The organism is Citrobacter sp. Ce006 (genome assembly GCF_030336535.1).
Taxonomy (GTDB): domain Bacteria; phylum Pseudomonadota; class Gammaproteobacteria; order Enterobacterales; family Enterobacteriaceae; genus Citrobacter; species Citrobacter europaeus.
Window position 1 is genome coordinate 173,015 of the sequence record NZ_JAOWDO010000058.1, and the last position, 52,160, is coordinate 225,174.

At 51.9% G+C, this 52,160-nt stretch carries 48 protein-coding genes (1 of these 48 cut by a window edge); 27 read left to right on the plus strand and 21 right to left on the minus strand.

The window, feature by feature from the left end; translation table 11 throughout:
- Both nanA and nanR read right to left on the minus strand, forming a co-directional pair.
- A protein-coding gene (gene nanA / locus OGV94_RS05815; protein WP_043017811.1) for an N-acetylneuraminate lyase crosses the window boundary here: on the minus strand, positions 1-386 show its 5' portion. It extends 508 nt beyond the left edge of the window; only the first 386 of its 894 coding nucleotides appear in the window; the start codon lies at positions 384-386; the stop codon falls past the left edge of the window.
- A gap of 258 nt (positions 387-644) precedes the next feature.
- Positions 645-1,436: a transcriptional regulator NanR gene (gene nanR / locus OGV94_RS05820; protein ID WP_075145571.1), complete on the minus strand. Its 792-nt coding sequence runs from the start codon at positions 1,434-1,436 to the stop codon at positions 645-647.
- A gap of 359 nt (positions 1,437-1,795) precedes the next feature.
- On the opposite strand from nanR, the gene dcuC reads away from it, so the two are divergent.
- A complete protein-coding gene (gene dcuC / locus OGV94_RS05825; protein WP_075145570.1) occupies positions 1,796-3,163 on the plus strand; it encodes an anaerobic C4-dicarboxylate transporter DcuC in 1,368 nt (455 codons plus the stop codon).
- Between the two features lie 43 nt (positions 3,164-3,206).
- On the opposite strand, the gene sspB is transcribed toward dcuC, so the two are convergent.
- The 5 genes from sspB to zapE form a co-directional block, all read right to left on the minus strand.
- Complete coding sequence (sspB, locus tag OGV94_RS05830; RefSeq protein ID WP_043017814.1) at positions 3,207-3,710, minus strand: ClpXP protease specificity-enhancing factor; 504 nt, start codon at positions 3,708-3,710, stop codon at positions 3,207-3,209.
- A 5-nt stretch (positions 3,711-3,715) separates the two neighbouring features.
- Positions 3,716-4,354, minus strand: a complete 639-nt coding sequence (gene sspA / locus OGV94_RS05835; RefSeq protein WP_003025132.1) for a stringent starvation protein SspA — start codon at positions 4,352-4,354, stop codon at positions 3,716-3,718.
- A 315-nt stretch (positions 4,355-4,669) separates the two neighbouring features.
- Positions 4,670-5,062, minus strand: a complete 393-nt coding sequence (gene rpsI / locus OGV94_RS05840; RefSeq protein WP_003025138.1) for a 30S ribosomal protein S9 — start codon at positions 5,060-5,062, stop codon at positions 4,670-4,672.
- Between the two features lie 15 nt (positions 5,063-5,077).
- Positions 5,078-5,506, minus strand: a complete 429-nt coding sequence (gene rplM / locus OGV94_RS05845; RefSeq protein WP_003025141.1) for a 50S ribosomal protein L13 — start codon at positions 5,504-5,506, stop codon at positions 5,078-5,080.
- Positions 5,507-5,724: 218 nt separating this feature from the next.
- The gene (gene zapE, locus OGV94_RS05850; protein ID WP_286522813.1) at positions 5,725-6,852 is read right to left on the minus strand and encodes a cell division protein ZapE; all 1,128 of its coding nucleotides are present in this window, start codon (positions 6,850-6,852) and stop codon (positions 5,725-5,727) included.
- Positions 6,853-7,044: 192 nt separating this feature from the next.
- On the opposite strand from zapE, the gene zapG reads away from it, so the two are divergent.
- From zapG to degS, 3 genes are all read left to right on the plus strand, one after another.
- Positions 7,045-7,443: a Z-ring associated protein ZapG gene (zapG, locus tag OGV94_RS05855; RefSeq protein ID WP_003025147.1), complete on the plus strand. Its 399-nt coding sequence runs from the start codon at positions 7,045-7,047 to the stop codon at positions 7,441-7,443.
- Between the two features lie 168 nt (positions 7,444-7,611).
- The gene (gene degQ / locus OGV94_RS05860) at positions 7,612-8,979 is read left to right on the plus strand and encodes a serine endoprotease DegQ (protein ID WP_043017816.1); all 1,368 of its coding nucleotides are present in this window, start codon (positions 7,612-7,614) and stop codon (positions 8,977-8,979) included.
- An 89-nt stretch (positions 8,980-9,068) separates the two neighbouring features.
- Complete coding sequence (gene degS, locus OGV94_RS05865) at positions 9,069-10,136, plus strand: outer membrane-stress sensor serine endopeptidase DegS (protein WP_003025154.1); 1,068 nt, start codon at positions 9,069-9,071, stop codon at positions 10,134-10,136.
- A gap of 146 nt (positions 10,137-10,282) precedes the next feature.
- Here degS and mdh read toward each other — a convergent pair whose 3' ends face one another.
- Entirely contained in the window at positions 10,283-11,218 is a 936-nt protein-coding gene (gene mdh, locus OGV94_RS05870; RefSeq protein ID WP_003025158.1) for a malate dehydrogenase, read from the minus strand.
- A 436-nt stretch (positions 11,219-11,654) separates the two neighbouring features.
- Here mdh and argR point away from each other — a divergent pair, with 436 nt between their 5' ends.
- Both argR and yhcN read left to right on the plus strand, forming a co-directional pair.
- On the plus strand, positions 11,655-12,125 hold the full coding sequence (gene argR, locus OGV94_RS05875; RefSeq protein ID WP_003025162.1) for a transcriptional regulator ArgR: 471 nt from the start codon (positions 11,655-11,657) through the stop codon (positions 12,123-12,125).
- Between the two features lie 375 nt (positions 12,126-12,500).
- The gene (gene yhcN, locus OGV94_RS05880) at positions 12,501-12,767 is read left to right on the plus strand and encodes a peroxide/acid stress response protein YhcN (protein ID WP_003025165.1); all 267 of its coding nucleotides are present in this window, start codon (positions 12,501-12,503) and stop codon (positions 12,765-12,767) included.
- Between the two features lie 57 nt (positions 12,768-12,824).
- On the opposite strand, the gene OGV94_RS05885 is transcribed toward yhcN, so the two are convergent.
- The 4 genes from OGV94_RS05885 to aaeX form a co-directional block, all read right to left on the minus strand.
- Complete coding sequence (locus tag OGV94_RS05885) at positions 12,825-13,103, minus strand: barstar family protein (protein ID WP_043017817.1); 279 nt, start codon at positions 13,101-13,103, stop codon at positions 12,825-12,827.
- Positions 13,104-13,222: 119 nt separating this feature from the next.
- Positions 13,223-15,190: a p-hydroxybenzoic acid efflux pump subunit AaeB gene (aaeB, locus tag OGV94_RS05890; RefSeq protein ID WP_043017818.1), complete on the minus strand. Its 1,968-nt coding sequence runs from the start codon at positions 15,188-15,190 to the stop codon at positions 13,223-13,225.
- A 5-nt stretch (positions 15,191-15,195) separates the two neighbouring features.
- Complete coding sequence (aaeA, locus tag OGV94_RS05895; RefSeq protein ID WP_043017819.1) at positions 15,196-16,128, minus strand: p-hydroxybenzoic acid efflux pump subunit AaeA; 933 nt, start codon at positions 16,126-16,128, stop codon at positions 15,196-15,198.
- 7 nt (positions 16,129-16,135) lie between these two features.
- Positions 16,136-16,339 carry a p-hydroxybenzoic acid efflux pump operon protein AaeX gene (gene aaeX, locus OGV94_RS05900; RefSeq protein ID WP_003025177.1) on the minus strand — a complete coding sequence of 68 codons (204 nt, stop codon included), beginning with the start codon at positions 16,337-16,339 and terminating at the stop codon, positions 16,136-16,138.
- Positions 16,340-16,523: 184 nt separating this feature from the next.
- Here aaeX and aaeR point away from each other — a divergent pair, with 184 nt between their 5' ends.
- A complete protein-coding gene (gene aaeR, locus OGV94_RS05905) occupies positions 16,524-17,438 on the plus strand; it encodes an HTH-type transcriptional activator AaeR (protein ID WP_047408302.1) in 915 nt (304 codons plus the stop codon).
- A 228-nt stretch (positions 17,439-17,666) separates the two neighbouring features.
- Positions 17,667-18,281 (plus strand): YagU family protein, encoded by a 615-nt coding sequence (locus OGV94_RS05910; protein ID WP_080626035.1) that lies wholly within the window; start codon positions 17,667-17,669, stop codon positions 18,279-18,281.
- A 48-nt stretch (positions 18,282-18,329) separates the two neighbouring features.
- On the opposite strand, the gene tldD is transcribed toward OGV94_RS05910, so the two are convergent.
- From tldD to csrD, 8 genes are all read right to left on the minus strand, one after another.
- The gene (tldD, locus tag OGV94_RS05915) at positions 18,330-19,775 is read right to left on the minus strand and encodes a metalloprotease TldD (protein ID WP_003828819.1); all 1,446 of its coding nucleotides are present in this window, start codon (positions 19,773-19,775) and stop codon (positions 18,330-18,332) included.
- 163 nt (positions 19,776-19,938) lie between these two features.
- Positions 19,939-23,739: an AsmA2 domain-containing protein YhdP gene (gene yhdP / locus OGV94_RS05920; RefSeq protein WP_286522816.1), complete on the minus strand. Its 3,801-nt coding sequence runs from the start codon at positions 23,737-23,739 to the stop codon at positions 19,939-19,941.
- 114 nt (positions 23,740-23,853) lie between these two features.
- A complete protein-coding gene (rng, locus tag OGV94_RS05925) occupies positions 23,854-25,323 on the minus strand; it encodes a ribonuclease G (protein WP_003025190.1) in 1,470 nt (489 codons plus the stop codon).
- The gene (locus tag OGV94_RS05930; protein ID WP_080626033.1) at positions 25,313-25,906 is read right to left on the minus strand and encodes a Maf family protein; all 594 of its coding nucleotides are present in this window, start codon (positions 25,904-25,906) and stop codon (positions 25,313-25,315) included. Before OGV94_RS05930 ends, rng begins: the two co-directional genes overlap by 11 nt.
- Positions 25,907-25,913: 7 nt before the next feature.
- On the minus strand, positions 25,914-26,402 hold the full coding sequence (gene mreD, locus OGV94_RS05935; RefSeq protein ID WP_003025196.1) for a rod shape-determining protein MreD: 489 nt from the start codon (positions 26,400-26,402) through the stop codon (positions 25,914-25,916).
- Positions 26,403-27,425, minus strand: coding sequence for a rod shape-determining protein MreC (gene mreC, locus OGV94_RS05940; RefSeq protein ID WP_047408294.1), 1,023 nt, complete (start codon positions 27,423-27,425; stop codon positions 26,403-26,405). It lies immediately after the preceding gene.
- 64 nt (positions 27,426-27,489) lie between these two features.
- Positions 27,490-28,533, minus strand: coding sequence for a rod shape-determining protein MreB (gene mreB / locus OGV94_RS05945; RefSeq protein WP_000913396.1), 1,044 nt, complete (start codon positions 28,531-28,533; stop codon positions 27,490-27,492).
- Positions 28,534-28,839: 306 nt separating this feature from the next.
- Entirely contained in the window at positions 28,840-30,780 is a 1,941-nt protein-coding gene (gene csrD, locus OGV94_RS05950; RefSeq protein ID WP_043017825.1) for an RNase E specificity factor CsrD, read from the minus strand.
- Between the two features lie 225 nt (positions 30,781-31,005).
- Here csrD and acuI point away from each other — a divergent pair, with 225 nt between their 5' ends.
- The 12 genes from acuI to OGV94_RS06010 all read left to right on the plus strand — a co-directional run bounded on the left by acuI (position 31,006) and on the right by OGV94_RS06010 (position 41,479).
- On the plus strand, positions 31,006-31,980 hold the full coding sequence (gene acuI / locus OGV94_RS05955) for an acrylyl-CoA reductase (NADPH) (protein WP_043017826.1): 975 nt from the start codon (positions 31,006-31,008) through the stop codon (positions 31,978-31,980).
- Between the two features lie 119 nt (positions 31,981-32,099).
- Entirely contained in the window at positions 32,100-33,104 is a 1,005-nt protein-coding gene (gene msrP, locus OGV94_RS05960; RefSeq protein ID WP_043017827.1) for a protein-methionine-sulfoxide reductase catalytic subunit MsrP, read from the plus strand.
- Positions 33,105-33,704, plus strand: coding sequence for a protein-methionine-sulfoxide reductase heme-binding subunit MsrQ (msrQ, locus tag OGV94_RS05965; RefSeq protein WP_286518686.1), 600 nt, complete (start codon positions 33,105-33,107; stop codon positions 33,702-33,704).
- Positions 33,705-34,096: 392 nt separating this feature from the next.
- Complete coding sequence (gene accB, locus OGV94_RS05970; protein ID WP_003025210.1) at positions 34,097-34,567, plus strand: acetyl-CoA carboxylase biotin carboxyl carrier protein; 471 nt, start codon at positions 34,097-34,099, stop codon at positions 34,565-34,567.
- A gap of 10 nt (positions 34,568-34,577) precedes the next feature.
- A complete protein-coding gene (accC, locus tag OGV94_RS05975; RefSeq protein ID WP_043017829.1) occupies positions 34,578-35,927 on the plus strand; it encodes an acetyl-CoA carboxylase biotin carboxylase subunit in 1,350 nt (449 codons plus the stop codon).
- A 107-nt stretch (positions 35,928-36,034) separates the two neighbouring features.
- Positions 36,035-36,277 (plus strand): YhdT family protein, encoded by a 243-nt coding sequence (locus OGV94_RS05980; protein ID WP_047408285.1) that lies wholly within the window; start codon positions 36,035-36,037, stop codon positions 36,275-36,277.
- On the plus strand, positions 36,267-37,718 hold the full coding sequence (panF, locus tag OGV94_RS05985) for a sodium/pantothenate symporter (RefSeq protein ID WP_047408282.1): 1,452 nt from the start codon (positions 36,267-36,269) through the stop codon (positions 37,716-37,718). Before OGV94_RS05980 ends, panF begins: the two co-directional genes overlap by 11 nt.
- An 11-nt stretch (positions 37,719-37,729) precedes the next feature.
- On the plus strand, positions 37,730-38,611 hold the full coding sequence (gene prmA, locus OGV94_RS05990; protein WP_043017832.1) for a 50S ribosomal protein L11 methyltransferase: 882 nt from the start codon (positions 37,730-37,732) through the stop codon (positions 38,609-38,611).
- Between the two features lie 360 nt (positions 38,612-38,971).
- Positions 38,972-39,937: a tRNA dihydrouridine synthase DusB gene (dusB, locus tag OGV94_RS05995; RefSeq protein WP_008785970.1), complete on the plus strand. Its 966-nt coding sequence runs from the start codon at positions 38,972-38,974 to the stop codon at positions 39,935-39,937.
- 25 nt (positions 39,938-39,962) lie between these two features.
- Positions 39,963-40,259 carry a DNA-binding transcriptional regulator Fis gene (fis, locus tag OGV94_RS06000; RefSeq protein WP_000462905.1) on the plus strand — a complete coding sequence of 99 codons (297 nt, stop codon included), beginning with the start codon at positions 39,963-39,965 and terminating at the stop codon, positions 40,257-40,259.
- Positions 40,260-40,347: 88 nt separating this feature from the next.
- Positions 40,348-41,232, plus strand: coding sequence for an adenine-specific DNA-methyltransferase (gene yhdJ, locus OGV94_RS06005; protein WP_286518685.1), 885 nt, complete (start codon positions 40,348-40,350; stop codon positions 41,230-41,232).
- Positions 41,233-41,314: 82 nt separating this feature from the next.
- A complete protein-coding gene (locus OGV94_RS06010; RefSeq protein ID WP_003025279.1) occupies positions 41,315-41,479 on the plus strand; it encodes a DUF2556 family protein in 165 nt (54 codons plus the stop codon).
- Between the two features lie 46 nt (positions 41,480-41,525).
- Here OGV94_RS06010 and envR read toward each other — a convergent pair whose 3' ends face one another.
- Positions 41,526-42,182 (minus strand): acrEF/envCD operon transcriptional regulator, encoded by a 657-nt coding sequence (gene envR, locus OGV94_RS06015; protein ID WP_286518684.1) that lies wholly within the window; start codon positions 42,180-42,182, stop codon positions 41,526-41,528.
- 413 nt (positions 42,183-42,595) lie between these two features.
- Here envR and OGV94_RS06020 point away from each other — a divergent pair, with 413 nt between their 5' ends.
- From OGV94_RS06020 to OGV94_RS06050, 7 genes are all read left to right on the plus strand, one after another.
- Complete coding sequence (locus OGV94_RS06020) at positions 42,596-43,756, plus strand: efflux RND transporter periplasmic adaptor subunit (protein WP_043017837.1); 1,161 nt, start codon at positions 42,596-42,598, stop codon at positions 43,754-43,756.
- Between the two features lie 11 nt (positions 43,757-43,767).
- Positions 43,768-46,881 (plus strand): efflux RND transporter permease subunit, encoded by a 3,114-nt coding sequence (locus tag OGV94_RS06025; protein WP_105179654.1) that lies wholly within the window; start codon positions 43,768-43,770, stop codon positions 46,879-46,881.
- Between the two features lie 271 nt (positions 46,882-47,152).
- On the plus strand, positions 47,153-47,374 hold the full coding sequence (locus tag OGV94_RS06030) for a lipoprotein (RefSeq protein WP_043017839.1): 222 nt from the start codon (positions 47,153-47,155) through the stop codon (positions 47,372-47,374).
- 461 nt (positions 47,375-47,835) lie between these two features.
- Complete coding sequence (locus OGV94_RS06035; protein WP_047408269.1) at positions 47,836-48,861, plus strand: amino acid ABC transporter substrate-binding protein; 1,026 nt, start codon at positions 47,836-47,838, stop codon at positions 48,859-48,861.
- A 69-nt stretch (positions 48,862-48,930) separates the two neighbouring features.
- Positions 48,931-50,112 (plus strand): amino acid ABC transporter permease, encoded by a 1,182-nt coding sequence (locus tag OGV94_RS06040; protein ID WP_286522818.1) that lies wholly within the window; start codon positions 48,931-48,933, stop codon positions 50,110-50,112.
- Between the two features lie 9 nt (positions 50,113-50,121).
- Positions 50,122-51,225 carry an amino acid ABC transporter permease gene (locus OGV94_RS06045; RefSeq protein WP_047408263.1) on the plus strand — a complete coding sequence of 368 codons (1,104 nt, stop codon included), beginning with the start codon at positions 50,122-50,124 and terminating at the stop codon, positions 51,223-51,225.
- Between the two features lie 7 nt (positions 51,226-51,232).
- A complete protein-coding gene (locus tag OGV94_RS06050; RefSeq protein ID WP_047408260.1) occupies positions 51,233-51,991 on the plus strand; it encodes an amino acid ABC transporter ATP-binding protein in 759 nt (252 codons plus the stop codon).
- Positions 51,992-52,160: the final 169 nt, after the last annotated feature.

The window sequence follows — 52,160 nt, forward strand, 5'->3', positions numbered from 1 at the left end:
GCGGAATCAATAATCGCGCGATAGTGATCGCAATGCTCTTCAAAGCTGAACGGATAGTAAAACGGCGTGACGGCCGAAACCGCATCAAAGCCGTAGCGATGCGCGGCGCTCGCCAGCTGTTGGCTCTCTTCGGTGCTTACCGTGCCAACGTGGGCGATAAGCGTCACCTTGCCTTTCGCTTCTTCGGCAACAATTTCCAGTACCTGCTCTCTTTCAACGCGGTTTTGGACAAAGGCCTCACCCGTTGAGCCACCGACATAGAGCCCATCTACACCTTGACCAATGTTGAAACGAACCAGGCGGCGCAGACTCTCGATGTCCAGTCGCTGTTGATTATCGAATGGGGTTAACAATGCTGGCATTACGCCTTTTAAATCTCTTGCCATAACGACCTCTGACGATGATTAGTGTTATCTGACTGCATACCTTTATACCTGTTATACCAGATCAAATAAGCAGCAATACAATACAGAACGCTTATAGTGCGATCTACTTCACTAAACACTTCATTCTTCAAGCCGCCTCTGCGTAGCTGCGTTCGCTCACTCCTGTCACATAGTTACCTATGCTCCAGGGGGCTCGCTCTCTTGCCGCCTTGATGCAACTTGAATGATTTTGTGTTTAAACGATCGTCAGGATCGCGATCACTTACGCAATTTTTTACTTTTGCTGAAGGCGTGCCAGGTCGCGGAAACGCTGTTGAGGTGTTCTTGCAGTGCGCGGTCCGCTTCTTCAGGATCGCGCTGGCGAATTGCGTCGACAATAGCTATATGCTGCTGATAACTCACGTTATTGTGCTCATACAACTCTTGATCGGCGACGGCCGGACGAGCTGCAATCAGCCAGTCTAACAGCGCAACATGGATGGCCATAAAGATGGGGTTGCCCGGGATCTCCGCCAGCACACGGTGAAAATCAACATCCGAGCGAATGAACAACGCATTGTCATCGAGCGACTGGCTGTTGATCTCCAGCGCTTTCGCCAGTCTGTCGATTTGCTCGTCCGTCGCATGTTCGGCGGCGTATCGGACCAGGCTTGATTCAAAGAACAGTCGCAACTGTTCGAAGTGGGCAATGCCGCCGGGATGCGCGAGGAAATCTTTCGCCATACCGGACAGCTCGCTGATAATAGTATCAGCCGAAGGACGCGAAACGCGGGCGCGCTCGCCGTTGTTGATTTGTACCAGACCTTTGCGTTTTAACGCTGCCAGCGCTTCTCGTACAGAAGGACGGCCCACGTTAAAGAAGGCCATCAGCTCCCGCTCAGACGGCAACTGTTCGCCCTCGCCAAATTCCCGACGACGAATCATCTGCTCCAGTTCTTCTTCAACCATCTCAGACAGTTTTTTACGCGCCAGCGGGCGATTGCGTAAGCTACGGCCAATGGTGGATGGAGAGTCTTCAGCTTGCGAATCAAATGCGTTCATAGGGTCCATTCAGCTAAGTCGTGGTGACAAACAACAGCAGGTTTATCCTAACACAGGATCGAAAGCAGGGTGAAATGATGGTCAATCGGGCTGGGCGACTTATTGGTAATATCTATCTTCAGGATATTTTATTATGTTTAAGCATTACACTTTTCTTTAATTAAACAGCATCATATTCGCTTCATGAAATTTATGAATATGAACGTGATAAATTATCATAACCATCTATTTTATAACGATAAATAATTTAAACATCGAATTAAAAATAAGATATTCACTCCATAAAAAGCACCCGAAAAAATATAACATCCGTTTTGACAACAGCATTATTACCGGATTTATCTTCTTCTCTGGCATGGAGTGAAACAATGTTCGGCATCATTATCTCTGTCATCGTTTTATTAACGATGGGTTACCTGATCCTCAAAAACTACAAGCCGCAGGTCGTGCTGGCCGCCGCCGGGATCTTCCTGATGATCTGCGGCGTCTGGCTGGGCTACGGCGCGCTGGTTGCTGACGACAAGAGCAGCGGCTATCTGCTGGTCGATATTTACAACGAAATTCTGCGGATGCTTTCCACCCGGGCGGCCGGACTGGGGTTATCAATCATGGCGGTCGGCGGTTATGCCCGTTATATGGACAAGATGGGAGCCAGCAGAGCGATGGTTAGCCTGTTAAGCCGCCCATTAAAGCTAATCCGCTCACCTTATGTTGTTCTTGCTGCCACCTATGTGATTGGTCAGATCATGGCTCAGTTCATTACCAGCGCTTCCGGTTTAGGCATGCTGCTGATGGTGACGCTGTTCCCGACGCTGGTCAGTCTTGGCGTTAGTCGTTTATCCGCGGTGGCGGTCATTGCCACCTCGATGTCAATTGAGTGGGGCATCCTGGAAACCAACTCAATTTTTGCCGCGCAGGTCGCAGGCATGAAAATCGCTACCTACTTCTTTCAGTATCAGTTACCCGTCGCATCGTGCGTGATCGTTGCCGTCGCTATTGCGCATTTTTTCGTTCAGCGGCAGTTCGATAAAAAAGCATTCCCGGAAAGCAACGGATTCGCTGAACAAAAGACGCTGGAAAACGTACCTCCACTCTATTACGCCATTCTCCCCGTTATGCCGTTGCTTCTGATGCTGGGATCGCTTGCCCTTGCACATATGGGGCTAATGAAAGCAGAGCTGAATCTGGTGGTGGTGATGCTGATGAGCATGACGCTGACCATGTTTGTAGAATTCCTGCATAAACATAATCTGCGCGAAACGATGGATGATGTGCAGGCTTTTTTTGACGGCATGGGGACGCAGTTTGCCAACGTTGTCACGCTGGTGGTCGCCGGTGAGATCTTTGCGAAAGGGTTGACGACTATCGGGACTGTCGACGCCGTAATAAAGGGCGCAGAGCATTCCGGTCTCGGCGGCATCGGCGTGATGATCATCATGGCCGTGGTTATTGCCGCTTGTGCGATCGTTATGGGGTCAGGCAACGCGCCGTTTATGTCTTTTGCCAGCCTGATTCCGGATATAGCCGCCGGACTACATATTCCTGCGGTAGTGATGATTATGCCGATGCATTTTGCTACTACGCTGGCCCGGGCGGTGTCCCCCATTACTGCGGTAATTGTAGTGACATCGGGTATTGCCGGCGTATCGCCCTTTGAGGTGGTAAAACGTACGGCTATCCCGATGGCGGTGGGATTTGTGGTGAATATGATAGCCACCATCGCACTGTTTTACTGACCCCGAAGCCAGAAAACAGAACAGGCCCCAAAGGGCCTGTTTTTTATTTCACTACGCGTAGCGCTGGGCGCCCACCGCGAGGCGGCGGCGGCGTGTCATCCGGATCGTTGTCGTCGCCATTATCAGGCTTATCGCCATCAATAACCGACATAACCGGTTCACTCTCAAAACCAGGCGCGTCGTTGTCGTCATCATTTAAGCTGGCGACATCTTCGTCGTAGGCGGCTTCCGGTTCGAACATAGTACCGGCGCCATTTTCACGAGCATAAATTGCCAGAACTGCCGCCAGCGGTACAGAAACCTGACGCGGCACACCACCGAAGCGCGCGTTAAAACGCACTTCATCGTTAGCCAGCTCCAGGTTACCCACCGCACGCGGTGCAATGTTCAGAACAATTTGCCCGTCACGCGCATATTCCATCGGAACCTGCACGTCCTGAAGCGTCACATCCACCACCAGATGCGGCGTGAGCTGGTTGTCTAATAACCACTCATAGAATGCGCGCAGCAGATACGGACGGCGTGGTGTTAGCTGTGGCAAATCCATACAGGTTAACCCCGGCCCAGACGCATTTCACGTTCAGGCTCAGTCAGAGAAGCCAGGAAAGAGTCACGCTCAAAGACGCGAGTCATGTACCCTTTCAGTTCTTTCGAACCTGCACCGTTGAATTCAATACCCAACTGCGGTAAACGCCACAGCAGCGGCGCCAGGTAGCAGTCTACCAGGCTGAACTCATCGCTCAGGAAGTAAGGTTTCTGGCCAAATACTGGCGCAATTGCCAGCAGTTCTTCGCGCAGACGCTTACGCGCGACTTCGGCTTCAGAAGCAGAACCGTTCACGATGACGTTCATCAGCGTGTACCAGTCTTTTTCAATACGCTGCATGTACAGGCGGCTTTCACCACGCGCAACCGGGTAAACCGGCATCAGCGGCGGATGCGGGAAGCGCTCATCCAGGTATTCCATAATGATGCGAGATTCCCACAGGGTCAGCTCACGATCCACCAGTGTCGGTACGCTCTGATTCGGGTTGAGGTCGATCAGATCCTGAGGTGGATTGTCCTTCTCCACATGCTCAATCTCGAAACTAACACCTTTCTCAGCCAGCACAATGCGGACCTGATGGCTATAGATGTCAGTAGGACCAGAAAACAGCGTCATTACCGAACGTTTGTTGGCAGCGACAGCCATGAAAACCTCCAGGTATATTCAGAATTTTTACTGCTACCAGCCACTCAGTGGCCAGCCAGAAGTGATGTCACCCAGATTCGGAAAAGCCATTACTGTTCAAAATACAAACAAAAAATGAACGATACCGGACATTTGGGCAGAAAATTGGATGATAGTTTACCAGATTTTGTGACCTTTGTGGTGAGTCGATTCTTGAAATGGGGAAAAAGAGGTGGCAATCAGCGGATTACCGTGGATCTACGGGAAGAAAAACGATAAAAAAACCCGCCGAAGCGGGTTTTTTCGCAAATTGTTGTCTGCCGAAGCAGAGTACAATTAACGTTTGGAGAACTGAGGACGACGACGTGCTTTACGCAGACCGACTTTCTTACGTTCAACCTGACGAGCATCACGAGTAACGAAGCCAGCTTTACGCAGTTCGCCACGCAGGGATTCGTCGTACTCCATCAGAGCGCGGGTGATACCGTGACGGATCGCACCAGCCTGACCAGAGATACCACCACCTTTAACAGTGATGTACAGATCCAGTTTCTCAACCATGTCGACCAGTTCCAGCGGCTGACGAACTACCATGCGGGCAGTTTCACGACCGAAGTACTGTTCCAGAGAACGTTGGTTGATTACGATTTTACCACTGCCCGGTTTGATGAAAACGCGAGCTGCGGAACTTTTGCGGCGACCAGTGCCGTAGTATTGATTTTCAGCCATTGCCTATAATCCCGATTAGATGTCAAGAACTTGCGGTTGCTGTGCCGCGTGGTTGTGCTCGTTGCCAGCGTAAACTTTCAGTTTACGGAACATAGCACGACCCAGCGGGCCTTTTGGCAGCATGCCTTTAACCGCGATTTCAAGCACACGCTCAGGACGGCGAGCAATCATCTCTTCAAAGGTCGCTTGTTTGATACCACCGATGTGACCGGTGTGGTGATAGTACACTTTGTCAGTACGCTTGTTGCCGGTTACAGCAACTTTGTCAGCGTTCAGAACGATGATGTAATCACCGGTATCTACGTGCGGAGTGTATTCCGCTTTGTGCTTACCGCGCAGGCGCAGAGCCAGTTCGGAAGCCAGACGGCCCAGAGTTTTACCGGTCGCGTCAACAACATACCAGTCGCGTTTTACGGTTTCTGGTTTAGCTGTAAAAGTTTTCATTAAAAGCTTACCCAAATAAATAAGTTACACGTTGGTGAACACCCAAACGTTTTGTCAGTTGAGGTTCACACGACATTGTCCAGCAAACCTACCCCTTCGAATAGCCTATGCCGGCGCATAGAAAGTTTTGGGAAAAAAACTCTCTCGTAACGTGGGGTCGCAAGATTATAGAGAAGTCAGGGTCAAAGATCGACCCCTTTATGTGATTTGCGGCAGGTTTAACCGGCTAAATGTTCCCGCTTCAGATACTCTTCGCTTTGCATCTCCTGCAAACGCGACAAACAGCGCTGAAATTCAAACTTCAGACGCTCGCCCTGATAAATTTCATAGAGTGGTGATGCCGCACTGATCACCAGCTTGACATGGCGTTCATAGAACTCATCCACCAGCGCGATAAAACGCCGCGCTTCGCTTTCCATCAGCGAGGTCATGACCGGCACATCAAACAACAGCACCGTGTGAAACAGACGCGACAGCGCAATGTAGTCATGTTGGCTACGCGCATCGACACAGAGCGTGGTAAACGACACCGCCAGCGTTTGGTTTTCGACGGCCAGCGTCTGCATCGGACGATGATTGATCTCCAGCATCGGCGCATGTTCACCTTTGGTTCCCGCTAATGCCAGCCAGAGTTTATCCATCTGCTGGCGGGTTTCCTCATTCAGTGGCGACAGCCACAAATGCGCCTGCGTTAAGGTGCGCAGACGATAATCGACCCCAGCATCAACATTCATGATGTCGCAATGCTGTTTGATGGCATCAATGGCAGGAAGAAAGCGCGTGCGTTGCAAACCGTTACGATACAGATCATCTGGCGGAATATTGGAGGTCGCCACCAGCGTAATACCACGGGCAAAGAGCGCTTTCATCAAGCCGCCGAGCAGCATGGCATCGGTGATATCGGAAACAAAAAATTCGTCAAAGCACAGCACGTCGGTTTCGGCCTTAAAACGGTCGGCAATGATTTCCAACGGATCGCTCTGCCCCTGTAAGGCAGTAAGCTCTTCATGGACGCGCAGCATAAAACGGTGGAAGTGCAAACGCTGTTTACGTTTGCCCGGCAGGCTATGGTAGAACAGATCCATCAGCCAGGTTTTTCCGCGCCCAACCCCGCCCCACATATACAAACCACGCACCGGCGCGTTGGTCGGTGACTCACGCTTGCCCAGCAATTTGCCAAAACGCGCCATCAGTCCGCTCTCCTGCGGTGCAGGACGTGTCGGCGTCGTAAGCGCCTGGAAAATTGTTTCCAGTCGATTCACGGCTTCTAGTTGTACATTGTCGGGTTGATGACTGCCGTCTTTGAGTGCTTGCTGGTAACGCGATGTCGGGGAAAGGCTTTGCATGATGTTATTGTTATTCCTTGAGAATCGATGTGCCGTCGCTCACGGTTGACGAAAAAAAGGCCGTTCTACATTACGTGATATAAACACGGGATTCCACTTCTACGGGATTAGCGGTTATAGTGGCATAATCAGGCGCGGGCATGGAGCCTAAAGCCAACACCCTACGGAAACACAAGACAACGGGAGATGTTCATGACCTGGGAATATGCGCTAATTGGGTTAGTCGTCGGTATCATTATTGGTGCTGTAGCCATGCGTTTTGGTAATCGTAAATTACGCCAACAGCAGGCATTGCAGTACGAACTGGAAAAAAATAAAGCTGAGCTGGAAGAGTACCGCGAAGAGCTGGTGAGCCACTTTGCCCGCAGCGCTGAATTGCTGGATAACATGGCGGACGATTATCGTCAGATCTACCAGCATATGGCGAAAAGCTCCAGCAACCTGCTGCCGGGTATGTCGCCAGAAAACAACCCGTTCCGTAATCGTCTGGCAGAGTCCGAAGCAGGCAACGATCAGGCGCCGGTTCAGATGCCGCGTGACTATTCTGAAGGGGCATCAGGCCTGCTGCGTAGCGGCGCAAAGCGCGACTAACCGCACATCGTTAAGAAATTTATTGGGCGCAGCAATTGCGCCCTCCGCTTCTCTTCCCGTCCCAGCTATTATTTAGTCGTTAACCTCATTGTGACCAAACCGAAAATTCAATAACATCAAACTGTTTTGAATCATCTTCCGTTTACTCAAGGTACGAGAGCAGGATCCATGAAAAAACAAACCCAGCTGTTGAGTGCATTAGCGTTAAGTGTCGGGTTAACTCTCTCGGCGCCATTCCCGGCCGCAGCGTCAATTCCCGGCCAGGTTCCCGGTCAGGCTGCGCTTCCCAGCCTCGCCCCGATGCTGGAGAAAGTGTTACCTGCCGTGGTGAGCGTAAGGGTCGAAGGCACCGCCACTCAGGGACAGAAAGTCCCGGAAGAGTTCAAAAAGTTTTTTGGTGATGAACTTCCCGATCAACCTTCTCAACCTTTTGAAGGGCTGGGTTCAGGGGTCATTATTGATGCTGCCAAAGGCTACGTCCTGACCAATAACCACGTCATTAACCAGGCGCAAAAAATCAGCGTTCAGCTTAATGATGGCCGTGAGTTCGACGCTAAGCTTATCGGCAGCGACGATCAGAGCGATATCGCTCTGCTGCAAATTCAACATCCCAGCAACCTGACACAAATTGCTATTGCCGACTCCGACAAACTCCGCGTGGGTGATTTCGCGGTGGCCGTGGGTAACCCGTTTGGTTTGGGGCAAACAGCCACCTCCGGCATCGTATCGGCGTTGGGTCGCAGCGGGTTGAACCTGGAAGGTCTGGAGAACTTTATTCAGACCGACGCCTCCATCAACCGGGGCAACTCCGGCGGCGCGCTGCTTAACCTCAACGGTGAGCTGATTGGAATTAACACCGCGATTCTGGCCCCGGGCGGCGGCAGTATCGGCATTGGCTTTGCAATCCCGAGCAACATGGCGCGCACGCTGGCGCAGCAGCTGATGCAGTTTGGTGAAATTAAACGTGGCCTGTTGGGCATTAAAGGTACCGAAATGACCTCCGACATCGCCAAAGCGTTCAAACTGGACGTGCAGCGCGGCGCGTTTGTCAGCGAGGTTCTGCCTAACTCCGGTTCCGCAAAAGCAGGAGTAAAGTCCGGCGACGTCATTACCAGTCTCAACGGCAAGCCGCTCAACAGCTTCGCCGAACTGCGTTCACGCATTGCGACAACCGAACCAGGGACCAAAGTCAAACTGGGTCTGCTGCGTAACGGTAAACCGCTGGAGGTTGAAGTCACCCTGGATACCAGTACATCATCGTCCGCCAGTGCGGAGATGATTGCACCTGCGTTACAAGGGGCTACGCTCAGCGATGGTCAGCTAAAAGACGGCACCAAAGGCATCAAAATTGATAACGTTGAAAAAAGCAGTCCAGCCGCGCAGGCCGGTTTGCATAAAGATGACGTTATTATTGGCGTTAACCGCGATCGCGTAAACTCGATCGCCGAAATGCGCAAAGTGCTGGAAGCGAAACCGTCGATCATTGCTCTGCAGGTGGTTCGCGGAAACGAAACTATCTACCTGCTCCTGCGTTAACGCCTGCAACCGGACATCAGCCCCCCGTGTGATGTCCGGTAAACTCGTGATATGCTGCTGCCGTTCCCTTTATTAATGACGCCGCCATCATGTTTGTGAAGCTTTTACGTTCGGTCGCGATTGGTTTAATCGTCGGCGCTATTCTGCTGGCCGCGATGCCCTCTCTGCGCAAAATAAATACACTTACCGCACCGCAGTTCGACAGTGCAGATGAAACACCCGCCAGCTATAACCCGGCGGTTCGCCGTGCAGCGCCTGCCGTCGTGAACGTTTATAACCGCAGTATGAACAGTACCGCGCACAACCAGCTTGAGATCCGCACGCTCGGCTCAGGCGTTATCATGGATCAGCGCGGCTATATCATTACCAATAAGCACGTCATTAATGATGCCGACCAAATCATCGTCGCACTGCAGGATGGACGTGTATTTGAAGCACTGCTTGTGGGTTCTGATACGTTAACCGACCTTGCGGTGCTGAAAATCAACGCCACTGGCGGCCTGCCGACAATCCCAATTAATAATAAACGCGTGCCGCACATCGGCGATGTGGTTCTCGCCATTGGTAACCCGTACAACCTTGGGCAAACCATCACTCAGGGGATTATCAGCGCCACCGGCCGTATTGGCCTGAACCCGACTGGGCGGCAAAACTTCCTGCAAACCGATGCCTCCATCAACCACGGTAACTCTGGCGGCGCGTTGGTTAACTCGCTGGGCGAGTTAATGGGTATTAACACGCTGTCATTTGATAAGAGCAACGATGGCGAAACCCCGGAAGGGATCGGCTTTGCCATTCCGTTTCAGTTGGCGACTAAAATCATGGATAAGCTGATTCGTGACGGGCGCGTGATTCGCGGCTACATCGGCATCAGCGGTCGTGAAATTGCCCCACTGCACGCTCAGGGTGGCGGAATGGATCAAATTCAGGGGATTGTGGTTAACGAAGTAGCGCCGGACGGTCCGGCGGCACAGGCAGGCATTCAGGTTAACGACCTGATTATCTCGGTCAATAACAAACCGGCGGTATCTGCGCTGGAAACGATGGACCAGGTGGCAGAGATTCGCCCTGGTTCGGTTATCTCCGTCGTCGTGATGCGTGATGACAAACAGCTGACGCTGCAGGTAACGATTCAGGAATACCCGGCTACCAATTAACGTCACGTCTGGCTGTCCACTTACCATAAAAAAACCGGAGCACATTGGCTCCGGTTTTTATTAGGCGATATCGTAGGGAGTTAGCACGTAATGCCTGATGGCGCGCAGCTTTCAGGCCAACAAATACACGCAGGCCTCTCTTCGGCTTACTTAACGAACTCTTCGCCCAGAGTGATATCTTTCTTCAGCGTATCCAGCATACCTTCCAGCGCAGCTTGTTCAAACGCGCTCAGCTTGCCGATAGACTGACGTTCTTCTACGCCGTTTTTGCCCAGCAGCAGCGGCTGAGAGAAGAAGCGAGCATACTGACCGTCGCCTTCAACGTAAGCACATTCAACCACACCTTTTTCGCCGCTCAGTGCGCGAACCAGTGACAGGCCGAAACGAGCTGCAGCCTGACCCATAGACAGGGTTGCAGATCCGCCACCAGCTTTAGCTTCCACAACTTCAGTACCCGCATTCTGGATACGTTTGGTCAGGTCAGCGGCTTCTTGCTCGGTGAAGCTTACGCCAGGAATTTGTGACAGCAGCGGCAGAATGGTCACGCCAGAGTGGCCGCCAATAACCGGGACTTCAACGTCGCCAGGCTGCTTGCCTTTCAGTTCCGCAACAAAGGTGTTGGAGCGGATGATGTCCAGCGTGGTCACGCCAAACAGTTTGTTCTTATCGTATACGCCTGCTTTTTTCAGCACTTCTGCAGCGATAGCGACGGTCGTGTTTACCGGGTTGGTGATGATACCGATACACGCTTTCGGACAGGTTTTAGCAACCTGCTGCACCAGGTTCTTCACGATACCCGCGTTGACGTTGAACAGGTCGGAACGATCCATACCCGGTTTACGTGCGACACCCGCAGAGATCAGTACCACATCAGCACCTTCCAGTGCAGGGGTAGCGTCTTCACCGCTGAAGCCTTTGATTTTCACAGCAGTAGGGATATGGCTCAAATCAACGGCCACACCAGGCGTTACTGGAGCGATGTCGTACAGGGAGAGTTCTGAACCTGAAGGCAGTTGGGTTTTTAACAGTAATGCTAGCGCCTGACCGATACCACCAGCAGCGCCGAGGACTGCAACTTTCATCCTAAACTCCTTATTATATTGATAAGCAAAGTGTCTATTGCTCCGCGGCGGCGACCTTAATTCACAAATCCAACGAATACAACAACCACGCGTCAAGAATGCGTAGTCACGCAAATTTGGCTTTTATGCATTTAACTTACGTAAAATAAAACCTAAGTTACGTAATTCAAAACCACCCGCACAGTAGAGCAACTTTCCAACAGGTGCTGACAATATACCCTACCCACCTCTCAAAACAACATCAATTTGATAACATTTAATTTACTTTTAAGCTTATTTGCGAGCCGTGACACAGGCATGTTTCTTGATAACGAAATTTGATAAAATTCCGCTCTTTCATAACATTATTTCAGCCTTGAACAAGGCAGACTGTTTGCATAAAAATTCATCTGTATGCACAATAATGTTGTTTCTACCGCCATATTACGGGTGACTTATGCGAAGCTCGGCAAAACAAGAAGAATTAGTAAAGGCGTTTAAAGCGCTGCTTAAAGAAGAAAAGTTCAGCTCTCAGGGCGAAATCGTCCTCGCGTTGCAGGATCAGGGCTTTGATAATATCAATCAGTCCAAGGTTTCTCGCATGCTGACCAAGTTTGGCGCCGTGCGTACCCGCAATGCGAAAATGGAAATGGTGTACTGCCTGCCGGCAGAGTTAGGAGTACCTACTACCTCCAGCCCGCTGAAAAATCTGGTACTGGATATCGACTATAACGATGCGGTCGTGGTTATTCATACCAGCCCTGGCGCTGCTCAGTTGATCGCACGTCTGCTGGATTCATTGGGTAAAGCGGAAGGTATTCTGGGTACGATTGCCGGTGACGATACCATCTTCACCACCCCAGCTAAGGGCTTTACGGTAAAAGATTTGTACGAAGCCATTCTGGAACTGTTCGAACAAGAGCTGTAATGTCTCCTCCCCGTCGCTTCGCGGCGGGGAAAAACCTCTGATTCCTCCCTCCTTCCTCTACTTTCCACTGTCATTCATTTAACAAATGGTGCGTTTAACCGTCAAAAGTCATTCACGTAGTGAATGTGCATGTTCAAAAGCGCACATTTTGCAAAATTTTATATCTGCATGATTTTATTGCATTTACTCAACAACCGGCGTTTATAACTCTCTTTTTAATTCTATTTGGTTATAAAAAATATTTTTCTTAACACTTAATACGCCGGGAAACAATTAGCGTGGTATTAATTTATCGCGTGATTAGTGTATACTTGATTTTGTGATGAGGGTCACGAAACGCAGACCCCTATAAAAGAATTCGACGAGGTAAATATCATGAAAATCAAAACTACTATTGCAACCTTAAGCCTTCTTTCTGTTCTCTCTTTCGGCGCAAGCGCCGCGGTTACTCAGGTGAACTCACAAGAAGCACAGAACCTGCAATCCATGGGCAGCATCTCCGTATCTCAGATCGGTAGCTCACCAATGGATATGCGTCAGGCCATCGCCGCTAAAGCTGAAAAAGCGGGCGCCAGCAGCTATCGCGTCACCGAACTCCGTGAAGGCGCTCACTGGCACGCAACTGCAGAACTCTACAAATAAACCCTCGTCGTCTAAGTCCGACGACTTGCCCCCGCCTGCCGGGGGCTTTTTTATGCCTTACGTTGAGTGGCGAACGTTAAAGCGCAGCTGTCCTTCCAGCTCTTCTTCCGCTTCATCGAACAGTAAAATCAGCGCGCCGTATCGCCTGCGCAGCTTGTCCGGTAAATGGACAAATTCAATCTCCAGCGGCAGCGGTAAAACTTCCCCGATAACCACCTCCCACAGAGAATCTAAATCAACCACCTTTTCCCGGGCGAGACCGAACGTGCGCGTAAACTCGCGATAGAAATCACCCTGGTCTTCTATCTCGTCAAAATCAAATGTATAGATGTTCATCTATAGCCACCATCCCGACGCCAGCCACTCTACAGACCGCCAATATGCAAGGGTCTCTCGTATTTTCAGGTAAGTATAGCCATAAAAAAACCGACGCTTTTAGCGTCGGTTTTCAACTCTTAATTACTGACCAGCGCATGCTGATATTTATGCAGCATCCCACTGAGCCGTTTTACCGGTTCGGTCACCTGCGGTGGAGCTTGCCAGATGATTAATTTTTCCTGGTAGATATCAAGCTCCTCCAGCAACTGGCTAAAATAGCGTCGGCGCTTGTCGTCGTTTCCTGCGGAAATCACGCGATCGGCAGTACGGCGAAGCTGACGGTGGAATGCGGATAAATCCTCGTTCACCGGTACCGGCGCATCGCGCAGGCGCTGATGTGCGATGATCATTGTCAGCGCCAGGCGAAACTTCGGCAGATCGCCTGGAAATTTGTTCATCAGTAAAAACAGCTGCTGATAAAGCGCCGGGAGGTGGTTTTCTTTACGACGTACCACGTTGGTGGTCATTGCTGAAACCGCCGCCGAGACAAACTGGTTGAGCAACACACGCCCCGTTCTGTCACGAGAGTTATCGCGCACCAACATAATGACAATAAACGCCAGCACACAGCCAACAATCTGCCCCAACGCACTGTCAAGGAACTGGCTAAAGTGGAAGGTCATCGGGTTATCCAGCACAATGATATTAATGGTGCTGGCCAGCGCTCCCATCGAACCCAGTCGTCGTTTCTGTACCTCAATCCCCAGAAAGAATCCCAGCACCGCCAGGCTCAGGCACAGTAACAGCATACTTTGCTGCGTATTGGGGATAATCACCAGGAAATAGAGCGCCCCAAGCGGTAACGCCGCCAACGTACCGTAAATAAAGTCTATCGCCACCATGCGAGGATTGGGCAAACGCATTGCCAGCGAGGTGACAACCGCAATCATCACCATTGCGCCGCTGCCAGAGGTCCAGCCGGTCCACAGCCAGAATAAGGTTCCCAGCACACAAGAAAGCGTGGTGCGCCAGAAGTTGACCATTGCATGATGGCGCTCGGCAGACTCCACTTTCACCACCGGCTCGCCTTGCAGGATCTCTTCTTCCGTAGCGCTAATCTTGGTATTACTCACCACACCGCGTTTGAGCAGCAGGTAGCGCGTCGCAGCGCCTGCCCAACTATATATCGTAACCGGCGTTTCGCGCTCGCCGGTCCAGGCAATCACACGACGCATCCGCTTCAGCTGTTTATGGACATCCTGCACCGTTTCAACCGGTGTATCGAACAACTCGCGGAAGGTGTCAGTGATCAGTTCCGGTCGGGTGTTCTGAATAAGATAGGTTTCGCAGGACTGCGTGATAAGCGTGAGCGACAGCGTGTTCAATGCTTTCAGTCTGCGGTTAGCGCGCACCCAGCGTGAGGACTCCATGTTCAGGTTACTGCGCATACCTTCCAGCGCCGCCGTACGCCTGACTAAATCGCCCCAGGCTTTGTCCACTTCCTCACTGTCGCCATGCTTTATGCACAACTGCATAAGCTGATACTGCGCCACCAGCAGACTGTCCAGTTCAACATCAATCTCTTGTTTCACCGAACGGGGCGAAAAGAGCAGATCGGCCACAATGGCGCAGACAATCCCCATCACAATTTCACTACAGCGTTCGAGCGCAAATTGTGGCGTCAGCAGCGGTTCAGCCTGGATGGTAATGACGATGATCAGCGCCGTATAGCCCGAAAGTCCCCATGCGTAGGAGTTTTCGATCTTCACTAGCGATGAGATCCAGGTACAAAACCCGGCCCAGATACAACACACCAGGATCATCAATAACGGGGCGCGGATCATGCTGATGATAATGATCAGTGCGGCAATACAGCCAATAAATGTCCCGACAATACGCAGCATGCCGCGATAGCGGATAGCGCCTGAATAAGGTTCTCCGCCGGCGGCAAAAGCCGGGCCCGCCGCCACAATGGCTGCGGTTAGCACCGCCCAGCGCGGGGTCTCAAGTTGGAAGTGAAAACCAACGAACAGCGCCAGTACAATCGCGCACGCCAGTTTTACCGCAAAGCGGATATGCTGGTTGGCAATGGAGAAAATACCCATCGCGATTAACCAAACTCGCGCAGGCGGTGCGCCATTTTACGGAAGAAGGATTCCTGGCTTGCATCGCGATCTCGCTTGCCGGTAATAACGACGGTAGCCGTAGTCCCGGCAGGCCACAGGGTTCCCTGCTGCTCATCAAGACGAATTCGTACCGGCACACGCTGTGCCAGACGCACCCATTCAAGATTGGAATCAATGGTTGCCATACCCTTTGCATCCCGCGTACTGCTGGCATTCGTTACGCCAGCCGCAACGCTATCAACAGTGCCCTTCAGTACATTATTACTGCCAAGCGGGGTGATCTCGGCGCGATATCCAGGGCGAACGCCTTCCAGTTTGGTTTCTTCCATATAGGCCAGCACATAGAAAGAATGCTGTTTGACCAACGCCACCGCCGTGGAGCCACGCGTAATAAATTCGCCGCTATAGACATTCAGGTTAGTCACCCAGCCATCTGCTGGCGCGCGAATCACGGTACGTTCCAGATCTAATTTTGCCAGATCGCGGGTCGCCTGCGCCTTCGCAAGCTGGTGTAATACGGTTTGCAGGACGTTGTTTGACTGGTCAATCTCTTCACGAGACATGGCCTGTACGCCCAGCCGGTTACGACGACTGGCCTCCTGGCGTTTTTCCTGCGCCAGAACCTGGTAATAAGAGACATCAGCTTCAGCCTGCTCAAGGGCTTTTTTATAACGAGGCTGATCGATAGTGAACAGGATCTGATCCTTTTTCACCAGTTGGTTATCATGGATGTTAACGTTGGTAATAAGACCCGCCACGTCCGGCGCAATGGCAACGACATCGGCGCTGAATCGGGCGTCACGCGTCCACGGCGACTCGGTGTAGAACACCCATGCGCGGAAAATGGCAATGAAGGCCAGAATGACCAGTACGAGAGTCGTGGCCGTACGGGAGAGTTTTTTTGTTAGTGTTTTCACTTCAACCTCAAACGAACAGGCGCGTTATTAAATAGAACAGACAGCAATACAGCGCGGTGTTAAACAGAGCCGGATGCCAGACAAAATCATAGATGCCAGTCGGAACCAGTACCCGGCGCACCAGCCAGAAAATCGCCAGTGACAAAAGTAATTCGAAAAAAATCGGTGGGAAGGACAGACCAAACACCACGATAACGGGAAACAGACTCATGTTGACCTTGGTAGCTTAAGAGAGTGCAGATGATAGATTTTCTAGCGTATGTCACCGCAGAGAAGGGCAAGGATGAGCCAGGCGAGAGCGACATAGCTGTTATTTGAATAATAATATATTAACGTAACTGTTATGCTGTTATCTATATTATGTGATCTAAATCACTTTTAAGCCAGAGTGAACAATGGAACGATTAAAACGTATGTCGGTGTTTGCCAAAGTTGTCGAACTGGGCTCCTTCACCGCCGCCGCAAGACAGCTACAAATGAGCGTATCATCGATAAGCCAGACGGTCTCTAAACTGGAAGATGAGCTACAGGTCAAGCTGCTAAACCGCAGCACACGCAGCATTGGGCTAACCGAAGCTGGAAAAATTTATTATCAGGGCTGCCGCCGAATGCTGCACGAAGCACAGGATGTTCACGAGCAGCTTTATGCCTTTAACAACACCCCCATCGGCACCCTGCGCATTGGCTGTTCTTCAACCATGGCACAAAATGTCCTCGCTGGGTTGACCGCAAAGATGCTGAAAGAGTATCCAGGATTGACCGTAAATCTGGTAACCGGCATCCCGGCACCGGATTTAATCGCCGATGGTCTGGACGTGGTTATTCGCGTCGGCGCGTTGCAGGACTCCAGCCTGTTTTCACGTCGCCTGGGTGCTATGCCGATGGTGGTCTGCGCCGCTAAAAGCTATCTCGCGCAGTTTGGCGTCCCGGAGAAGCCCGCCGATCTCAGCAACCACTCGTGGCTGGAGTACAGCGTGCGCCCGGATAATGAGTTCGAGCTTATTGCTCCGGAGGGGATCTCTACCCGGCTGATCCCAGAGGGGCGATTCGTGACTAACGATCCGATGACGCTGGTTCGCTGGCTGGCCGCAGGCGCGGGCATCGCCTATGTGCCGTTGATGTGGGTGATCAATGAGATCAATCGTGGCGAAGTGGAGATCCTGCTTCCCCGCTATCAGTCGGATCCGCGTCCGGTCTATGCGCTGTATACCGAAAAAGACAAACTGCCGCTCAAGGTCCAGGTGGTTATTAACTACCTGTCGGATTATTTTGTCGATGTGGTCGGCGTTTTTCAGGGCGTCCGAGGATGACGAAAGGAATAATTAAAACATCCCGAGAAGAATATTTCTCATGAATATTTCCTGGATTGTCCTCTGACAATTCAGAATTCACTCCAGCACCCTATCAAAAATAGATAATTGACACCACCGCCACTCACCATTTACCGTGTAAGTGGCCTGACATACAGGCAGTTATTTTATTGTTAGCAGCATGAATAATAATATATTTTTCAGGATGTCTTAAAGCAAGGATCAGAAATGAATCTATTTGAACAAACACAACCTTCGCGCAGGCGCTACGGGCTCGCCGCGTTTATTGGCTTGATTGCAGGGATCGTCTCCTCTTTCGTCAAATGGGGAGCAGAGGTTCCACTTCCTCCACGCAGCCCTACTGATTTATTCACCGGCGCATGCGGACCGGAACAATTAATAAGAGTGGCCAGCCAGATTGATTGCTCACGCAACTTCTTAAATCCTCCCTATATATTTTTACGCGACTGGTTGGGCGTTGTCGATCCTAACGCCGCTGTATATACATTTGCCGGGCATATATTTAACTGGGTTGGCGTGACGCATATTATTTTCTCTATCGTCTTTGCCGTAGGTTATTGCATCGTTGCAGAAGTCTTCCCTAAAATTAAGCTTTGGCAGGGTTTGCTGGCTGGCGCGTTGGCTCAGCTTTTCGTCCATATGATCTCGTTCCCGCTGATGGGGCTGACGCCTCCGCTCTTTGAACTGCCGTGGTACGAGCACGTATCTGAAATCGCAGGACATCTTATCTGGTTCTGGTCGATCGAAATTATTCGTCGTGATTTGCGTAACCGCATCACTCACGAACCAGACCCTGAAATTCCGCTGGGCAATATACGCTAAAAAAAATGGCGCTACCCAAGAGTAGCGCCATTTTCATACCCTTTCAGTTCAGGCGGTGCCACCTACGGTCAGGTTATCCACCTTCAGCGTCGGCTGGCCCACGCCCACCGGCAGGCTCTGCCCTTCTTTACCGCAAACGCCAACCCCGTTATCCAGTTTCAGGTCGTTACCCACCATCGAAATTTGCTGCATCGCTTCGATACCGGAGCCAATCAGCGTTGCGCCTTTCACCGGTTTGGTCACTTTACCGTTTTCAATCAGATACGCTTCGGACGTCGAGAATACGAATTTCCCGGAGGTGATATCCACCTGGCCGCCGCCGAAGTTAGGCGCATAAATACCGTATTCAACGGATTCGATGATTTCCTGCGGCGTGGATTTCCCCGGCAGCATATAGGTGTTGGTCATGCGCGGCATCGGCAGGTGCGCGTAAGATTCACGGCGACCATTACCCGTTGGCGCCACGCCCATCAGACGCGCATTCAGTTTGTCTTGCATGTAGCCTTTCAGAATGCCGTTTTCGATCAGCACGTTGTACTGACCCGGCGTACCTTCGTCATCGATAGCCACGGAACCACGACGATCCGCCATTGTGCCATCATCCACAACGGTACACAGTTCTGACGCTACCAGCTCACCCATATGACCGCTGAATACCGAGGTGCCACGACGGTTAAAGTCACCTTCCAGACCATGACCGACCGCTTCATGCAGCAAAACGCCAGGCCAGCCAGCGCCGAGTACCACCGGCAGCGTACCCGCAGGGGCTGCAACTGCAGACAGATTGACTAACGCCATGCGTACGGCCTCTTTTGCCCACGCGTCGGCACGAACCTCACCATCAAGGTCACCAAGGAAATAGTCATAGCCAAAACGACCACCGCCGCCGCTGGCGCCGCGCTCACGCTTACCATCCTCTTCGACCTGTACGCTTACGGACAGGCGTACCAGCGGGCGGACGTCAGCGGCCAGCGTACCGTCAGTCGCTGCCACCAGGATCAGTTCATAAACACCGGTCAGGCTGGCGGTCACTTCCTGGACGCGTTTGTCGGCGGCGCGGGCCACGCTGTCTACGCGGCGCAGAATATCCAGTTTCTCTTCACGGCTCATGCTCTGTAACGGATCAACCGAGGTGTAAAGCGCCTGATGCTCTACCGCCCCCAGCGTTTTTACTTTGCCGTCACCGTTATCACGAACGATAGTTCGCGCGGCATGGGCGCTTTGCTCCAGCGCCAGCAGGCTAATCTGGTCTGCATAAGCAAACCCTGTTTTTTCGCCGCTGATGGCGCGCACGCCAACGCCCTGATCGATATTGTAAGAACCGTCTTTAATGATGCGGTCTTCTAAAACCCAGGATTCGTGATAGCTCGACTGAAAATAGAGATCGCCGTAATCAAGACGGCGTTCGGCCAGTTGGCCCAGAATGGCAAACAGATCCTGATGTTTCAGGCCATTCGCCGCTAGCAATTGTTCACTTACCAGGTTCAGACTCATCGTTTTGGTACTCATTAGTTTCTGTTGTAGGCCTGATAAGACGCGCCAGCGTCGCCATCAGGCACTTCAATGCCGGATGGCGGCGTGAACGCCTTTTCCGGCCTACGGACTGCGGTAGAAGATCACTGTACTGAGATTGGGGCAATTACTCGCCCCCGTCAAATCATTGCTGGCTTTCTTTGCGCGGCTGACGCAGAACTTCGTTAATCTGCGGCTTATCGACCGGACCGGTGATGCGATAACGCAGAATCGAGACTTTGCTCCACAGCGGTCCCAGAACCTTACTGGCGGCAAACACCGCCGCACCCACAATCGGGTTGACGGCAAACGCGGCGGCAACCCCTACGGTAGCTGAGATTTCTGGTGCGACGATGGCTTCCATATCCAGTTCCCGGCGCACCAGGTTCACTGAGCCTTTCATCGCAATGTCAGCTTCCAGACCGTCCACCAGCGTGTCATCGGTATGCATCACGCCATCTTTGATCCACGCCGTGCTGCGAATCGAGTCGAAATAGAAGCCTTCACTGAAGGTGTCGCTGAAATCAAAACGCAGTTTACGCAGCAACGCATCAAAGCTAAGCAGGCGTAATAGCTGCCCCGCATGCCCGGTGCTGAGTTCGGTTATCTCACCTTTGCCCAACCGGGCACGCAAAATGCCATTCAGCGAGGCTTCATCTGGATCCCACGGCGGGTTACGCCAGTGCAGATCGTACTCCACGTTGAACGAAGAATTGCGAATCGGCGTTGATACGCCAAAGAAGCCGGCCGCGGAGTCAATTTTACTGCCGCTCAGTTTACCTTTCAGCGACGTCCGCTCCTTGCCCGGCGTATTCACCCATACGCCGTCGGTGGTCAGTCTGGCAAAACCGGTATCCAACAGACCGTTATTCAAGGTGAGCGTGTCGCCTTTAATCGCTACATCGGCGTCAATGCGCCCGTATTTCTGTCCCCACATCCAGCATTCTGCACAGCGTAGCTGAAGGTCCGGCCAGCCACGGAAGCTGACGTTGTCGATGGCGGAGAACGGCGAGGCAGGCGTGCTATTCGGTGACGGTTTTACCGCGCTTGGGTTGTAATAAAGATACTTAATATTGGCCAGCCACGGCGCATTATTGCGCATCGCCAGCGTGGCGTTAATTTCACGACCCTGCGCCTGCACGATGGAACCGTTGCTCGCAGGCTCAGAGACGATACTCAAATTATTCCACTGCTGACCACCCAGGGATAACGATGGCGTCCGCACCGTGATCCGTTGAGGGAAGTTGGCGTTGGTACCAACATTATCTGCAGCGCCTTTCTGGAACAACGCCAGCCACTGCGCGCCATCCATAGGGGGAAGGTTAAGCTCAATGCCTTGCTGATCGGGTAACGCGGGCACGGTGCGGCTTTCCGACGTCCAGATTGCGCGGTCAAGCGTCAGTTTCTGATTCAGTAGCCAGCGGCTGTTAAAGTGATTCTTACTGCCAGCGTTGCCGGTCAGATCAAAGCTGCGCAGATTGCCCCTGGCCTTAACGTTCACCGGCAACGCCTCACCGGTAGCTTTATTCAGCGGAGCAGGTAAGTGACTACTTACATTCTTAAGGTCGCCCTTTAGCTCAATGTCGTAGGTCGGCCCGGCATGATACGGAAGATCGATTCCCACTTTGCCATTCCACGCCATGCTTCCGCTCAACGCGTCGTTGACCTGCGCCGGTAAAATCCCCATGTGGGTTGGCTGCCAGTCACCTTGTAGATTCACGGCGACCTGGTAGGCTTTCGCTCCTTCGGTCGTAGAAAAGTCGACGTTCAGCGGCTGATTAAACCAGTTCGCCGTCATCGGCTCACTTTGCAGATCGCCGTTGATAAAGCTGAATTTGCCGTTCAAATTCTTCAGCGTGCTGTCGAGCGGTTTAATAAACAAGCTGTTATTACGCAGGTTGACGTCGCCTTTAGCGGTAACCAGCGAGCCGTCCAGCGGAATATCAAGATGTAAGCGAGCATTCACATCGCCGTCAATTTGCAACTGCTCGAGCGTGGCGCCGAGAGAATCCTTTAATGGCGTCTCATCAAAATAAGGTCCGACCGCCTTGCCCGGCCCGTTGATATCGGCATCAATCAGCAGTTTTTCTTTTGCATAGTCGGGGATGTTGGCCGTCAGATTACTGGCCTTCACACCACCCAGATTAACGCTATCCGTCTTCATCCACAGACCGTCGTTAATGAAGTTCAGTTCAATATTGAGGTCAGTCAGCGCGGGCCAGTCGGGCTGGAAAGCAAACTTCGCATTGCGAAGCGGCACCAGGACCTGAAACTGCCCTTCATTATGGAGATAGGGGAACAGATGTGGGTTGCCGCCATACACCAGCGTGGCGTTATCCGCTTCGCCGCCCTGAATAGCGCCACTGAGATAGTCAACCAGCTCTTTGCCCATCAGGTTTTCCGGGAAATAACGCCAGGCCTGAGAGCCATCGTCGGTGCTGATGCCTGCCAGAATGCCCAACCATGGCTCATCACCGGCGGGCTGCAGATAGCGAAAACCGCCGCGCGCGCGTACCGCTTTCGCTTTAACATCGATGTTGCGTCCATCTAACTGAAAGCCTTTATCATTTTTCAGCCAGCTTAGCGTCGCCACGCCGTTCTCTATTTCCAGCGGTGCGCGAAAGACGGTTTCATACGGCATTTTGGCTTGCGTCATGGAAGCGGTTAGCGCCCCATCTTCAACGCTTCCCACAAGCGTACCGGAGAAGTGTTCTGCCCCTGGCAGCAGCTTCCACTGTTTCCAGGCCAGATCGGTCCACGAGGACTGGAAGCGGGTTTTTTCTGTCGCCTGTAACGGGATATCCAGCGCCAGCACATCTATCTTGCCGCTCGGCTGCGTAGCTCGCCAGATATCCCCCAGCGCAGGCGATAGCCTGGATGCCATCGGACGCAGCCCTTCTAACCCGGCCAGATCCAGATTGCTGGCACGAATGCGAAGCTCGTCGCTGCGTTTGTTATTCTCACCACCGACTTCCTGTTCTGGTATCCAGGCCAGCGTTAACGCCCCGCTCGGCCAGGGTTTATCATCCATGGTGATACGGGTATCGGGAATAGAGAATTGCCAGCCCGGCCCTTCATGGCTGATGTGCGCCGTCAGATTATCGACGGAGAGCGTGTGCGTAAGATTTTCACCCAGCCAGCTTGCCCCGCCTTTTTTCAGCCAGACATCGCCGCCGGAAACCACGCCTTTGCTGATCGTCATCCATGCTTCCAGGCTAAAACGCGCGGTCTGCAGCGCAACGTTATCCTGCATCCATTTATTCAGCCACGGCTTGACGTCGATGTCGTCGGCCTGTAGCCAGACCCGACCGTTATTCAATAGTCCGTTGTCGTCACGCAGATCCATACGCACCTGCATAACGCCGTGCTGCCCGGTCAGACTGGAGAGACTGACCTGCCCCTCAGCGCGATGCCGGTTTTTACCGTTCAGCCAGGTAAGCTGTGGGATCGCCAGTTCAGCACGCTGGCCTGAGAGGGTTAAAAAGCTAATCTGACTGTCGCGCAGATCGAAATGATCAAACTGGCGCAGGAAGAGATCGCTGAGGTGATCGGCTTCAATTCCATCACCGCTTTCGCTGCGCTGGATGGGGGTATTGGTGCGCAGTTGTAACTGCCAGAAGGTGAGATCGCGAAACTGCCAGCGCATGTGCAGCAAGCTTTGCCAGACATCCAGCGCTAACGTGACGCGCTTGACCGAAAATTCCCCACCGTCTTTCAGCTGCGCATGGATATCGCGCGCTTCAAGCGTAGGACCGAAACTTTGCCAGTTAGCGGAAAGTTGGCTGGCGGAAACGGGCAGGCCAGTGGCGGATTCAATCTTGCTAAGGATCGCCGGGCGCCAGCTATCAAGATGAGGTAGCGCAAGGCGCAGTCCACTGACCAGCAGCGCTGCGATGACAACGAATGCGGCTCCAGTGAGCAGTAATATCCCCGGCAATCGCCTCACGCGCCTCTCCTTGTCTACCAAAAAATGTGACTCACAAAACCGTCTTGCCGGATGGCGGCGTGAACGCCTTCTCCGGCCTGCAAAGTATCGCCATTTGGCGTCTACCAGGCCAGATTACATCATAACGACGTCGAACTGCTCCTGGTTATACAGCGGTTCAATTTGTACTTTGACCTGTTTGCCGACAAAGATTTCGACTTCCGCCAGCGCATGTGACTCTTCACCTTTCAGGGTCTCAGCTACTGCCGGTGAAGCATAGACCAGGAAACGATCGGAATCATATGCATGGTGTACCCGCACGATTTCGCGCATGATTTCATAGCATACGGTTTCCACCGTTTTCACCGTACCACGCCCGTGGCAGGTCGGACACTCGTTGCACAGCACATGCTCCACGCTTTCACGCGTGCGTTTGCGCGTCATCTCTACCAGACCCAGCTGTGAAAAACCGTTGATACTGGTTTTAACGCGATCCTTGCTCAGAGCCTGTTCCAGAGAGTGCAGCACCCGGCGACGGTGATCTTCATTATTCATGTCGATAAAATCGATAATGATAATGCCGCCGAGGTTTCGCAGACGCAGCTGACGAGCGATAGCCTGCGTTGCTTCAATATTAGTATTAAAGATAGTGTCGTCGAGATTACGATGCCCAACAAACGCGCCGGTGTTGATATCGACGGTGGTCATCGCTTCGGTTTGATCGATGATCAGATAACCGCCGGACTTCAGCTCTACTTTGCGTTCCAGCGCGCGCTGGATTTCATTCTCAACGTCAAAGAGATCAAATATGGGCTGGCGTCCGCTGTAATGTTCCAGCTTGCTGGTCATTTCGGGGATATATTCCGCCGTAAATTCCAGTAACGCTTCATAGGTCAAACGGGAGTCGACGCGGATCCGGTCAAGCTGCGCATCGGCAAAATCACGCAACACACGCTGCGCCAGCGCCAGTTCGCCATACATCTGATAGCGCGTTTGCGGGCGCTTTTTACGCTCCATGACTTTCGTCCAGACGCGCTTCAGGTAGGCAGCATCCGAGGCCAGATCCTCTTCACAGACGCCTTCCGCCGCGGTACGAATAATGAATCCGCCCTGCTCATCGCAGTAATCCGCTACCACTTTTTTAAGGCGCTCGCGTTCGGTTTCGCTTTCAATACGTTGGGACACGCCGACGTGCGAAGCACCCGGCATAAAGACGAGATAACGGGAAGGAAGCGTGATGTCCGTCGTCAGACGTGCGCCCTTAGTACCCAACGGATCTTTTACCACCTGCACCATGAGATCCTGGCCCTGGCGCACCAGTTCAGATATGTCGCGCACGGTGAACTGTTTTTGTTCTTCACCCGCCACGCATTCAGTGTGCGGCATGATGTCTGAAGCGTGAAGAAATGCGGCTTTATCCAGCCCAATATCTACAAAAGCCGCCTGCATACCCGGAAGTACACGACTTACACGACCTTTGTAGATATTGCCTACGATTCCGCGTCGCGCCTCACGTTCAATATGAATTTCCTGCAGAATACCGCCATCAATGTAAGCCACCCGAGTTTCCGATGGCGTTACGTTTACCAACAATTCAGCCGTCATGTTTATCCCTTTTCTCACGCAGTGCGTTAAAATTGGTCAGCAACTCATACGTTTCTACCAGCGGTAAGCCGACTACGGCGTGATAGCTGCCATTTATCTTCCTGACAAAACAGCCACCCAACCCTTGAATACCGTATGCACCTGCTTTATCCATTGGTTCACCGCTGGCAACATAGCCCGCGATGTCCTCATCGGTTAGTGCTCTGAACGTCACTTCCGTCACCACCAGACAGTCCAGACTGTGCTGGCGGTCGGCCAATGCCACAGCGGTCATGACCTGATGCGTTTTGCCCGACAGTTTGCGCAGCATGGCTGCAGCATGAGCGGCGTCGCGGGGTTTTTCCAGCACTTCGCCATTAAGGATAACAATGGTATCCGCCCCCAATACCGGCAAATCGCGCTGGGCCAGCGCCACACCAGCCTGCGCTTTTTCGCACGCCAGACGCGAAACGTACTGCTGCGCGCTTTCCTGCGGGTGCCGCTGCTCTTCAATCCCAGGCACCAGTCGTTCAAAAGTAACACCAAGCTGAGCGAGCAGCTCCTGACGACGTGGAGAACCTGAAGCAAGATACAGAGTATTCATATCAACCTTATTGCACCGCAAACTGCTGACGGACTTTACGCATCAGTAAGAATAGCCATGGCCAAAGCACACCATTCACTACACTACTCCAGAACACTTCGGGTCTGAAAGAGACATTGATCACTAAAAACTCGGCCCAGAAAACAATAATATCCACGACCAGTGATAACAACATGACCACCAACGCCTGCTGCCAGAGCGCGAGGTTGCGGAATAGCTGGAATTTCAGCGCGACCAGATAAGCAATGATACTCATAGACAATGCGCGCACGCCAAGCGTAGAGCCGCTGATGAGATCCAGTATGGCACCCACCACAAACCCTGTACCCACATTTACGCGATGCGGCAGCGCCAGGATCCAGTACAACAAGATGAGCAGCACCCAGTTTGGCCGGAAAACCAGAATGTCGTCCGGCCAGGGCATGACCTGCAGCAACAGTGCAATAAGGAACGAGAGCCAAATCACCCAACGTCCCTGGCTACGATAGCTTGCCACTTACTGTCCTCCCGGCTTACGCGGAGCAGATTGTGGCGAGGTGGTATCCGCAGGCGCTGGAGTCACGCCTGTTGCGGGAGCTGGCACTGGCGCAGGCGGCCCCATGGCATCTGGTGCCGGCAGAACTTGCGGCATCATTTGCATCAGACGTTCATTGGCAACGCGGTGCACTTCTTCTGGCGTCATCGGATTTGCGCCATTACGATCGGCGCCCCACAACAGCAGCAGATAGCGCAGACGTTGCAGACCCGCGGTCGGGCGTGCCTGAATCACAGTATAAGCGCGCTGAGTATCCAGCTTAACGGAAGAAACAACAGCAACCGGATAACCCTCAGGGAAACGGCCACCCAGGCCCGAGGTAACCAGCACATCGCCAACGCGAATGTCGGTATTGGCCGGCAGGTGTTCGAGCTGAAGATCGTCGGTGCAACCGTTACCGGCAGCGATCACGCGAATATCGTTACGCAGTACCTGAATAGGCAACGCATGTGTTGCATCGCAAATCAGCAGCACACGGCTGGTCAGTTTAGCCACCGCAACGACCTGACCTACTACGCCTTTGTCGCTAATAACCGGCTGACCTTCGTAGACGCCGTTAACGCTCCCTTTGTCGATAACCACCTGATCGCTGTAAGGGTCATTAACCGTTGAGATGACCTGCGTCACCATCTTTTGTTCGTCCTGGCGCAGCGGCGATCCCAGCAGCTCACGCAAACGCGCGTTCTCCTGTTTATATTGCCCCAGCATCAGCAGTTCGCTATTTTTCAGCAGCAGTTCCTGACGCAACGCCCGGTTTTCAAGTTCGAGTTGGTCACGCGAAGCCAGCGTTTGCGAAACGCCGTCGAGTAATTCACGGGGACCATTTGAGATAAAGTAGAAAGGACTGACGGCGGTATCCATGTACGTTCGGATTTGACTGAACGTCCCCAGGCGGCTGTCGGCAATAATAACGCCGAGCGCCACCAGCACCGCCAGAATAAGGCGAATCTGTAGCGACGGGCCACGGCTAAAAATTGGCTTCATAGTCTATGCGTATTCTCGTATCAGAGCGGAAGGGTAACCCGCTGGCTACCCTACCTGCATCCGATTACTCTTCGCTGAACAGGTCGCCGCCGTGCATATCGATCATTTCCAGTGCCTTGCCGCCACCACGCGCCACGCAGGTCAGCGGATCTTCAGCAACAACAACTGGAATACCGGTTTCTTCCATTAACAGACGGTCAAGATTACGCAGCAGCGCGCCGCCACCGGTCAGTACCATGCCGCGTTCGGAGATGTCAGACGCCAGCTCTGGCGGGCACTGTTCCAGTGCAACCATGACTGCGCTCACAATACCGGTCAGCGGTTCCTGCAGAGCTTCCAGAATCTCGTTGGAGTTCAGGGTAAAGCCGCGCGGAACACCTTCAGCCAGGTTACGACCGCGAACTTCAATTTCGCGCACTTCGTCACCCGGATAAGCGGAACCGATCTCGTGTTTGATACGTTCTGCGGTAGCTTCACCGATCAGAGAACCGTAGTTACGACGAACATAATTAATGATCGCTTCGTCGAAGCGGTCGCCGCCAATACGTACAGAAGAAGAGTAAACCACGCCGTTCAGAGAGATAACGGCAACTTCAGTAGTACCACCACCGATATCCACAACCATAGAACCGGTTGCTTCAGAAACTGGCAAACCCGCACCGATCGCAGCCGCCATCGGCTCTTCAATCAGGAAGACTTCACGGGCGCCTGCGCCCTGAGCGGATTCACGGATCGCACGGCGCTCAACCTGAGTTGCTCCAACCGGTACACACACCAGTACGCGCGGGCTTGGGCGCATGAAGCTATTGCTGTGCACTTGTTTGATAAAGTGCTGGAGCATTTTTTCAGTCACGAAGAAGTCAGCGATAACGCCGTCTTTCATTGGGCGAATTGCAGCGATATTGCCCGGTGTACGACCCAGCATCTGCTTCGCATCATGACCTACTGCAGCCACGCTTTTCGGCGAACCGGCACGATCCTGACGAATGGCCACAACAGAAGGCTCATTCAATACGATGCCTTGTCCTTTTACATAAATAAGGGTATTCGCGGTACCCAAGTCAATGGACAGGTCATTGGAAAACATGCCACGAAATTTTTTCAACATACTAAGGGATAATCCTGAAAGCTGGGGCGGAAAACAAAATCCGCTTACTTTACCAACCACACGCAGCAGCGACAAGGCGCAAAAATCATCTGCTACGGTGAAAATTAGTGCAGTTCGTTTCCTTTGTTACAAAACCGGCCTGAGTCCATCAGGGCTGAATAAATCAGCAGCATTCCTCGCTTTTGTTTGCAACCTGTCAAAGGTCATTCACCTGCATGTTTGCTGTTACAACCTGGCGAGCAGACAAGCACACCCCCAGAAGGCACAGCGCGCGTTATTCTACGTGAAAACAAATTAAACGGCAGGTTAAACCGAGTATCTTTGCGAATATTTTTTCACGTTAGTGTCAAGTGGCTGTGATGCGGCAAAAAAATCCCCTTGCCCACCCGCAACTCCGCGTTCCGTCAGCGTATGCCACTCGCTACGCGAACGAACGCCCGTGGCGTAAACCTGCGTTGGTGTTCCAGAACAGGCTTCCACCAGGCTTTGAACCAGGAGCTGGTTTTCAGTCCGCTTTTCAATATTCCTCACCAGGCTTGGATGGAGCTTCAATAACTCAACGTTAAGCTCTTTGATCCAACTGGTGCTCACCAGCGTTAAACCCGCCTGCGTAACGGCAATTCGCACACCCAGCGCATTCATCAATCTGATGACAGGCTGTAACCGGCTGATATGTTGACAGACATCTGCCTCCGCAAGTTCAATAATTATGCGTTTACGTAATGATTTTTCGCACTGCATCAGCGTATCACGTAGCCAGCGCTGAAAACGTGGGCGAATTAGCGATTCAACCGTTGTCTGCATCGCCAGGTTTTCCTGCGGCCAGTAGCCCAACAGTAGGATCAGACGGCTGATTTGCAGGCGGTCATACTCTTCAGCCAGGCCAAACTGCAGCACCATCGGCATATATTCCGCCGAGATGACCTCTTCGCTGCCATCAAAAATCCGGCACATCAGCTCCCGATGGTGTACCCGACCTTCGCGTGTTACCGCAGGCTTTTGATAAATTCTTGGTCCGCCCCGGCTGAGCATCTGTTCGATCAGCGTTCGCCAGCGTACGTTTCCCCGCCCTTTTTCCGGCAGTGAGTCATCATAGACCGACCAACTGTTTCCGCCCTGCAATACCGAATTCCGCGTAGCCGCTTCGGCGTGATCCATTACTTGTTCCGTCGACTGTCCGCTGCGGCAAACGCAAATACCGATATGAACCATATCGGCACGATCGATCATTTTATTAGCCGGAAGCGCATCTACCGCTTTTAATAATTGCCCGGCGATGCTTTCCGCCTCCTTCAGCGTGCGGTGTGGCAGCAGGATGGCAAAATCGCTACGGTGGTAGCGTGCCAGCAACGCGCCCGGATAGCGCGTCATGAAAGTCGACAACAAATTAATTAACGTCGAAATTTGTTCTTCCGCGAGGGTGATTCCCCAGCTATCGCGCAGCAGAGTAAAGTCCGGCAGACGCACCATCATCACGACGCCATGCGATCCCACTTTTTCCTGATCTTCCAGCAGCGTTGCCAGTTGGTTATCAAAGAACAGGCGGTTGCTCAGTCCGGTTTTTGTATCCTGCGCCACATAGGAGCGAATCAGCGTATCGAGGCGGCTGCGTTGTTCGCGAGCATTTTGAATTTCGGTCAGTAACATATCGAGTGCGCTACTGGTACGCGCTGGCCATTCATAGACTGTTCCCCGCACGTTCGGTCCACGTTCGCCATTCAGAATGCGCGTGGAACGAATCTCCAGCAGTTCCTGACCTGAAAGTTGACGCTGAAGCCAGCGCACCGACAAAAAGAGCATCAGTATAATGAAAGCAATCGCCAGCGTGAGTGGCGCGGTGGTCATCAGCGAATGGAAATAGTTGCCCATCGGATCCTGATAAACCAGACGCAGCGACATGCCAGGATGTTTGACCAGCGGGACGGTGATGTCACGATACAGATTGTTCGTCCCCGCCGGGCGATAACTGCTGGTACGGGAGTGGTCATACACCACGTTTTCGCCCTGTAGCAGTTCAACGCGCACGATATCAGCAGAAACCATCAGTTCATCTATTTGCGGGGTTAACGCCACAACATCGCGGGAAACAAGGTGCGTATCAATTGCCGTCGCCACCGCCTGAACACGGGTAGTGAACTTATATTGAATCGCGTTATAGAAACTCAGCGAGCAGCCGATCAGAGTCACGAAGATCGTTAACCCAGTAAGCAGCGTGACAAAAGCTGAAAATTTCGTCGTTAATCGCATCCTTGTGTTAACTCCGACAGTTATGAAACGGGCATGAAAGTGATATAGCGACCCAAAAATGCAAAACTGAACGCAAAATCCGTCCATTTATACAAACAGTGTGGGCATACTACCAAATCAGGTATATCTGGCAATTTATTGCGCAGAATCGGCATCATGTTTTGATTAGCGAGTATAGTCTTCATTAATAATTTTCCAATCCACTATACGAATTGAGGACAGGTTATGCAGGCTTTGATCTTAGAACAGCAGGACGGAAAAACCCTCGCATCCGTTCAACCCCTCGACGAAAATCAGCTACCTGAAGGCGATGTGACGGTGGATGTCCACTGGTCGAGCCTGAACTATAAAGACGCTCTGGCTATCACTGGCAAGGGTAAAATCATTCGTAATTTTCCGATGATTCCTGGTATCGATTTCGCCGGTACCGTGCGTGCAAGCGAAGATCCCCGTTTTCATGCGGGTCAGGAAGTGTTACTGACCGGTTGGGGCGTGGGTGAAAATCATTGGGGTGGACTGGCAGAACGCGCACGCGTGAAAGGCGACTGGCTGGTTGCCCTGCCAAAAGGACTGGATGGGCGTAAAGCCATGGTCATCGGCACCGCCGGCTTTACCGCTATGCTGTGCGTAATGGCGCTTGAGGATGCAGGTATTCGCCCGCAAGACGGTGAAATTGTCGTCACCGGCGCCAGCGGCGGCGTGGGCAGCACAGCCGTTGCGTTACTGCATAAGCTGGGTTATCAGGTTGCGGCGGTTTCGGGCCGTGAAAGTACCCACGACTACCTGAAGAGCCTGGGCGCCAGCCGTATTCTTGGTCGCGATGAGTTTGCAGAATCACGCCCGCTGGAAAAACAGCTGTGGGCTGGCGCGGTTGATACCGTTGGCGACAAAGTTCTGGCAAAAGTTCTGGCGCAGATGAACTACGGCGGCTGCGTTGCCGCCTGCGGCCTGGCTGGCGGTTTCGCTCTGCCAACCACGGTGATGCCATTCATTCTGCGTAACGTTCGTTTGCAAGGAGTGGACTCGGTGATGACCCCGCCAGCACGCCGGGCAGAGGCCTGGGCGCGTCTGGTTAAGGATCTGCCGGAATCTTTCTATGCTCAGGCCGCCACGGAGATTACGCTGGCGGATGCGCCGAAGTTCGCCGATGCCATCATCAATAACCAGGTGCAAGGCCGTACGCTGGTGAAGGTGAAGTAACAGGCGCTGGCGCAGATATTTACACTTAATTAACGAAATTTCGCGGCATATTTCCAGACTCCCTGCCATATTAACTACGCGTCCCCTGTCAGTTATGACGCGTAAGCCGGGAGTCTGTTATGAAGAAACTACGTCCATTTACAGAAGCCGACGTCACTGACGAGTCGGCTTTTTTTATGCAGCGTCGCCAGGTACTGAAAGCATTAGGGATCAGCGCTGCCGCATTGTCCTTGCCCCACTCTGCGCAGGCTGACCTTCTTAGCTGGTTTAAAGGGAACGACCGCCCACCCGCGCCCGCAGGTAAGCCACTTGATTTCAGTAAACCCGCCGCCTGGCAAAATTCGCTTCCTTTAACGCCAGCGGATAAAGTTTCTGGCTACAACAACTTCTATGAGTTCGGTCTCGATAAGGCAGATCCGGCAGCCAACGCAGGTAGCCTGAAAACCGATCCGTGGACGTTGCAAATCAGTGGCGAAGTGGCAAAACCACTCACCCTCGATCACGATGCGCTGACCGCCCGTTTCCCGCTGGAAGAACGGATTTACCGGATGCGTTGTGTGGAAGCCTGGTCAATGGTTGTGCCGTGGATTGGCTTTCCGTTATATAAACTGCTGGCACAGGTTGAACCCACCAGCAACGCAAAGTATGTCGCGTTCGAAACGCGCTACGCGCCGGATGAGATGCCAGGACAAAAGGATCGTTTTATTGGCGGCGGGCTGAAGTATCCCTATGTTGAAGGCCTGCGTCTGGACGAAGCGATGCATCCACTCACGTTGCTTACCGTGGGGGTTTATGGAAAAGCCCTCCCGCCACAAAATGGCGCGCCCATTCGTTTAATTGTGCCGTGGAAATACGGATTTAAAGGCATTAAGTCGATTGTGAGTATCAAACTCACCCGCGAACGCCCGCCGACCACCTGGAACCTGGCCGCCCCCAATGAATATGGGTTTTATGCCAACGTGAATCCGCATGTCGATCACCCCCGTTGGTCCCAGGCCACCGAGCGTTTCATTGGCGCTGGCGGTATTCTGGACGTTCAACGCCAACCCACGCTGCTGTTTAACGGTTACGCCGATGAGGTTGCATCACTGTACCGTGGTCTTAACCTGCAGGAGAATTTTTAGGTGCGTCTGACTGCGAAACACATTACCGGGCTGAAAGTTTGCCTGCATCTTGCCGGCTTTTTGCCGTTTGTCTGGCTATTTTGGGCGGTAAATAACGGCGGCCTGAGCGCCGACCCGATCAAAGATATCCAGCACTTTACCGGTAGGACAGCTCTGAAATTCTTACTGGCGACCTTGCTGGTCTCTCCTCTTGCGCGCTACGCTAAACAGCCATTATTGATACGCACGCGTCGCCTGTTAGGGCTATGGTGTTTCGCCTGGGCAACGCTGCATTTAACCAGCTACGCGCTTCTGGAACTGGGTATTAATAATCTGGCGCTGTTAGGACGCGAATTAATCACACGACCTTATTTGATGCTGGGCATTGTCAGTTGGGTCATATTATTCGCCCTCACATTAACATCCACGCAGTTGGCGCAGCGAAAGCTGGGTAAAAATTGGCAGTATCTGCACAACTTCGTCTATCTTGTGGCGATCCTGGCACCCATACATTATCTGTGGTCGGTAAAAATTATCTCCCCGCAACCGATCATTTATGCCGCACTCGCTGCGGTGCTGTTAGCCTGCCGATACAAGAAGTTTCGCCAGTGGTGGCGGTAGTTTCACGATATGTGCAGTACGTTGCAAAATGCGGACGATCCGATTTTCTTTACATGTTAACGGTTGATTATCTTCCCTGATAAGACCAGTATTTAGCTGCCAATTGCTACGAAATAGTTATAATGTGCGACTTTGCTATCCCCGGTAGCGTTTTTAGAGCGCGGAAAGGGTGACATTCGCATGTTGAAGGTATATTTTGTCTTTTACCCGAAAATGGCAGAAGATAGCCGCACAATGACTAACAAGTCTGGCAATCTCACTTAATGGCAACCGCACCCAGTGCAACGCCTGAGATGCGTGGCATCTTGTCACTCACTGTTATAAAAATGCTATACAGACGGCGGTAAAACGCTTGTCACAATCTCACTAAACAAAGAGTACGGAACCCACTCATGGATATTCGTAAGATTAAAAAACTGATCGAGCTGGTTGAAGAATCAGGCATCTCCGAACTGGAAATTTCTGAAGGCGAAGAATCTGTACGCATCAGCCGTGCGGCGCCAGCTGCAAGTTTTCCAATGATGCAACAGGCTTATGCTGCACCAGTGATGCAGCAGCCAGCTCTGTCTAACGCTGTCGCACAAACTGCCTCTCCAAGTATGGAAGCTCCGGCAGCAGCGGAAATCAGTGGTCACATCGTACGCTCCCCAATGGTTGGTACGTTCTACCGCACCCCGAGCCCGGATGCGAAAGCGTTCATCGAAATCGGCCAGAAAGTGAATGCGGGCGATACCCTGTGCATCGTTGAAGCCATGAAAATGATGAACCAGATCGAAGCCGACAAATCCGGTGTCGTTAAAGCGATTCTGGTAGAAAGCGGTCAACCGGTAGAATTTGACGAGCCGCTGGTCGTCATCGAATAACGAGGCGAACATGTTGGATAAAATTGTTATCGCCAACCGTGGTGAGATTGCCCTGCGTATTCTTCGTGCCTGTAAAGAACTGGGCATCAAGACTGTCGCGGTGCACTCAAGCGCGGATCGCGATTTAAAACACGTATTGCTGGCGGATGAGACGGTTTGTATTGGCCCGGCTCAGTCCGTAAAAAGCTATCTGAACATCCCGGCTATCATTAGCGCTGCTGAAATCACCGGCGCGGTGGCAATTCACCCGGGCTATGGCTTCCTTTCTGAGAACGCCAACTTTGCTGAGCAGGTAGAGCGTTCCGGCTTTATCTTCATCGGCCCGAAAGCCGACACTATCCGCCTGATGGGCGACAAAGTGTCCGCAATCACCGCGATGAAGAAAGCTGGCGTACCGACAGTCCCTGGCTCTGACGGCCCGCTGGGCGATGACATGGACGCTAACCGCGCTCATGCTAAACGCATCGGCTACCCGGTTATCATCAAAGCCTCCGGCGGCGGCGGCGGTCGCGGTATGCGCGTCGTGCGCAGCGATGCCGAGCTGGCGCAATCCATCTCCATGACCAAAGCGGAAGCGAAAGCGGCTTTCAACAACGACATGGTCTACATGGAGAAGTACCTGGAAAACCCACGCCACATCGAAATTCAGGTGCTGGCAGACGGTCAGGGTAACGCGATTTATCTGGCAGAACGTGACTGCTCCATGCAGCGTCGTCACCAGAAAGTCGTCGAAGAAGCACCAGCGCCGGGCATTACACCGGAACTGCGTCGCTACATCGGCGAGCGTTGCGCCAAAGCATGCGTTGATATCGGCTATCGCGGGGCGGGTACTTTTGAGTTCCTGTTTGAAAACGGCGAGTTCTACTTCATTGAGATGAACACCCGTATTCAGGTTGAACACCCGGTAACCGAAATGATCACCGGCGTTGACCTGATCAAAGAGCAACTGCGCATCGCAGCGGGACAACCGCTGTCCATCAAGCAGGACGAAGTTGTGGTTAAAGGCCATGCGGTAGAATGCCGTATCAACGCCGAAGACCCGAACACCTTCCTGCCAAGCCCGGGCAAAATCACGCGTTTCCACGCGCCGGGTGGCTTTGGTGTGCGTTGGGAGTCCCATATTTACGCAGGCTACACTGTACCTCCGTACTATGACTCAATGATCGGTAAGCTGATCTGCTATGGCGAAAACCGCGACGTAGCGATCGCCCGTATGAAAAACGCATTGCAGGAACTGATCATCGACGGTATCAAAACCAACGTTGATCTGCAGATCCGCATCATGAATGACGAGCATTTCCAGCACGGTGGAACCAATATCCACTATCTGGAGAAAAAACTCGGACTTCAGGAAAAGTAAGCGTGCGTTAACCGAAAAGGCCGGAAATTCCGGCCTTTTGTTTTTCTCCCCTCCCGCACGTGCCATAAGGTACAATCCCCGCTTTCTTTATCCACAAGGGACAAAAAATGGACGCTCGTTTTGTTCAGGCCCATAAAGAGGCGCGCTGGGCGCTGTGGCTGACCCTTTTATATCTTGCCACATGGTTAGTGGCCGCTTACTTACCAGATTCTACACTCGGTATTACCGGCTTACCGCACTGGTTTGAAATGGCCTGTCTGCTAACGCCACTGGTTTTCATCTTACTGTGCTGGGCGATGGTGAAGTTTGTCTATCGCGACATTCCGTTGGAGGATGACGATGCAGCTTGAAGTTATTTTGCCGCTGGTCGCCTACCTACTGGTGGTCTTCGGTCTTTCTGTTTACGCCATGCGTAAGAGAGTGACCGGTACTTTCCTGAATGAATATTTCCTCGGCAGCCGCTCCATGGGCGGGGTCGTGTTAGCCATGACGCTAACGGCAACCTATATTAGCGCCAGCTCATTTATTGGTGGTCCTGGCGCCGCTTACAAATACGGGCTGGGATGGGTGCTGCTGGCGATGATCCAGTTGCCTGCGGTATGGCTCTCTTTGGGGATTCTTGGTAAGAAATTCGCCATTCTGGCGCGCCGCTATAATGCCGTTACCCTCAACGATATGCTGTTTGCGCGCTACCAGAGCCGCCTGCTGGTGTGGCTGGCGAGCCTCAGCTTACTGGTCGCGTTTGTCGGGGCGATGACCGTACAGTTTATTGGCGGCGCACGTTTGCTGGAAACCGCTGCGGGTATCCCTTACGAAACGGGTCTGCTGATTTTTGGCGTCAGTATCGCTTTATATACGGCATTCGGCGGTTTTCGCGCCAGCGTACTGAACGACACCATGCAGGGCATGGTGATGCTGATTGGTACTATCGTTCTGCTGGTCGGCGTCGTTCACGCTGCCGGCGGCCTCAGCAACGCGGTAGTAACCCTGCAAACCATCGATCCTAAACTGGTTTCGCCGCAGGGTGCTGATGACATTCTGTCACCCACTTTCATGACCTCATTCTGGGTACTGGTGTGCTTTGGCGTCATTGGCCTGCCGCACACGGCGGTACGCTGCATCTCTTATAAAGATAGTAAAGCAGTGCACCGCGGCATTATCATCGGCACCATCGTGGTGGCAATCCTGATGTTTGGTATGCATCTGGCGGGGGCGTTGGGACGTGCGGTGATCCCTGACCTCACGGTACCGGATCTGGTTATCCCTACGCTGATGGTCAAAGTGTTGCCGCCGATAGCTGCCGGGATCTTCCTCGCGGCCCCGATGGCCGCGATCATGTCGACGATCAATGCCCAATTGCTGCAAAGTTCCGCTACGATCATTAAGGATTTGTACCTGAACCTTCGTCCGGAACAGCTGAAAAACGAAACCCGGCTGAAGCGTATGTCGGCAGTCATTACCCTGCTGCTCGGCGCATTACTGCTGCTGGCCGCCTGGAAACCGCCAGAGATGATTATCTGGCTTAACCTGCTGGCGTTTGGCGGGCTGGAAGCCGTTTTCCTGTGGCCGCTGGTGCTGGGCCTGTACTGGGAGCGGGCAAACGCGGCTGGCGCATTGAGCGCGATGATTGTCGGCGGCGTACTTTATGCCGTCCTCGCTACCTTTAACGTTCAGTACCTGGGCTTCCACCCGATTGTGCCCTCGTTACTGATAAGTTTGCTGGCTTTCCTGATTGGCAACCGTTTCGGTTCCGCCGTCCCGCAAGCCGCCATATTGACTACTGATAAATAAAGAGTTTTGCCATGCCATGGATCCAACTGAAACTGAACACGACCGGCGCCAACGCTGAAGAATTGAGCGATGCGCTGATGGAAGCGGGCTCCGTTTCCATTACTTTCCAGGATACGCATGATACGCCGGTGTTTGAACCTCTGCCCGGCGAGACTCGCCTGTGGGGAGATACCGATGTGATCGGCTTGTTCGATGCAGAAACCGACATGAAAGAAGTGGTTGCCATCCTGGAGCAACATCCGCTGTTGGGCGAAGGCTTCGCGCATAAAATCGAACAGCTCGAAGACAAAGACTGGGAACGCGAATGGATGGATAACTTCCACCCGATGCGCTTTGGCGAACGTCTGTGGATTTGCCCGAGCTGGCGCGATGTCCCGGATGAGAATGCCGTCAACGTGATGCTGGATCCGGGTCTGGCATTTGGCACAGGTACTCACCCCACCACCTCTCTGTGCCTGCAATGGCTGGACGGTCTCGATCTCAACGGCAAAACGGTTATCGACTTTGGCTGCGGCTCCGGCATTCTTGCCATTGCGGCGCTGAAACTGGGCGCAGCGAAAGCTATCGGCGTGGATATCGATCCGCAAGCGATTCAAGCCAGCCGGGATAACGCCGAGCGCAATGGCGTTTCCGAGCGTCTGGAGTTGTACCTGCCAAAAGACCAGCCAGAAGCGATGAAAGCCGACGTGGTGGTCGCTAACATTCTTGCCGGCCCATTACGTGAGCTGGCGCCGCTAATCAGCGTACTGCCCGTTGAGGGCGGTTTACTGGGGCTTTCTGGTATTCTTGCCAGCCAGGCGGAAAGCGTTTGCGAAGCCTATGCCGATCTCTTTACGCTCGATCCGGTTATCGAGAAAGAAGAGTGGTGCCGCATCACCGGTCAGAAAAAATAATCCCTTCTCGTTACCGTTGGTAACGCAATAATCGCTCTTTTTTTCGCAAAAGGATTTGCGGAAATGGGAGCGAGATCGCATTACAAAGTCACTATTTGCTCACAAAAACAGCTTTTTATCCTGATAACTTGAGTCTGGCCGTAATAAAAAAAGAGAAGTTTTTGGAATTTATAAACGGATGAAAAATTAGCACAACATCGTATCCAAATGATTATTAAAGATTTTAATTTGAAACTGTGTACTTAACCAGCAATTCATTGATCCACCTCAGTGGATTGGTCAAAGTTTGGCCTTTCATCTCGTGCGAAAAATGCGTAATATACGCCGCCTTGCAGTCACAGTATGGTCATTTCTTAACTCATGCGCATCGGACAATATCAGCTCAGAAATCGCCTGATCGCAGCACCTATGGCTGGCATCACTGACAGACCATTCAGGACGCTGTGCTATGAGATGGGAGCCGGATTGACGGTATCCGAGATGATGTCTTCTAACCCGCAGGTTTGGGAAAGTGACAAGTCTCGTTTACGGATGGTGCACGTTGATGAGCCAGGAATTCGCACGGTGCAAATTGCCGGTAGCGACCCTGTTGAGATGGCCGATGCCGCACGTATTAACGTGGAAAGCGGCGCCCAGATTATTGATATCAATATGGGGTGTCCGGCTAAAAAAGTGAATCGTAAGCTCGCAGGTTCAGCCCTCTTGCAGTACCCGGACTTAGTGAAATCAATACTAACCGAGGTCGTCAATGCAGTGGACGTTCCTGTCACACTCAAGATTCGCACCGGCTGGGCTCCGGAACACCGTAACTGCGTAGAGATTGCCCAACTGGCTGAAGACTGTGGCATTCAGGCTCTGACCATTCATGGACGCACCCGCGCCTGTTTGTTCAATGGAGATGCTGAGTACGACAGTATTCGGGCAGTTAAGCAGAAAGTTTCCATTCCGATTATCGCGAATGGCGACATTACTGACCCGCATAAAGCCAGAGCTGTACTCGACTATACGGGGGCGGATGCCCTGATGATAGGACGTGCAGCTCAGGGAAGACCCTGGATCTTTCGGGAAATCCAGCATTATCTGGACACTGGGGAGCTGCTGCCCCCGCTGCCTCTGGCAGAGGTGAAGCGCTTGCTTTGTGCGCACATTCGGGAACTGCACGACTTTTACGGTCAGGCAAAAGGGTACCGAATTGCGCGTAAACACGTATCCTGGTATCTCCAGGAACACGCTCCGGATGACCAGTTTCGGCGCACATTCAACGCCATTGAAGATTCCAGCGAACAGCTGGCGGCGTTGGAGGCATACTTCGAAAATTTTGCGTAAACAGAAATAAAGAGCTGACAGAACTATGTTCGAACAACGCGTAAATTCTGACGTACTGACCGTTTCTACCGTTAACTCTCAGGACCAGGTAACTCAAAAACCCCTGCGTGACTCGGTTAAACAGGCACTGAAGAACTATTTTGCTCAATTGAATGGTCAGGATGTTAACGATCTCTATGAGCTGGTACTGGCTGAAGTAGAACAGCCCCTGTTGGACATGGTGATGCAATACACCCGCGGTAACCAGACCCGTGCTGCCCTGATGATGGGCATCAACCGTGGTACGCTGCGTAAAAAACTGAAAAAATACGGCATGAACTGATACTAATCAGCGAAATGTTTGTTTTAAAAGGCGCTACTCGGCATGGGGAAGCGCCTTTTTTATTAACGTCACACGGGAGGCTTTGGCGATGAACGCAAGATGTGAACCTGTCTATTTTGGCGATGAGTCTAAAAAGATAATCCTGGGTGATGCGCTGACCGAACTGAAAAAGCTGCCGTCTGAAAGCATCGATCTCATTTTTGCCGACCCACCTTATAACATCGGTAAAGACTTTGACGGGATGGTGGAATCCTGGGATGAAGAGGCTTTTCTGGCGTGGCTCTTTGAGTGCATTGACGAATGCCACCGCATTCTCAAACCGCACGGCACCATGTACATCATGAACAGTACGGAGAACATGCCGTACATCGACCTCAAATGCCGCCAGATCTTTACCATCAAGAGCCGTATCGTGTGGTCATACGATAGCTCCGGCGTACAGGCTAAAAAGCACTTTGGGTCGATGTATGAACCGATCCTGATGATGGTAAAAGATCAGAAAAACTACACGTTTAATCGTGATGATATTCTGGTGGAAGCTAAAACAGGCGCTCAACGCGCGCTGATAGACTACAGAAAGAACCCGCCTCAACCTTACAACCAGAAAAAAGTGCCGGGCAATGTCTGGGAGTTTCCACGCGTTCGTTATCTGATGGACGAATATGAAAATCATCCGACGCAAAAGCCCAAAGCCCTCCTTGAACGCATCATTCTGGCTTCCTCCTGCCCAGATGACAGCGTGCTGGATCCGTTTGCCGGTAGTTTCACCACCGGTGCCACCGCCGTGGACTTAGGCCGCAAGTTTGTCGGGATTGAAATCAATGCCGAGTACGTAAAAATGGGACTCAGAAGAATGAGTATTGGCTCTCATTTTTCAGAGATTGAGCTTGCAAAGGTAAAAAAGCGGAAGACAAAAAACCTGTCTAAAAAGAGTCGATTAACGGCAAAGAACGGCGATCTTTCAGCAAAGTAAAAGCATTGTAAGTCTGCTTTTCAGCCTACAGATTTCGTGTATATTCCCTGCACGCTTGGGCATGAATACACAGGGCTTGGTAATGATTCGCAAGTATTGGTGGCTGGTTGTTTTTGCGGTCTTCGTTTTTCTTTTTGATGCGCTGCTCATTCAGTGGATAGAACTGATGACAACGGAACACGACAAGTGCCGGAATATGAATTCAGTGAACCCTCTTAAGCTTGTCAACTGCGTCGATCTCGAATAGCACGACGGGAAACACTTCGGCAGTCGTCAGGCCCTGGCGGCCAACTCTACCCAGGCTGATTTTCACTCTGCTTTAATTGCATTACGCAGCCGTCCGGGCTTAACATTTTTAATACGTTATCAACTAATACTGGCGCTTGCCCATACAAATCATAACTCACTGGATTCATTAACCAGTTTTTTATTATTCCGCTAAAGCTACCGTGCAAAATAATGATGATGACATCTAAATCCAGACTGGTGGCAATCAGATTTTCATCCACGCACTTCTGCAGAGCGTCACGAATGCTTTGATGACTGAGACCTATTTTATCGCGAATAGCCTGCTCTGATATCATATCATTATGGAATTCACATTTATGATATAAAATCTGCATTAATGCCTGCTGGCGAGGATTCTGTGCAATATATTGTAATCCCACCACAAACTTTTCACGCAGTCGCTGTAAAGGATTATCCCCCCAACGTCCAATAAGCTGGTCCTGAATAAGATCGCGCAATGGAGGTTGTTGTAACCATAGCTCATTAAACAGTTGCGTCTTGTTTTCGAAATGCCAATACAGCGCCCCCCGCGTCACGCTGGCGGCATCCGCAATGTCGTTTAACGTCGTATTGCTAACGCCGCGCGCGGCAAACTGCACAATCGCTGTATCTATCAGGTGCTGTCGTGTTTTGAGAGCATCAGCTTTCGTTTTTCTGGCCATGGTTTCGACTGTCTGGGGTAGAGTAGAGAATGATTAACTTTCTTATCTAATATTTGCTATACGGAACAAATGTATCACTTAGCATTTATTTAAACGAGGTCTAAACGCGTTAATTGCAGACATTACACACAAATAAACAAAACAAATAACAACCATCAATATATTCACCAATTCAATATCTATTTCAATATGTGTTTATGCGCATCATAGCATTGCTATTAACGCCATAATGAAACGGCAGTAGATTAATCTTTTTTTGTTTTTACGTGCCGTGTATTGCGCTTATAAATAAGTATTGCTTACATCGCAAGCTAATAATTTGTAGGATAGCCAACTATTATTTTTTCTTGTGCGCGTTATCGCCTCTGCGTTACCCGGTTAATAACGAGCGTTCGGTTTTTTAAGGAATAGAAATGACGAAAAATGCCAGGTTTTCACTCCTGCCCTCATTCATCATCATCTCCGCAGCATTACTCGCCGGTTGTAACGATCAGGGAGAAACACAAGCTCATCCCGCAGAGCCACAGGTGACTGTTCATGTCGTCGAAAAGGCGCCTTTAGCTGTGACGACTGAATTACCTGGACGCACAACGGCATTTCGTATTGCTGAGGTCCGTCCTCAGGTCAGCGGGATTGTTCTTAAACGGAATTTTACCGAGGGGAGCGATGTTGAAGCCGGTCAGTCGCTTTATCAGATCGATCCCGCGACTTACCAGGCGGACTATGACAGCGCCAAAGGCGAACTGGCAAAGAGTGAAGCGGCTGCCGCTATCGCGCATTTAACGGTAAAACGCTATGTCCCGCTGGTTGGCACCAAGTACATCAGCCAGCAAGAGTACGATCAGGCGATTGCTGATGCCCGCCAGGCCGATGCCTCCGTAATCGCGGCAAAAGCGGCGGTCGAAAGCGCACGTATCAACCTGGCCTACACCAAAGTGACATCGCCCATTAGCGGACGTATCGGTAAATCTAACGTCACCGAAGGCGCATTAGTCACGAATGGTCAGGCAACTGAGCTTGCTACCGTGCAACAGCTTGATCCTATTTACGTCGACGTAACACAGTCCAGTAATGACTTTATGCGCCTCAAGCAATCCGTTGAGCAAGGAAGCCTGCATAAAGACAGCGCCAGCAGTACCGTCGAACTGGTGATGGAAAATGGTCAGTCGTACCCGCTGAAAGGCTCATTGCAATTTTCTGACGTGACGGTTGATGAAAGCACCGGATCCATCACCCTCAGGGCCGTATTCCCTAACCCGCAGCACACGCTGCTGCCGGGCATGTTTGTGCGCGCGCGCATTGATGAAGGCGTCCAGCCAAATGCCATTCTCGTTCCGCAACAGGGTGTGACGCGCACGCCTCGCGGCGATGCCACCGTGATGGTCGTTAACGACAAGAGTCAGGTTGAGTCTCGCGCAGTCGTCGCCGCACAAGCCATTGGCGACAAGTGGCTCATCAGCGAAGGTCTGCAACCGGGTGACAAAGTTATCGTGAGCGGCTTACAAAAAGCACGCCCTGGCGTTCAGGTTAAAGCAACTGCCGATACCGAAACCCCTGCCACGAAAGCCCAATAAGGTAACCGGACATGGCTAACTTTTTTATCAGGCGTCCTATCTTTGCCTGGGTGCTGGCTATCATTCTGATGATGGCGGGCGCTCTGGCAATCATGCAACTGCCTGTGGCGCAATACCCAACTATCGCCCCCCCTGCGGTCGCCATTTCCGCCACCTACCCAGGTGCGGATGCACAGACGGTACAGGACACCGTTACGCAGGTTATCGAACAGAACATGAACGGTATCGATAACCTGATGTATATGTCCTCCACCAGCGATTCCGCGGGGAGCGTGACCATCACGCTGACCTTCCAATCCGGTACCGACCCCGATATCGCGCAGGTTCAGGTACAAAACAAACTGCAGCTCGCCACGCCACTCCTGCCGCAAGAAGTTCAGCAACAGGGGATTAGCGTCGAGAAATCCAGCAGCAGCTTTTTAATGGTTGCGGGTTTTGTTTCTGATAACCCACAAACCACGCAGGATGACATTTCCGACTACGTCGCCTCGAACGTGAAAGACTCAATCAGCCGTCTTAATGGCGTAGGTGACGTGCAGTTGTTTGGTGCGCAGTACGCCATGCGCATCTGGCTGGATGCAAACTTGTTGAATAAGTACCAGCTCACGCCGGTTGATGTGATCAACCAGTTGAAGGTGCAGAACGATCAGATTGCCGCAGGTCAATTAGGGGGTACGCCCGCATTACCAAATCAGCAGCTTAACGCCTCTATCATTGCGCAAACGCGACTGAAGGACCCTGAAGAGTTCGGCAAAGTGACTTTACGTGTGAACAGCGATGGTTCAGTTGTTCACCTGAAGGACGTTGCACGGATCGAATTGGGTGGTGAGAACTACAACGTCGTGGCGCGTATTAACGGTAAGCCTGCTTCCGGCCTCGGTATTAAGCTGGCAACCGGGGCAAACGCGCTGGATACCGCTAACGCCATCAAAGCTAAGCTGGTTGAGCTGCAGCCGTTCTTCCCTCAGGGAATGAAGGTAGTCTATCCGTACGACACGACGCCGTTTGTAACCATCTCGATTCATGAAGTGGTAAAAACGCTGTTTGAGGCGATCGTACTGGTGTTCCTGGTCATGTATTTGTTCCTGCAAAACATCCGGGCGACGCTCATTCCAACCATCGCTGTCCCCGTCGTATTGTTGGGCACATTCGCCGTACTTGCCGCGTTTGGCTACTCGATAAACACCCTGACGATGTTCGGGATGGTGCTCGCCATCGGTCTATTGGTCGATGATGCGATAGTGGTGGTGGAGAACGTGGAACGCGTGATGATGGAAGATCATCTGCCGCCTAAAGAGGCGACGGAAAAGTCCATGTCACAAATTCAGGGGGCGCTGGTCGGTATCGCCATGGTGCTGTCTGCGGTCTTTATCCCCATGGCCTTTTTTGGCGGCTCAACCGGGGCTATCTATCGGCAGTTCTCCATTACCATCGTTTCCGCCATGGCGCTTTCTGTACTGGTCGCGCTGATCCTGACTCCTGCACTTTGTGCAACGCTGTTGAAGCCGGTATCGGCTGAGCATCACGAGAAAAAAAGCGGTTTCTTTGGCTGGTTTAATGCCAAATTCGATCACAGCGTTAATCACTATACCAATAGCGTCAGCGGTATTGTGCGTAAAACCGGGCGTTACCTTGTCGTCTATCTGATCATCGTGATCGGAATGGCGGTTCTGTTTATGCGCCTGCCGACCTCCTTCCTGCCAGAGGAGGATCAGGGTGTGTTTATGACAATGATTCAACTTCCGGCAGGAGCGACGCAAGAGCGCACCCAGAAAGTACTGGATCAGGTTACTCAGTACTACCTGACCAAGGAGAAAGCTAACGTCGAAAGCGTCTTCACGGTTAACGGTTTTAGCTTCAGCGGTCAGGGGCAAAACTCAGGTCTGGCATTCGTTAGCCTCAAGCCCTGGGATGAACGTAGCGGTGAGGAAAATAGTGTTGAAGCGGTCATTGCACGCGCTACACGCGCGTTCAGCCAGATCCGCGATGGGTTAGTCTTCCCCTTCAATATGCCCGCTATTGTTGAACTGGGTACCGCAACCGGCTTCGATTTTGAACTGATCGATCAGGGCGGTCTGGGGCATACGGCGTTGACGCAAGCGCGTAACCAGCTGCTGGGGATGGTGGCTAAACACCCCGATCTGTTGGTTCGCGTTCGTCCTAACGGACTTGAAGATACTCCGCAGTTTAAGCTGGATGTTGATCAGGAGAAAGCACAGGCACTGGGGGTATCGCTGTCGGATATCAACGAAACTATCTCCGCATCACTGGGCGGCTATTACGTTAACGACTTTATTGACCGTGGCCGCGTGAAGAAAGTTTACGTCCAGGGGGATGCCAAATACCGCATGCTGCCAGCGGACATCAATAATCTGTATATCCGCAGCGCCAATGGCGAAATGGTTCCGTTTTCCGCGTTCAGTGCATCACATTGGATTTATGGTTCACCGCGCCTGGAACGTTACAACGGTATGCCATCCATGGAAATACTGGGCGAAGCGGCACCAGGGCGAAGCACTGGTGAAGCAATGGCGCTGATGGAAAGCCTGGCGGAAAAACTGCCAAACGGTATTGGTCATGACTGGACGGGTATGTCCTATCAGGAACGACTGTCGGGTAACCAGGCGCCAGCGCTGTATGCCATCTCGCTAATTGTCGTTTTCCTTTGCCTTGCAGCACTGTATGAGAGCTGGTCGATCCCCTTCTCGGTCATGCTGGTTGTGCCGCTTGGCGTGGTTGGCGCGCTGTTAGCAGCGTCGCTACGTGGGATGAATAACGACGTCTACTTCCAGGTGGGCCTGTTAACTACTATTGGCCTCTCGGCTAAGAACGCCATCCTGATCGTCGAATTTGCCAAAGACCTGATGGATAAAGAAGGCAAGGGCTTGATTGAAGCTACTCTGGAAGCGTCACGCATGCGTCTTCGTCCAATCCTGATGACATCTCTGGCGTTTATTCTGGGGGTTATGCCTCTGGTTATCAGCCACGGTGCCGGGAGTGGTGCGCAAAATGCGGTCGGAACAGGCGTAATGGGAGGCATGCTGACCGCGACACTGTTGGCAATCTTCTTCGTCCCCGTCTTCTTCGTTGTCGTCAGACGGCGTTTTAGTCGGCACAACGATTAATTTGTAAAATAAAGGCGTCTTCGGACGCCTTTTTCACCGATGATGCCCCTCTTTATTTATTAATAAGATAGCTATTTATTTGTTTTTAACCTCTCCTGAAAACCCGCCCGCCACCTTTCTTTTTATCCATTATTTTTACAATCCACATGAATTGAGATTATTCCTCATGTCAGTCTTTTTTTAAGAGGTGGTAAAATAATCCCCGAGTTCGCAGATGGCTTAGCGTTTGTCTTTGCTCGATTAGCGAAACGCTTATATTTGAGGTAACACCATGAAAAGATTAATATCCGTTGCATTGCTTACCGCATTGCTGGCCGGCTGTGCACACGATTCTCCTTGCGTACCTGTATACGACGATCAGGGACGCCTGGTTCATACCAATACCTGTATGAAAGGCACCACTCAGGATAACTGGGAAACAGCCGGTGCCATCGCCGGTGGCGCAGCAGCCGTTGCCGGGCTGACGCTTGGGATAGTTGCCCTGACCAAATAAATCTTCATAAAAGCGCGGTGGGTACCGCGCTTTTTGCAATAAGAATTAAATCTTCTTATAAGACAAAACGTTGGTATATAGCACTCAACGTATAATAAAATTATTATAGATTCCCCTCACATATCCACGATTTGAAATTAGCATTTTTTCGGTTCTTCGTAACACCGTGTTTTCTTTTCATTATTCTCACGCCATCAATATTAACGTACGAAATCGTTATCACGCGTTCGGTTTGAATTTTAAATTTTTTGCGCCGAAATGTGGCTTACGTTTCAATTTTGCACCACTTCAGGGCGCTGCATTTATTTATTCCTGTCTACACTCTGCATATTGCGTCGAATAATCGTGCGCAAAAAACCTGGCACTACCTTTGCTTAAAAGAGTATGGCCATCGCCACAGACAGGTAAAAGACGTTTTAAGAACGTTTCCATAACAATAATTCCTCCACACAGGATGCTCTATGAAAAAGATGATAATAGCCAGCCTGGCTGCGGCCGGCGTGCTGCTTGCGGTTACAAATCAGGCACATGCCGGCGCAACACTTGATGCCGTAAAGAAAAAAGGTTTTGTGCAGTGTGGGATCAGTGACGGGTTGCCTGGCTTTTCTTACGCCGATGCAAGCGGTAAGTTTTCAGGTATTGATGTCGACGTATGTCGTGGCGTTGCCTCCGCCGTATTTGGCGATGATAGCAAAGTAAAATATACCCCGCTTACCGCTAAGGAACGCTTCACCGCGTTACAATCTGGTGAAGTCGACATGCTCTCTCGTAATACCACATGGACCTCTTCTCGTGATGCCGGTATGGGTATGTCTTTCACGGGCGTGACGTATTACGACGGCATTGGTTTTCTTACCCACAATAAAGCAGGTCTGAAGAGCGCTAAAGAGCTGGATGGCGCAACGGTTTGTATTCAGGCAGGAACAGATACCGAACTGAACGTGGCTGACTACTTTAAAGCCAACAACATGAAGTACACCCCCGTCACTTTTGACCGCTCGGATGAATCCGCTAAAGCTCTGGAATCTGGACGCTGCGACACGCTGGCTTCCGACCAGTCTCAGCTGTACGCCCTGCGAATCAAGCTGAGTAATCCGGCTGAGTGGATTGTCCTGCCAGAAGTTATCTCTAAAGAACCACTGGGACCTGTCGTGCGTCGTGGGGACGATGAGTGGTTCTCCATTGTTCGCTGGACGCTGTTCGCCATGTTGAATGCGGAAGAAATGGGTGTTAACTCGAAAAACGTTGATGAAAAAGCGGCTAATCCTGCAACGCCGGATATGGCACACCTGTTAGGTAAAGAAGGGGATTATGGCAAGGATCTGAAGCTTGATAACAAATGGGCTTACAACATTATCAAGCAGGTTGGTAACTACTCGGAGATCTTTGAGCGTAACGTTGGATCGGAAAGCCCACTGAAGATCAAACGTGGACAGAACAACCTCTGGAATAACGGCGGCATTCAGTATGCGCCACCGGTGCGCTAATGCGTTGTGATGTAACGGGCGCCGCAACTGCGGCGCTCAGCCCAGAGTCATAGTTACTGAGGTTTTCTTATGTTCCATCGCCGCTCAACCGTAAAAGGATCGTTATCCTTTTCTAACCCTGCGGTCCGCGCCTGGTTATTTCAAATACTCGCCGTCATTGCGGTTATCAGCATTGCGGTGTATCTCATTCATAACACGATAAATAACCTGAACAATAGCGGTATTACCTCGGGATTTTCTTTTCTCGATCGCAGCGCCGGATTTGGTATTGTCCAGCATCTGATTGATTACGAGCAAGGCGATACGTATGGCCGTGTCTTTATCGTTGGCCTGCTCAATACACTATTAGTTTCAGCACTGTGCATTGTTTTCGCATCAATTCTCGGTTTCTTTCTCGGACTGGCACGCCTGTCAGATAACTGGTTATTGCGAAAGCTCTCAACGATCTACATCGAAACGTTCCGCAATATACCGCCGCTGCTGCAGATCTTCTTCTGGTATTTCGCCGTATTACGTAACCTGCCAGGCCCACGTCAGGCCGTTAACGCGCTGGATTTGATGTTCCTGAGCAACCGGGGGCTCTATATTCCTGCGCCGCAAATGGGAGAAGGTTTTTTTGCCTTTTGCGCCGCTGTCATTATCGCTATCGTCATCACCATCGGGTTATTTCGCTACAACAGAATGTACCAGACCAAAACCGGTCAACTACGCCGGACCTGGCCTACGGCTCTGGCATTGATCGTGCTTTTACCGTTGATTGCACAGTGGATGTTTGGTGCTGCGCTTCACTGGGATATCCCCGCGCTTCGCGGTTTTAACTTCCGTGGCGGTATGGTGCTTATACCTGAACTGGCTGCCCTGACGCTGGCGCTTTCAGTGTATACCTCAGCGTTTATTGCAGAAATTATTCGGGCGGGAATTCAGGCTGTTCCATATGGCCAACATGAAGCCGCACGCTCGCTGGGTCTGCCAAATCCAGTGACGCTGCGTCAGGTGATCATCCCGCAGGCGCTGCGCGTCATCATTCCTCCATTAACCAGCCAGTATCTGAATATCGTCAAAAACTCCTCACTTGCGGCCGCCATTGGCTACCCGGATATGGTTTCACTGTTTGCCGGCACGGTACTTAATCAAACAGGGCAAGCCATTGAAACTATCGCCATCACGATGTCGGTGTACTTGATCATCAGCCTGAGCATTTCTTTATTGATGAATATTTATAACCGCCGTATTGCACTGATTGAGCGCTAAGGAGCCATGATGACAAAAGCACTGCTGTCTCACCCCTCGCGCCAGAGCAGTAACCCGGCAAGTCGCAGTCTACTCTGGATGCGTAAAAACCTGTTCTCCAGTTGGTCAAACAGCCTGCTCACGCTGCTGTGCGTCTGGCTGATTTGGTCATTTCTTCCGCCATTGTTGAACTGGGTATTCTTTCAGGCCAACTGGGTCGGTTCAACCCGAGCAGACTGCACCAAAGCCGGAGCCTGCTGGGTGTTCATTCATGAACGCTTTGGGCAATTCATGTATGGACTTTATCCCCACGATCAGCGCTGGCGCGTAAATCTGGCCCTGATAATTGGTTTGCTGTCTATCGTTCCCATGTTCTTGAAAACAATCCCGCATCGTGGCCGCTATATCGCCGTCTGGGCCGTCGTTTATCCAGTGGTGGTTTGGTGGTTGATGTACGGTGGTTTTTTCGGGCTGGAGCGCGTAGAAACCCGGCAGTGGGGTGGATTAACACTGACGCTTATCATCGCATCCGTGGGGATTGCGGGCGCGCTTCCGTGGGGCATTTTACTGGCGCTGGGACGTCGTTCTCATATGCCAGTCGTGCGGATTTTATCCGTCATTTTTATTGAGTTCTGGCGCGGTGTGCCGTTGATTACCGTTCTGTTTATGTCTTCGGTCATGCTTCCTCTGTTTATGTCCGAAGGGACCAGTATCGACAAACTTATCCGAGCGCTGGTCGGCGTTATTCTTTTCCAGTCAGCCTATGTCGCAGAAGTGGTTCGCGGAGGGTTACAGGCCCTACCTAAAGGTCAGTATGAAGCCGCTGAATCACTGGCATTAGGATACTGGAAAACACAAGGGCTGGTCATTCTCCCGCAAGCCCTCAAGCTGGTTATCCCGGGTCTGGTTAACACGATTATCGCCTTATTCAAGGATACCAGTCTGGTCATCATCATCGGCTTATTTGATCTCTTCAGTAGCGTGCAGCAGGCCACTGTGGACCCCGCGTGGTTGGGTATGTCGACGGAAGGATATGTTTTCGCCGCACTGATTTACTGGATCTTCTGTTTCAGCATGTCGCGTTATAGCCAACATCTGGAAAAACGTTTTAACACCGGGCGTACACCGCACTGAGGAATTTATGAGTCAATTATTAATGCAATCTACTGACGCGATGATCACGCTGGAAAACGTCAACAAATGGTACGGACAGTTTCATGTCCTGAAAAACATCAACCTGAAGGTAAAACAGGGCGAGCGCATCGTATTGTGCGGTCCTTCCGGTTCGGGTAAATCAACAACTATTCGCTGTATCAACCATCTGGAAGAGCATCAGCAAGGACGTATTGTAGTGGATGGGATAGAACTCAATGAAGACATCCGCAATATTGAGCGCGTCAGACAGGAAGTTGGCATGGTCTTTCAGCACTTTAATCTCTTTCCTCATTTGACGGTCCTGCAAAATTGCACGCTGGCGCCAATCTGGGTGCAAAAGATGCCGAAAAAAGAGGCTGAGGTACTGGCAATGCACTACCTTGAGCGAGTTCGCATTGCGGAACATGCGCATAAATATCCCGGGCAAATCTCTGGTGGACAGCAACAGCGTGTAGCTATTGCTCGCTCGCTGTGTATGAAGCCCAAAATCATGTTGTTTGATGAGCCCACATCAGCGTTAGATCCTGAAATGGTAAAAGAAGTGCTGGATACCATGATAGGTCTGGCGCAATCAGGCATGACCATGTTGTGTGTTACTCATGAGATGGGCTTTGCCCGCACAGTGGCCGACCGGGTGATCTTTATGGATCTTGGCGAGATTGTGGAACAGGCACCACCGGATGAGTTTTTTGCTCACCCCAAATCCGAACGCACCCGCGCGTTTTTATCGCAGGTTATTCATTAAAGCCACACGCCGTATACAGTTCCGGCGTTTTCCCACGTATAAACGTGAAAAGGCCATCCTGACGGATGGCCTTTTCACTTATTTGATGTCTGGCAGTTTATGGCGGGCGTCCTGCCCGCCACCCTCCGGGCCGTTGCTGCGCAACGTTCAAATCCGCTCCCGGCGGATT

Bases quoted from the DNA above. Each gene is read 5' to 3' on its own strand.
- sspA (WP_003025132.1), bottom strand. From the start codon at position 4,354: ATGGCTGTCGCTGCCAACAAACGTTCGGTAATGACGCTGTTTTCTGGT.
- zapE (WP_286522813.1), bottom strand. From the start codon at position 6,852: ATGCAAAGCCTTTCCCCGACATCGCGTTACCAGCAAGCACTCAAAGAC.
- OGV94_RS06050 (WP_047408260.1), top strand. From the start codon at position 51,233: ATGAGTCAATTATTAATGCAATCTACTGACGCGATGATCACGCTGGAA.
- OGV94_RS05930 (WP_080626033.1), bottom strand. From the start codon at position 25,906: ATGAATACTCTGTATCTTGCTTCAGGTTCTCCACGTCGTCAGGAGCTG.
- OGV94_RS06010 (WP_003025279.1), top strand. From the start codon at position 41,315: ATGATTCGCAAGTATTGGTGGCTGGTTGTTTTTGCGGTCTTCGTTTTT.
- OGV94_RS06040 (WP_286522818.1), top strand. From the start codon at position 48,931: ATGTTCCATCGCCGCTCAACCGTAAAAGGATCGTTATCCTTTTCTAAC.
- rpsI (WP_003025138.1), bottom strand. From the start codon at position 5,062: ATGGCTGAAAATCAATACTACGGCACTGGTCGCCGCAAAAGTTCCGCA.
- aaeR (WP_047408302.1), top strand. From the start codon at position 16,524: ATGGAACGATTAAAACGTATGTCGGTGTTTGCCAAAGTTGTCGAACTG.
- OGV94_RS06025 (WP_105179654.1), top strand. From the start codon at position 43,768: ATGGCTAACTTTTTTATCAGGCGTCCTATCTTTGCCTGGGTGCTGGCT.
- degQ (WP_043017816.1), top strand. From the start codon at position 7,612: ATGAAAAAACAAACCCAGCTGTTGAGTGCATTAGCGTTAAGTGTCGGG.
- yhcN (WP_003025165.1), top strand. From the start codon at position 12,501: ATGAAAATCAAAACTACTATTGCAACCTTAAGCCTTCTTTCTGTTCTC.
- mreC (WP_047408294.1), bottom strand. From the start codon at position 27,425: ATGAAGCCAATTTTTAGCCGTGGCCCGTCGCTACAGATTCGCCTTATT.
- yhdJ (WP_286518685.1), top strand. From the start codon at position 40,348: ATGAACGCAAGATGTGAACCTGTCTATTTTGGCGATGAGTCTAAAAAG.
- argR (WP_003025162.1), top strand. From the start codon at position 11,655: ATGCGAAGCTCGGCAAAACAAGAAGAATTAGTAAAGGCGTTTAAAGCG.
- rplM (WP_003025141.1), bottom strand. From the start codon at position 5,506: ATGAAAACTTTTACAGCTAAACCAGAAACCGTAAAACGCGACTGGTAT.
- nanR (WP_075145571.1), bottom strand. From the start codon at position 1,436: ATGGACCCTATGAACGCATTTGATTCGCAAGCTGAAGACTCTCCATCC.
- degS (WP_003025154.1), top strand. From the start codon at position 9,069: ATGTTTGTGAAGCTTTTACGTTCGGTCGCGATTGGTTTAATCGTCGGC.
- accB (WP_003025210.1), top strand. From the start codon at position 34,097: ATGGATATTCGTAAGATTAAAAAACTGATCGAGCTGGTTGAAGAATCA.
- rng (WP_003025190.1), bottom strand. From the start codon at position 25,323: ATGACGGCTGAATTGTTGGTAAACGTAACGCCATCGGAAACTCGGGTG.
- OGV94_RS06045 (WP_047408263.1), top strand. From the start codon at position 50,122: ATGACAAAAGCACTGCTGTCTCACCCCTCGCGCCAGAGCAGTAACCCG.
- accC (WP_043017829.1), top strand. From the start codon at position 34,578: ATGTTGGATAAAATTGTTATCGCCAACCGTGGTGAGATTGCCCTGCGT.
- OGV94_RS05980 (WP_047408285.1), top strand. From the start codon at position 36,035: ATGGACGCTCGTTTTGTTCAGGCCCATAAAGAGGCGCGCTGGGCGCTG.
- envR (WP_286518684.1), bottom strand. From the start codon at position 42,182: ATGGCCAGAAAAACGAAAGCTGATGCTCTCAAAACACGACAGCACCTG.
- zapG (WP_003025147.1), top strand. From the start codon at position 7,045: ATGACCTGGGAATATGCGCTAATTGGGTTAGTCGTCGGTATCATTATT.
- prmA (WP_043017832.1), top strand. From the start codon at position 37,730: ATGCCATGGATCCAACTGAAACTGAACACGACCGGCGCCAACGCTGAA.
- sspB (WP_043017814.1), bottom strand. From the start codon at position 3,710: ATGGATTTGCCACAGCTAACACCACGCCGTCCGTATCTGCTGCGCGCA.
- aaeX (WP_003025177.1), bottom strand. From the start codon at position 16,339: ATGAGTCTGTTTCCCGTTATCGTGGTGTTTGGTCTGTCCTTCCCACCG.
- csrD (WP_043017825.1), bottom strand. From the start codon at position 30,780: ATGCGATTAACGACGAAATTTTCAGCTTTTGTCACGCTGCTTACTGGG.
- OGV94_RS06035 (WP_047408269.1), top strand. From the start codon at position 47,836: ATGAAAAAGATGATAATAGCCAGCCTGGCTGCGGCCGGCGTGCTGCTT.
- fis (WP_000462905.1), top strand. From the start codon at position 39,963: ATGTTCGAACAACGCGTAAATTCTGACGTACTGACCGTTTCTACCGTT.
- acuI (WP_043017826.1), top strand. From the start codon at position 31,006: ATGCAGGCTTTGATCTTAGAACAGCAGGACGGAAAAACCCTCGCATCC.
- mdh (WP_003025158.1), bottom strand. From the start codon at position 11,218: ATGAAAGTTGCAGTCCTCGGCGCTGCTGGTGGTATCGGTCAGGCGCTA.
- dusB (WP_008785970.1), top strand. From the start codon at position 38,972: ATGCGCATCGGACAATATCAGCTCAGAAATCGCCTGATCGCAGCACCT.
- msrP (WP_043017827.1), top strand. From the start codon at position 32,100: ATGAAGAAACTACGTCCATTTACAGAAGCCGACGTCACTGACGAGTCG.
- OGV94_RS06020 (WP_043017837.1), top strand. From the start codon at position 42,596: ATGACGAAAAATGCCAGGTTTTCACTCCTGCCCTCATTCATCATCATC.
- mreB (WP_000913396.1), bottom strand. From the start codon at position 28,533: ATGTTGAAAAAATTTCGTGGCATGTTTTCCAATGACCTGTCCATTGAC.
- dcuC (WP_075145570.1), top strand. From the start codon at position 1,796: ATGTTCGGCATCATTATCTCTGTCATCGTTTTATTAACGATGGGTTAC.
- tldD (WP_003828819.1), bottom strand. From the start codon at position 19,775: ATGAGTCTGAACCTGGTAAGTGAACAATTGCTAGCGGCGAATGGCCTG.
- OGV94_RS06030 (WP_043017839.1), top strand. From the start codon at position 47,153: ATGAAAAGATTAATATCCGTTGCATTGCTTACCGCATTGCTGGCCGGC.
- aaeB (WP_043017818.1), bottom strand. From the start codon at position 15,190: ATGGGTATTTTCTCCATTGCCAACCAGCATATCCGCTTTGCGGTAAAA.
- OGV94_RS05885 (WP_043017817.1), bottom strand. From the start codon at position 13,103: ATGAACATCTATACATTTGATTTTGACGAGATAGAAGACCAGGGTGAT.
- panF (WP_047408282.1), top strand. From the start codon at position 36,267: ATGCAGCTTGAAGTTATTTTGCCGCTGGTCGCCTACCTACTGGTGGTC.
- OGV94_RS05910 (WP_080626035.1), top strand. From the start codon at position 17,667: ATGAATCTATTTGAACAAACACAACCTTCGCGCAGGCGCTACGGGCTC.